The organism is Achromobacter deleyi (genome assembly GCF_902859705.1).
In the GTDB taxonomy this organism is placed as follows: domain Bacteria; phylum Pseudomonadota; class Gammaproteobacteria; order Burkholderiales; family Burkholderiaceae_B; genus Achromobacter; species Achromobacter deleyi.
This window is the reverse complement of the sequence record NZ_CADIJO010000039.1, coordinates 1-41,158: the sequence shown is the minus strand read 5'-3', so window position 1 is coordinate 41,158 and position 41,158 is coordinate 1. Positions and strand designations below refer to the sequence as shown.

The 41,158-nt window shown below is 67.9% G+C and carries 34 protein-coding genes; 21 read left to right on the top strand and 13 right to left on the bottom strand.

Annotated features, from left to right (window positions below; genetic code table 11):
* Nucleotides 1–64: 64 nt before the first annotated feature.
* The 6 genes from nrdD to HV798_RS29850 all read right to left on the bottom strand — a co-directional run bounded on the left by nrdD (nt 65) and on the right by HV798_RS29850 (nt 7,097).
* On the bottom strand, nt 65–247 hold the full coding sequence (gene nrdD, locus HV798_RS29875) for an anaerobic ribonucleoside-triphosphate reductase (RefSeq protein WP_025137715.1): 183 nt from the start codon (nt 245–247) through the stop codon (nt 65–67).
* A gap of 47 nt (nt 248–294) precedes the next feature.
* Nucleotides 295–2,295 (bottom strand): ribonucleoside triphosphate reductase, encoded by a 2,001-nt coding sequence (locus HV798_RS29870; RefSeq protein WP_175196119.1) that lies wholly within the window; start codon nt 2,293–2,295, stop codon nt 295–297.
* A 147-nt stretch (nt 2,296–2,442) separates the two neighbouring features.
* Entirely contained in the window at nt 2,443–2,793 is a 351-nt protein-coding gene (locus HV798_RS29865) for a DUF3325 domain-containing protein (protein WP_025137717.1), read from the bottom strand.
* A complete protein-coding gene (locus tag HV798_RS29860; RefSeq protein ID WP_175196117.1) occupies nt 2,790–4,409 on the bottom strand; it encodes a PepSY-associated TM helix domain-containing protein in 1,620 nt (539 codons plus the stop codon). Before HV798_RS29860 ends, HV798_RS29865 begins: the two co-directional genes overlap by 4 nt.
* A 238-nt stretch (nt 4,410–4,647) precedes the next feature.
* Complete coding sequence (locus tag HV798_RS29855) at nt 4,648–5,655, bottom strand: Bug family tripartite tricarboxylate transporter substrate binding protein (RefSeq protein WP_175196115.1); 1,008 nt, start codon at nt 5,653–5,655, stop codon at nt 4,648–4,650.
* A 32-nt stretch (nt 5,656–5,687) separates the two neighbouring features.
* Nucleotides 5,688–7,097 carry a M20 family metallopeptidase gene (locus HV798_RS29850; protein ID WP_175196113.1) on the bottom strand — a complete coding sequence of 470 codons (1,410 nt, stop codon included), beginning with the start codon at nt 7,095–7,097 and terminating at the stop codon, nt 5,688–5,690.
* Nucleotides 7,098–7,378: 281 nt separating this feature from the next.
* Here HV798_RS29850 and HV798_RS29845 point away from each other — a divergent pair, with 281 nt between their 5' ends.
* A complete protein-coding gene (locus HV798_RS29845; protein ID WP_175196110.1) occupies nt 7,379–8,308 on the top strand; it encodes a LysR substrate-binding domain-containing protein in 930 nt (309 codons plus the stop codon).
* A 110-nt stretch (nt 8,309–8,418) separates the two neighbouring features.
* Here the strand turns inward: HV798_RS29845 and HV798_RS29840 are convergent, their stop codons facing one another.
* Nucleotides 8,419–8,979 (bottom strand): RNA 2'-phosphotransferase, encoded by a 561-nt coding sequence (locus HV798_RS29840; RefSeq protein WP_175196109.1) that lies wholly within the window; start codon nt 8,977–8,979, stop codon nt 8,419–8,421.
* Nucleotides 8,980–9,049: 70 nt separating this feature from the next.
* Here HV798_RS29840 and HV798_RS29835 point away from each other — a divergent pair, with 70 nt between their 5' ends.
* The 3 genes from HV798_RS29835 (at nt 9,050) to HV798_RS29825 (ending at nt 10,709) form a co-directional block, all read left to right on the top strand.
* Nucleotides 9,050–9,484, top strand: coding sequence for a hypothetical protein (locus HV798_RS29835; protein ID WP_175196107.1), 435 nt, complete (start codon nt 9,050–9,052; stop codon nt 9,482–9,484).
* 195 nt (nt 9,485–9,679) lie between these two features.
* Nucleotides 9,680–10,324: a nucleotidyltransferase domain-containing protein gene (locus HV798_RS29830; RefSeq protein WP_175196105.1), complete on the top strand. Its 645-nt coding sequence runs from the start codon at nt 9,680–9,682 to the stop codon at nt 10,322–10,324.
* Nucleotides 10,260–10,709, top strand: a complete 450-nt coding sequence (locus HV798_RS29825; protein ID WP_175196103.1) for a hypothetical protein — start codon at nt 10,260–10,262, stop codon at nt 10,707–10,709. Before HV798_RS29830 ends, HV798_RS29825 begins: the two co-directional genes overlap by 65 nt.
* 48 nt (nt 10,710–10,757) lie before the next feature.
* On the opposite strand, the gene HV798_RS29820 is transcribed toward HV798_RS29825, so the two are convergent.
* From HV798_RS29820 to HV798_RS29805, 4 genes are all read right to left on the bottom strand, one after another.
* Nucleotides 10,758–13,844 (bottom strand): efflux RND transporter permease subunit, encoded by a 3,087-nt coding sequence (locus HV798_RS29820; RefSeq protein WP_175196101.1) that lies wholly within the window; start codon nt 13,842–13,844, stop codon nt 10,758–10,760.
* Nucleotides 13,841–16,918 carry a multidrug efflux RND transporter permease subunit gene (locus HV798_RS29815; protein WP_175196099.1) on the bottom strand — a complete coding sequence of 1,026 codons (3,078 nt, stop codon included), beginning with the start codon at nt 16,916–16,918 and terminating at the stop codon, nt 13,841–13,843. The genes HV798_RS29820 and HV798_RS29815 overlap by 4 nt, the downstream gene beginning before the upstream one ends.
* A 19-nt stretch (nt 16,919–16,937) precedes the next feature.
* Complete coding sequence (locus HV798_RS29810) at nt 16,938–18,137, bottom strand: efflux RND transporter periplasmic adaptor subunit (RefSeq protein WP_175196097.1); 1,200 nt, start codon at nt 18,135–18,137, stop codon at nt 16,938–16,940.
* Between the two features lie 90 nt (nt 18,138–18,227).
* Nucleotides 18,228–19,127, bottom strand: coding sequence for a LysR family transcriptional regulator (locus HV798_RS29805; RefSeq protein ID WP_175196095.1), 900 nt, complete (start codon nt 19,125–19,127; stop codon nt 18,228–18,230).
* 139 nt (nt 19,128–19,266) lie between these two features.
* Between HV798_RS29805 and HV798_RS29800 the strand changes: the two genes are divergently transcribed.
* Both HV798_RS29800 and HV798_RS29795 read left to right on the top strand, forming a co-directional pair.
* Nucleotides 19,267–20,460: an FAD-dependent monooxygenase gene (locus HV798_RS29800; RefSeq protein WP_175196093.1), complete on the top strand. Its 1,194-nt coding sequence runs from the start codon at nt 19,267–19,269 to the stop codon at nt 20,458–20,460.
* 60 nt (nt 20,461–20,520) lie between these two features.
* A complete protein-coding gene (locus HV798_RS29795; RefSeq protein WP_175196091.1) occupies nt 20,521–21,216 on the top strand; it encodes a hypothetical protein in 696 nt (231 codons plus the stop codon).
* A gap of 84 nt (nt 21,217–21,300) precedes the next feature.
* Here the strand turns inward: HV798_RS29795 and HV798_RS29790 are convergent, their stop codons facing one another.
* Nucleotides 21,301–22,563 (bottom strand): NnrS family protein, encoded by a 1,263-nt coding sequence (locus tag HV798_RS29790; protein ID WP_175196089.1) that lies wholly within the window; start codon nt 22,561–22,563, stop codon nt 21,301–21,303.
* 241 nt (nt 22,564–22,804) lie between these two features.
* On the opposite strand from HV798_RS29790, the gene HV798_RS29785 reads away from it, so the two are divergent.
* The 15 genes from HV798_RS29785 (at nt 22,805) to ubiT (ending at nt 40,400) form a co-directional block, all read left to right on the top strand.
* Nucleotides 22,805–24,064 (top strand): MFS transporter, encoded by a 1,260-nt coding sequence (locus HV798_RS29785; protein ID WP_246289299.1) that lies wholly within the window; start codon nt 22,805–22,807, stop codon nt 24,062–24,064.
* A 24-nt stretch (nt 24,065–24,088) separates the two neighbouring features.
* On the top strand, nt 24,089–25,471 hold the full coding sequence (locus tag HV798_RS29780; RefSeq protein ID WP_175196087.1) for a NarK family nitrate/nitrite MFS transporter: 1,383 nt from the start codon (nt 24,089–24,091) through the stop codon (nt 25,469–25,471).
* 150 nt (nt 25,472–25,621) lie between these two features.
* On the top strand, nt 25,622–29,377 hold the full coding sequence (locus HV798_RS29775) for a nitrate reductase subunit alpha (protein ID WP_175196085.1): 3,756 nt from the start codon (nt 25,622–25,624) through the stop codon (nt 29,375–29,377).
* Nucleotides 29,374–30,939 (top strand): nitrate reductase subunit beta, encoded by a 1,566-nt coding sequence (gene narH / locus HV798_RS29770; protein ID WP_025138550.1) that lies wholly within the window; start codon nt 29,374–29,376, stop codon nt 30,937–30,939. The genes HV798_RS29775 and narH overlap by 4 nt, the downstream gene beginning before the upstream one ends.
* A gap of 15 nt (nt 30,940–30,954) precedes the next feature.
* Complete coding sequence (narJ, locus tag HV798_RS29765) at nt 30,955–31,602, top strand: nitrate reductase molybdenum cofactor assembly chaperone (RefSeq protein WP_025138549.1); 648 nt, start codon at nt 30,955–30,957, stop codon at nt 31,600–31,602.
* 28 nt (nt 31,603–31,630) lie between these two features.
* Nucleotides 31,631–32,314 carry a respiratory nitrate reductase subunit gamma gene (gene narI, locus HV798_RS29760; RefSeq protein WP_025138548.1) on the top strand — a complete coding sequence of 228 codons (684 nt, stop codon included), beginning with the start codon at nt 31,631–31,633 and terminating at the stop codon, nt 32,312–32,314.
* A gap of 24 nt (nt 32,315–32,338) precedes the next feature.
* A complete protein-coding gene (locus HV798_RS29755) occupies nt 32,339–33,103 on the top strand; it encodes a peptidylprolyl isomerase (RefSeq protein WP_175196083.1) in 765 nt (254 codons plus the stop codon).
* Entirely contained in the window at nt 33,100–34,125 is a 1,026-nt protein-coding gene (gene moaA / locus HV798_RS29750) for a GTP 3',8-cyclase MoaA (protein ID WP_175196081.1), read from the top strand. Before HV798_RS29755 ends, moaA begins: the two co-directional genes overlap by 4 nt.
* A gap of 15 nt (nt 34,126–34,140) precedes the next feature.
* Nucleotides 34,141–34,800 carry a carbonic anhydrase gene (locus tag HV798_RS29745; RefSeq protein WP_175196123.1) on the top strand — a complete coding sequence of 220 codons (660 nt, stop codon included), beginning with the start codon at nt 34,141–34,143 and terminating at the stop codon, nt 34,798–34,800.
* Nucleotides 34,797–35,294 carry a molybdopterin-guanine dinucleotide biosynthesis protein B gene (mobB, locus tag HV798_RS29740; RefSeq protein WP_025138544.1) on the top strand — a complete coding sequence of 166 codons (498 nt, stop codon included), beginning with the start codon at nt 34,797–34,799 and terminating at the stop codon, nt 35,292–35,294. Before HV798_RS29745 ends, mobB begins: the two co-directional genes overlap by 4 nt.
* Nucleotides 35,295–35,347: 53 nt before the next feature.
* On the top strand, nt 35,348–37,285 hold the full coding sequence (locus tag HV798_RS29735) for a type IV pili methyl-accepting chemotaxis transducer N-terminal domain-containing protein (RefSeq protein WP_175196079.1): 1,938 nt from the start codon (nt 35,348–35,350) through the stop codon (nt 37,283–37,285).
* A gap of 13 nt (nt 37,286–37,298) precedes the next feature.
* Nucleotides 37,299–37,976: a response regulator gene (locus HV798_RS29730; RefSeq protein WP_175196077.1), complete on the top strand. Its 678-nt coding sequence runs from the start codon at nt 37,299–37,301 to the stop codon at nt 37,974–37,976.
* Between the two features lie 92 nt (nt 37,977–38,068).
* Nucleotides 38,069–39,085 carry a ubiquinone anaerobic biosynthesis protein UbiU gene (gene ubiU, locus HV798_RS29725; protein ID WP_175196075.1) on the top strand — a complete coding sequence of 339 codons (1,017 nt, stop codon included), beginning with the start codon at nt 38,069–38,071 and terminating at the stop codon, nt 39,083–39,085.
* Nucleotides 39,082–39,972, top strand: a complete 891-nt coding sequence (locus HV798_RS29720; RefSeq protein ID WP_175196121.1) for a U32 family peptidase — start codon at nt 39,082–39,084, stop codon at nt 39,970–39,972. Before ubiU ends, HV798_RS29720 begins: the two co-directional genes overlap by 4 nt.
* On the top strand, nt 39,969–40,400 hold the full coding sequence (gene ubiT / locus HV798_RS29715; RefSeq protein ID WP_175196073.1) for a ubiquinone anaerobic biosynthesis accessory factor UbiT: 432 nt from the start codon (nt 39,969–39,971) through the stop codon (nt 40,398–40,400). Before HV798_RS29720 ends, ubiT begins: the two co-directional genes overlap by 4 nt.
* 10 nt (nt 40,401–40,410) lie before the next feature.
* Here ubiT and HV798_RS29710 read toward each other — a convergent pair.
* A partial coding sequence (locus HV798_RS29710; RefSeq protein WP_175216622.1) for an amino acid ABC transporter permease occupies nt 40,411–41,158 on the bottom strand: 748 nt, incomplete at its 5' end.

Below are 41,158 nucleotides of genomic sequence, written 5' to 3'. Positions count from 1 at the left end.
GGCGTGGGCCACGCGCAGCGCCTGGCGGCGCGCCGCCGGGGCGGCCTTGCGGCCAGCGGGCGCGTCAGGCACGCCGTTCGACGAAGAAGCGGCGTTCATTGAATTCGCCTTGTTTGCCGGTGTTGAAGGAAGAGACGGGGCGGTGATAACCCATGACGCGGGTCCAGACTTCGCAGCGCACTCGCTGGCTGTCGGGCAGGCGCAGGGCCTGGGGGGCAGTGGGTTCAACAGAGATCAAGGTTTGCATGGCGGTTCCTTGGGGTTGGGCCGGGCGGGAATGCCCGGTGAAAAAATTCAGGCCGGGGCGCAGCACGCCGCCTGCCTGGCTTGCAGTTCGGCGTCGCATTTCGGGCAGAACTCGTGGTGCCCGGCCAGGTAGCCGTGGTGGGGGCAGATCGAGAACGTGGGCGTGACGGTGATGTAGGGCAGCCGGAAATTCGACAGCGCGCGCCGCACCAGCGCCTTGCACGCGTCGGCCGACGACACGGCTTCGTTCATGTACAGGTGCAGCACGGTGCCGCCGGTGTACTTGCCTTGCAGCGCTTCCTGCAGCGACAGCGCTTCGAACGGGTCGTCGGTGTGGCCCACCGGCAGTTGGCTGGAATTGGTGTAGTACGGCTGGGCCGCGGTGCCGGCCTGCAGAATGTTGGGCCAGCGCTTTTTGTCTTCGCGGGCAAAGCGGTAGGTGGTGCCTTCGGCCGGCGTGGCTTCCAGGTTGTAGAGGTGGCCGGTTTCTTCCTGGAACTGCGTCATGCGCTCGCGCACCCGGTCCAGCAGGCGCACGGCCAGCGCGTGGCCGGCAGGCGTGGTGACGTCGTCGGTATCGCCGCTGAAATTGCGGATCATCTCGTTGATGCCGTTCACGCCCAGCGTGCTGAAGTGATTGCGCAGCGTGCCCAGGTAACGCCGGGTGTAGGGGTACAGGCCCTGGTCGATGTAGCGCTGCACCACCTTGCGCTTGGTCTCGAGCACGTCGCGGCCCAGGCCCAGCAGATGATCCAGGCGCGCCATCAGCGCGGCCTCGTCGCCCTGGCAGGTATGGCCCAGGCGGGCGCAGTTCACCGTCACCACGCCGACCGAGCCGGTCTGCTCGGCCGACCCGAACAGGCCGTTGCCGCGCTTGAGCAGCTCGCGCAGATCCAGTTGCAGGCGGCAGCACATGGATCGCACCATGTGCGGTTCCAGGTCGGAATTCAGGAAGTTCTGGAAGTAGGGCAGCCCGTAGCGCGCCGTCATCTCGAACAGGCGTGTGGTGTTGGGGTGGTCCCAGTCGAAATCAGGCGTGATGTTGTAGGTGGGAATGGGGAAGGTGAACACGCGCCCCTTGGCGTCGCCGGCCATCATCACTTCGATGTAGGCGCGGTTGATCATGTCCATTTCGACTTGCAGATCGCCGTAGGCAAAGGGCATTTCCTCGCCGCCCACGTAGGGAATCTGCTCCTTCAGGTCGGCCGGGCAGGTCCAGTCGAAGGTCAGGTTGGTGAACGGCGTCTGCGTGCCCCAGCGGCTGGGCACGTTCAGGTTGTAGATCAGTTCCTGCATGGCCTGCTTGACCTCGCCGTAGGTCATCGCGTCGCGGCGGATGAAGGGCGCCATGTAGGTGTCGAACGAACTGAACGCCTGCGCGCCGGCCCATTCGTTCTGCAGCGTGCCCAGGAAGTTCACGATCTGGCCGATGGCCGCCGACATGTGGCGCGGCGGCGTGGCCTCGACCTTGCCGGGAATGCCGTTGAAGCCTTCGGTCAGCAGCTGGCGCAGCGACCAGCCGGCGCAATAGCCGCTGAGCATGTCCAGGTCGTGGATGTGGATGTCGCCTTCGCGGTGGGCGCGGCCGGCCTCGGGCGTGAAGACGTTGGACAGCCAGTAGTTGGCGGTGACCTTGCCGGCCACGTTCAGGATCAGCCCGCCCAGGCTGTAGCCCTGGTTGGCGTTGGCGTTGACGCGCCAGTCGCGCTGTTCCAGGTATTCCTCCATGGCGCTTTCCACGTCCACCAGCGTGTGGCGCAGGGAGCGCAGGCGGGCGTGCTGTTCGCGATACACGATGTAGGCGCGGGCGGTGCGCCAGTAGCCGGCGCGCACCAGCGTCTCTTCGACCTGGTTCTGGATGGTCTCTACGCCGGGGCAGACATTACCGTCGGCGGCCAGCGCGTCGATCACGGCAGCGGTCAGCGCCTGGGCGACGTCGGCGTCCAGTTCGCCCGTGCTGTGGCCTGCGGCGGCGATGGCCGCGGCGATCTTGGCGCGGTCGAATTCCACGACTCGGCCGTCGCGCTTGAGGATGTGTTCGAGTTGCATCGCTGACACCATATGTTGTGGGGTGAGAAAACTCTACCACCACCTATGGTGCCCAATGCGGCCCGGCCGCGCTGTTTGTCGGCCGGGTTTGATGCGGGTCAAATGGCGCGGGGTGCACCCGCGCCGGCGCAATCCGGCGGCGCGGTCCTAGAACCCGAAGCTGACGCCCGCGATGGAAATCACCACCGCCAGGGCTGCCGTGCGCATCGCCGGGCGCGGCGCCCACGACAGCATGCCGACCCACAGCAGGGCGCCGGCCGAGAGCCAGCCCAGCCAGGCCACCACGCCCACGGTATTGCCCCACAGGCCCACGCAGGGCAGCAGCGCCAGCAGCAGCAACAGGATGCCGGCGCCGCGCAGCACGCGGGTATGGCTGGCCGACGGGTCGCGGCCCCAGACCTGGTCGTAATGGCGCGGCATGGCCAGGCTAAGACAAGCCATGCCGGAATAGGTCAGCAAGAGCGCCATGGCGATGCCGGCGGCGTCATTCAGATTCATGCGGCGGCTTCCTGTGGGGCGCGGGGAGGGCGGGGTGTGCCTTTCGGCGGGGCCGAGAGCGGCTGGTTGCGCAATCGTATCGCAGCCCATGCGGCGGCCAGGCCCGTGGCCATGGCCGTGAGCTCGACGCCCGCGCTTTCCCAGTCGCCGCGGCCGATCTGCGCCAGCGGATGATCGCCCAGCGTCACCAGCGACAGCACGGGCAGCAGCAGGCACAGCGCCGCCAACAGCCCCAACTGCCCGATCCAGGCGCGCCGCGGCGTGCACAGCCAGGCATGCGCCAAGGTCAGCGCCCATACGATGAAGAACACGCGCACTTCCCAGCCCGCGCGCTGCGGCAGCGACACGGGCAAGAGGCGGTTGGCCCACAGATAGGCGATGCAGGCGATGGCCAGCCCCGCCAGCGCGGCCACGTTCAGGCCTTCGATCAGGCGGTAGACGCGCGCCGTGGCGACGCCGAATTCGTTGCCCATCCTGGTGCGGCGCTTGACCATGAACAGCACGGCGCCGGTGCCCATCATGGCGGCGCCGGCCAGGCCGCACAGGAAATACAGCCATTTCATGGCCAGCCCGCCGAACTTGACCATGTGCAGGTCGGACATGACCTGGCGGGTCAGCGATGCGCTGCCGCCGTGCACGCCGCCGGGCGTGCGCATGCGCAGCACGTCGCCGGTGGCGCCCGAAAACTCCACCATGCCGGTGGTGCTGCTGATCGACCGGTACGTCGTGGCGTCATCATTCCAGCCGTACACGCCGATGCGCATGGCGCCGTCTTCCGGGTTGTTGATGACGATGGCGCGGGCGCTCTGGCCGATCATCTGTTCGGCGCGGGCCACCAGGGGTTCCAGCGCGGGCACAGCCAGCGGCGTGCCGGTGGGGGCCGGCTTGTCTTCGCCCATCAGCTCGGCCAGGTACTGGCGCGACGCTTCCATGCCCGGCCCATACGCCGCCACCATGGGCGCGGGCATCAGCGTCACGCTGGAAATCACGATGCCGGTATAGACGATCATGAACTGGAACGGCAGCGTCAGCACCGCGGTGGCGTTGTGCGCGTCCAGCCACGAACGCTGGCCTTTCCTGGCGCGGAAGGTGAAGAAGTCCTTGAAGATGCGCTTGTGCGTGACCACGCCGGACACCATCGCCACCAGCATCGCCATGGCCGCGAAGGCCACGATCCACAGGCCGGCGGGGTTGGCGTGCAGGGTGTAGTGGAAGTCGACGAAGTGCGTGCCGCCGATCGTGGCGCGCGCGGTGCCGTGGGCATCTTCGGCAAGTTCCTCGCCTGTGTCGGGGTCCAGTTCGGCGTCGGCGTATTGGCCGTTCTTGTCGAACCAGTAGGCCACCAGGCCGTTGTCATGGAAGCGGTCGACGGGCCAGATCTCCCACATGCCGGCGCCGGGGTGGTGGCGCGTCATGTATTGCACCGCCAGTTCAAGCCGGCGTTCGCGGTTCACGGGGGCGGACGTCTGCTGCGCGGCCTGCGCTTCGGCGGCGTGGTGCTCGGGCGTCATCCAGTGCGTGATGGCCTCGGAAAACACCGCCAGCGAGCCGGTCAGGAACACGGCGAACAGCAACCAGGAAAACCACAGGCCGACCCAGGTGTGCAGCCAGGCCATGGATAAGCGGAAACCGGATTTCAGAACGAGCCTCTTTCTTGTCGACGCGGCCGCTGGGCAGGGCGCGCGGGCATTTTATTGAGAATGGTTCTGATTCTAGTCTAAATGGGGTCGGAATGGGCGGGCCACGGCGGTGGGTGGCCCGCTTTCGTAGCCAGCGTCCCAGGGCTGGCGCGAATGGGCGGCCTGCGCGCGGCAGTGAGGGGGCCGCCTTGGGGGGGCGCCAATCCAGGTGGCGTCAATCCAGCTTGATGTCGGCGCGCCGGCCCACTTCGCCAAACGTGCGCAGCTCGTCTTCCATGCGGGCCTTGAAGGCCGGGCCGGGCAGGTACACGGGTTCCAGCGCCAGGTCATTGATGGCGCGGCGCACCTGCGGGTCCTGCATGATGCTCGACACCGCGTGGTTCAGCGTGTCCAGCACCGGGGCGGGCGTGCGGGCCGGCGCCACCAGGCCGTACCAGCCCACCATCGACACGCCGGGCAGGCCGCTTTCGATGAACGTGGGCACGTCGGGCAGTTGCGGCACGCGGTGTTCGCCGGTGACGGCCAGCGCGCGCACCTTGCCGGCCTTGACCTGCGGCGCAGCCGACGACACGGTATCCACGCCCAGCGCGATCTCGCCGCCGATGAGCGCCGTGATGAACTGGGCGCTGCCCTTGTAGGGCACCGGCGTCATCTTGGTGCCGGCGGCCTCGGCAAACATTTCACCCACCAGATGCGGTGCGGACCCCGGGCCGAAGGTGCCGTACATCAGGCCGCCGCTGGCGCTGTGGCGGCGGGCCAGTTCGGCGGCTTCCTGGGCGGTGTTGGCCGCCAGGCCGTTCTGCACCAGCAGCACCACCGGGGCCAGGGCCACGATGGCAATGTGCTCGAAGCTGGCGCGCGGGTCGTAGGGCAGCGACGGCTTCAACGCGGGCAATACCGTGTAGGTGGTGCTGCCCGACAGCAGCAGCGTGTAGCCGTCGGGCTGGGCGCGCGCCACGGCATCGGCGCCGATGACGGTGGAGGCGCCGGGCCGGTTTTCCACGATGACGGCCTGGCCCAGCTTGCCCGACAGCTTGTTGGCCAGCAGGCGCGCCACGGCGTCGGTGGCGCCGCCCGGGGTAAACGGCACGACCAGCTTGATAGCCTGTTCAGGATAGGCGGCGCGGGCGTCGTCCGCCCAGGTGGCGGCGCAAAGGGTGGCCGCCAGCAGGGCGGCGGCGGACAGGCGGGTCAGGAAGCGGGGGCGCAAGGGCAGGGTCATGGACGGTGTGGGAGCGGGATGGGGGTGATCGGTCAGGCGGCGGGCTTGGCGGCCTGGCGCAGCGCGGCGCCCTGGGCGCCCAGGTCCCAGAACAGGCCCGCCATGATCGCCAGCCCTTCGCGCGCCACGCTGCCCAGCAGGTGTTCGTTGGGCGCATGCTGCGCGCAGGCGGGATAGGAATGCGGCACCCACAGCGTGGGCAGGCCCAGCTGGTCGGCGAAGATGTCGTTGGGCAGCGAGCCGCCCAGGTTGGGCAAGAGCGCCGGGCGTACGCCCGTGGTGCGTTCCAGCGAAGCCGCGGCCCAGCGCACCCAGGCATTGTCGGGCGACAGGCGGGTGGCGCCGGCCTGCATGCCCACGCGGATCTTCACGTCGGTGTAGCCCGCCTGGTCCAGGTGCGCGCGCACGTGCGATTCCAGCGCCTTCCAGTCGGTGCCCACCACGAAGCGCAGCTGGCACCAGGCCACGGCTTCGGGCGGAATGGCGTTGACCGGCTTGGCTGGATCGCCCGCGCCGAAGGTCAGTACGTCCAGGCTGTTCCAGCCGAATACTTTCTCCGGCGCCGACAGGCCCGGTTCGCCCCAATACGCGTTGATCTCGGGATCGTCCGCGCCGCCGCCCACTTGCAGGTCGGCCAGCGCCGCGGCCACCGCGGCGGGGATGGGCGGCGGGCGCAGGCCCGCCACCTGGATGCGGCCGTTGGCATCGACCAGCGAGGCGATGGCGTGCGACAGCACGATGGCGGGGTTGGCCAGCAGGCCGCCCCAGTTGCCCGAGTGATAGCCGCGTTCACGCGCGCGCAGCGACAGTTCGAAATTCACCGCGCCGCGCGAGCCCATGAACAGGGTGGGGCGGGCGGCGTTCAACCGCGGCCCGTCGCTGGCGATGAACACGTCGGCCGCCAACGCCTCGCGCTGCGCGTCGCAGAACGCCGCCAGCCCGGGCGAGCCGGCTTCTTCGCCGGTCTCGATCAGCCAGGTGGCGTTGAAGCCCAGCTTGCCGCCGCGCGCCCGCAGGGTCTGGCGCAGGGCGGTCAGGTTGATAGTGTGCTGGCCCTTGTTGTCGGCCGTGCCGCGGCCGTACCAGCGGTCGCCGTCGACCTGCAGGCGCCAGGGGGCGCGGCCTGCGTCCCACTTGGCTGCGTTGCCGCGCACCACGTCGCCGTGGCCGTACATCAGCACCGTCGGCAACTGCGGGTCTTCGATGCGCCGCGCCACCAGGATGGGCAGGTCCATGCCGGCCGGGTTGGGATGCACCTGACAGGAAAAGCCCAGCTCGACCAGCGCCGGCACCAGGTTGTCGTTCAGATAGGCATGCTGGCGCGGGCCCTGCTCGGGCACCTCGCTTTCGGTCGGGTAGGCGACGCGGCCGGCCAGCTCGGCCAGCAGGGAACCGTCGTCATAGGCGTGGGTGGCATGCTGGATGGCGAGTTCTCGGGTCACGGCGGTCTCGGGGTAGGCGGCAAAGGCACAAAGTTATTACGCTTGCTCGCGTGCCACAATTAGATATTTCGCATATGAGCATTGCTATTTAGGCATGGATTCGGGCCTGTTCCCAGAGGGCGGGGCAGGGCAAGGCGGCGTTGCAGGGTTTGGCAAGACGGCGCACTGCGGGTATTCCATGACAGGTTGGTGATGACGGTATTTACGAAGACGGCGTTGCTGTTACTACGATGACGGCGCTGCCGTGACTACGAAGACGGCGTTGCCGTGACGAGGTTGCCATGATTTCACTGGGTCTGAGATATTTCCTGGAAGTCGCGCGCGGCGGCTCCATTGCCGCCGCGGCTGCCGCGCTGCACGTGGCCGCCTCGGCCGTCAGCCGCCAGATTTCAAAACTGGAAGATGAATTGGGCGTGACGTTGTTCGAGCGGCGTGCGCGCGGCATGGCGCTCAGCGAAGCCGGCCTGCAACTGGCTGCCTACGCCAACGCCGCCGAACTGGAAGCCGAGCGCGTCGCCGCCGGCATTCGTCAGCGCAACGCGCTGGGCGACGTCACCATCCGCGTGGCCTGCACCGAAGGCTTCGCCCATGGCTTTCTGCCGATGTGCATGGCCGACTTCAAGCGCAGCCGCCCCGAGGCGCGCTTTCACCTGCGCGTCGAGCACCCCGAAGAGGTCAACCGCCATGTGCTGGAAGGCCTGTCGCAGCTGGCCCTGCGCTACACCGTCGCGCAGGACGACCGCTTGAAGACCGAACTGCTGTGCCGCGCCCCGGTCTACGCCATCATGTGCCGGCGCCACCCGCTGGCCACCCGCCGCAGCATCGGCATGCGCGACCTGACGCAGGTGCCGCTGTCGCTGGGCGACCCGGGCACGACCGTGCGCCAGCTGTTCGATGCCGCCTGTGCCAACGCCGGCCTGCACATCGAACCGGCCTACGTGTCCAACCATTCGGCGGCCTTCCTGCCGATGCTGCCCGGCAGCCAGATCGTGGCCTTGTCGGGGTATCTGACATTGATGGGGCAGATGGACAGCGCGGGGCTGGTGGCCGTGCCGTTCAGCAATCCGGAAATGCGCCAGCGCAGCATCCAGGTGGTGACGCTGCAAGGGCGAACCTTGCCGCCGCTGGCGCGGGAGTTCCTGGGGTTGCTGGCGGAACGCTTGAATGCGGCGCCGCGGGCGCCGGAGGGGGAGCGGGGTGGGCGAGATTAAAAGACGGCTGCCTGCGCAGTTGCGGTCTTGAATTGCAGGATGAGATTCTCCTTTCAAATTGGGGTTTCCTGCAGGGGAGAGTGGTCTCGTGGAAGATCGATACCGCGAGCTCACCCTGCGGCCGCATCCACATCAAAGAACCCCACCGGCACATGCGCGGTCAGCCAGACGCCGTTGTCCGCTTGAAAAAACACGTGCCCCGCCTGCCGCATCCGGTCTGCAGCGACCTTCAACACCACGGGTTTGCCATAGCGCTGGCCCACCGACACGGCGGTGGCGATGTCTTGCGACAGATGCACGTGATGCCGGCTTCCGGGGATCAGGCCTTGTTGCTGGATCGATTCAAGAAAGCGCGTGGCGGTGCCGTGATACAGGAACGGCGGCGGTTCTTTTTCGATGTGCTGGATGTCGACGCTGTCGCTGGTGTGCCCCTGCACAGCGCGTATGCGGGCGCCGTCCGGCGAGATCGAAAAGCGCTTTTTGTCGTTGTCGCGCACGACGTCCGCGATCAGGTCGCGGTCCAGGCGGCGGCCGTGTCGGGCTGCCGCGGCAATGAGCTGATCGATGTCGGCCCAGCCTTCCTGGTCGAGTGCCAGGCCGATGGATTCGGGCGCGTGGCGCAGGATATAGCTGAGAAACTTGCTGGTGTCGGTATTCTTTTTGTTATGCATTTTTTATTGTTGTTGATTGTGCGCCGGCAACTTGAATGTGCCGGCTGGGCATGATTTTACAGGAGACCCCATGGACCCCCGCAAGCAACTGCTGGAAAAACTCGAAGCGCTGGATGCACTGGACGAAGCGCATTTTCCGGTGGTGACGCTGGATGAATACTTCACCGGCAACGACCAGGAAGAATCCATCGCGCCGAACCAGTGGGAGTACGGACGCCCGCCGATCCGCGAGATCCATGCGCACTTCCAGGCCATCGCGCAGCGGCCTGACGTGCAGGGCGTCTATGTCGGCCTGCACCAGGATTGGAGCATGGCGCTGGAGTGCGACGATTGGCCCGCCGCCGAAAACATCCACGTGATTTCGTCGGCCCCGCAGGAAACGGCCGAGCAATGGCTCGAAGGGCTGGAGGCGGACGGCATCATCGTCGGCTGGCCTTATGGCAAGCACGCGGCAGCGCCCGAGCCGGGTGCGGGGTTCCACGTGTACACGGTGTGCTGGGACTGACTCCAGTTTCTGCCTGGCGGGAAACAAGAAATCGCCTCAAATTGAGAACAAAGAGTCTCAATTTGAGGCGTATTGCATGGGAGAGGCCGCTCTTTCACGTAAAACTCATCTTGAGAACGAAAGGACTCATTTTGAGAACAAAAAGACTCAAAAAGAGTACACTCATCCGAGCTAGTCCTACTGCGGGAGCAGACCATGAGTGACAAACAGGACGCTTTGACGGCGCTTTTTCCGGCGACTTTGCGTAAAAAGCTACTTACGCTGATTTTCCTGAGGCCGGACGAAGAATTTCATGCGGGCGAATTGGCTCGCTTGCTTGATGTGTCGCGTGGGGCATTGGCCCGCGAACTGATCGATATGACGGCGGCCGGTGTCCTGGCGCGGGCGCGCCGTGGCAACCAGGTGCTTTACCGGGCCAATCACGACGCGCATTTCTTTCCCGAACTACGGCGGTTGATTCAACAGTTGGCGGGCGCGGTGCCTGCATTGAAGCAGGCCGTTGAGGCCTACGCTGACGACATCGACATTGCGTGTGTATTTGGGTCGATGGCGCGGGGCGACGCCGGTCCCGATAGCGACATCGACCTGTTGCTGGTCGGAGATCGAATCACAGGGCGCATCAAGGCCGAACTGAGAGTGGCCATGACAGACGCCGGCCGTGCTTTGGACATCCTGGACCTGACGCGGGCCCAGTATGCCGAGCTGCTGGATCAAGATAGTCCGTTTATCCGTGAGGTGCTCGATGGGCCTCTCATCATGCTGATAGGAAAGAAGGATGACCTTAAGGACGCCAGCGTATTTCGAGCAAGCGGGCAATCTCAGGCGAGCGCCGCAAGATAGATGGCGGGTGCAGGAATGGCTTAAGGACGCCGTCGGCAAGCTCAATGATTCCGGCCTGACCCAGGCCACGGCATCGACGCGGCTTTCCGCGGCCTACGATGCAATTTTTTCGAGTGCGCTGGCGGCGATGAATGCAGAGGGCTTTCGCGTCGATGCAAGCGAAGGGCATCACAAGATCGCGATCGAGGTATTGGCTTCGCTATTGGGATATTCGGATGTGCAGCACCAGGAATTGCAGATCGTGCGGGAAGGGCGCAATCAGCGTTACGACGGCCGCGCGCCGACGGAATCGCAGATCGAAGAGGCGCGTGCCTGGGCCGAGCGCGTCCTGAATGATGTCAGCCAATGGTTTCAGCGCCGATACCCTGATCTGCTGAAAAAGTGATCCTGCGCCGGTGACGTCCATTGAATTGGCGAGCGCATTTCAACCCCTTCACCCCAGCCGTCTCACCCCCCGCCCGCGCCACCCCGCCACCCGCAGCCGCATCCTCTCCAACGCCAGATAAACGATCGGCGTCGTGTACAGCGTCAGGAACTGGCTGATCATCAGCCCGCCCACGATCGCGACCCCCAGCGGGCGGCGCAGTTCCGAGCCTTCGCCCATGCCCAAGACCAGCGGCAGCGCGCCCAACAGACCCGCCAGGTTGGTCATGACGATGGGGCGCAGGCGCAGCATGGCGGCTCGGTGGATGGCTTGTTCGGGGGTGAGGCCTTCACGGCGTTCCAGGCTCAGCGCGAAGTCGATCATCAGGATCGCGTTCTTCATCACCACGCCCACCAGCAGAAACAGGCCGAGCAGCGCGATCAGCGTGAATTCGATGTTGGCCAGCCGCAGCGCGAGCAGCGCACCCACGCCGGCCGACGGCAGGGTCGACAGGATGGTCAGCGGGTGCAGCGGGCTTTCGTACAGGACGCCCAGCACCAGGTAGATGGCCACCAGCACGCCCAGGATCAGCCACGGCTGGTCCTGCAGGCTCTGCTGGAAGCTGCGGGCGTCGCCGCCCAGGCGGGTCTGGATGTGGGCGGGGACCATCAGCTTGGCCATGGCGGCGTCGATGGCGGCCAGGCCTTGCTGCAGCGACACGCCTTCGGCCAGCGAAAAGCCCACGCCCACGGCGGCAAACAGGCCGTCGTGAAAGACGCGGTCGTTGACCAGGCCGTGTTCATAGGTGGCGAAGGCCGTGAGCGGCACACGGCTGCCGTCGGCGGCCACGACCTGCACGCGTTCCAGCACTTCGGGGTCTTCGGTGTAGCGCGGGTCCAGTTCGAGCACCACGCGGTACTGGTTCATGGGGTCGTACAGGGTGGCGACCTGGCGCTGGCTGAACGAATTGCTGAGCACGCTGCTGATCGTCTGCATGTCCACGCCCAGGCGCTGGGCGGCGCTGCGGTCGATGTGGATGACCACCTGCTGGGTGGCGGCGTCGCCGACGGCGTCGACGTCGCGCAGTTCGGGAATGTCCTGCATGGCGCGGGAAATGCGGCGCGACCATTGCCGCAGGGCGGGCACCTCGCTGGCCATGATGGCCAGTTCGTGGTCGCCGGAATTGCCGAAGCCGCCGGGCATGCGCAGGTCCTGGTCGACGTTCAGGAAGAACATGCCGCCAGGTACGGGCGGGGCGTTGGCGCGCAGCCAGTTGATGACCTGGGCCGACGATTCGCCGCGCTCGGCAGCGGGTTTGAGGCGGATGAGAAACAGCGAGTTGCTGATGCCCAGGCTGCCGCCGTTGTAGCCGATGACGTCCTGCACGGCCGGGTGCCGCAACACCAGTTGCCGGTAGACGTCGATCTTGGGCTGCATGACCTGGAACGAGAAGCCGTCGTCGCCGCGCACGAAGCCCACGAGCTGGCCGGTGTCCTGCTGCGGCAGGAAGCCCTTGGGCGCCTGGGCATACAGATAGACGTTCAGGGCCACGACGCCGGCCAGCAGCAGCAAGGTCAGGCGGGCGTGGTCCAGCACGCGCGCCAACGAGACGCCATACCAATGGTGCAGGCGGCCAAAGACAGCGCGCAGGCGCGAGGGGCGGGCGGCGTGGGCCACGGGGGCTGCCGGCCGCAGCCAGCGGGCGCACAGGCTGGGAATGATGGCGACGGACACCACCAGCGAGATCACGATGGCGGCGACCAGCGTGATCGAGAACTCGCGGAACAGGCGTTCCACCAGGCCGCCCATGAACAGGATCGACACGAACACGACGGACAGCGCCAGCGTCATGGCGACCAGGGTGAAGCCCACTTCGCGCACGCCGCGCAGCGCGGCCTGACGCGGGGCCAGGCCGCGCTCCAGGTGGCGGGTGATGTTTTCCAGCACCACGATGGCGTCGTCGACCACCAGGCCGGCCGCCACGATCAGCGCCATCAGCGACAGGTTGTTCAGCGAGAAGCCCCACAGGTACATGACGGCGAAGGTGGCGACCAGGCACACGGGAATCGCGACGCTGGGAATGGCGGCGGCGCGCGCGCTGCCCAGGAACAGCCACACCACCAGGATCACCAGGCCCACGGCCAGGGCCAGGGTGATGTGGGCCTCGCGCAGGGTGGCATGGATGCCGGGGGATCGATCCAGCACCACGGTCAGGTCGACGTCGGCCGGCATCAGCGCGCGCAGGCCGGGCAGGGCCTGGTTGATGGCGGCGATGGTCTCGATGATGTTGGCGCCGGGCTGGCGGCTGATGGTCAGGACGACCGACGGGTTCTGGTTGTGAAAGCCGCTGCTGTAGCGGTTCTCGACCGAATCGCTGACCTGGGCGACCTGCGCCAGGCGGGTGGTGGCGCCGTCCTGGTGGCGCACGATCAGGCCGTTGTAGTCGTGGGCGGTGCGCGGTTGGCCGGGCGTGCCGACTTCCCAGCGCTGGCCGGGCGAGTCCAGCTGGCCCTGCGGGCCCATGGGAGCGGCGTTGGCGATGGCCTGGCGCAGGTCGTCCAGGGCGATCCCGTAGTGGGCCAGCGCGTTGGGGTTGACCTGCACTCGCACGGCCGGCAGCGAGCTGCCGCCCAGCGTCACTTCGCCCACGCCGACGACCTGCGAGATCTTCTGCGCCAGCACGGTGGCGCCCAGGTCATAGAGCTGCCCCGCGGGCCGGGTGGGCGAGCTGAGCGCCAGCGCCATGATGGGCGCTTGCGACGGGTTGATCTTGCGGTAGGTGGGGTTGCCGGGCATGCCCGACGGCAGTTCGGCGCGGGCAGCGTTGATGGCGGCCTGCACATCGCGCGCGGCTTCGTTGATGTTGCGGTCCAGCGCGAACTGCAACAGCACGCGGGTGGCGCCCTGGTTGCTGGACGAGCTCATGGCGCTGACGCCGGCAATGGCGCCCAGCGCCCGTTCCAGCGGCGCGGCCACGGTGCTGGCCATGCTTTCGGGGCTGGCGCCGGGCAGCTCGGCGCGCACCTCGATGGTGGGAAAGTCCACCTGCGGCAACGGCGCCACGGGCAAAAGGCGCCAGGCCACGGCGCCCAGCAGCGTCAGCGCCACCGCCAGGAAAATGCAGGCGATGGGTCGGTGCAGCAGCGCGCGGATCATGGCGCCGGCCGGTCGGCGGCGGCCGGGGCGGCAGCGCGGCGGCGCTGGCCCAGGCGGTGGAAGAACAGATAGACGGCGGGCGTGGTGAACAGCGTCAGCACCTGGCTGACCAAGAGGCCGCCCACCATCACCCAGCCCAGCGGCTGGCGCAGTTCCGCACCCGACCCGGTGGCCAGCATCAGCGGCAGGGCGCCGAACAGCGCGGCCAGCGTGGTCATCAGAATCGGCCGCAGGCGCAGCAGCGCGGCTTCGCGGATGGCGGCCTGCGGCGCCAGGCCGCGGCTGCGTTCGGCTTCCAGCGCAAAGTCCACCATCATGATGCCGTTCTTCTTGACCAGGCCGATCAGCAGGATGATGCCGATGACGGCGATCAGGTCCAGCGGCCGGCCGGTCAACAGCAGCGCCAGCAGCGCGCCCACGGTGGCGGACGGCAGCGTCGACAGGATGGTGATCGGGTGGATGGCGCTTTCATAGAGCATGCCCAGCACCAGGTACATGGTGACCACGGCGGCCAGCATCAGCCACAAGGTGTTGGACAGCGAGGCCTGAAAGGCCGATGCCGCCCCTTGCAGCCGCAGTTCGACGCTGGGCGGCATGGCGATGTCCTGCCGCGCGGCCTCGATGGCGGCGATGGCCTCGCCCAGCGAGCCGCCCGGCGGCAGGTTGAACGACAGGTTGACGGCCGGAAACTGCGACAGATGGTTCACCGCCAGCGGCACCGCGCGTTCGCTGACGCTGGCCAGGGCCGACAGCGGAATGGCCTGGCCGTCCTTGCTTTGCAGGTGGATGCGTTCCAGCGCGTCGGGGCTGGCTGCCAGGCGGCGGTCCACTTCCAGCACCACGCGGTACTGGTTCGACTGCGTGAACAGCGTGGCGACCTGGCGCTGGCCGAAGGCGCTGTACAGCGCCTGCGCCACGTCGTCCAGCGTCACGCCCAGGCGGGCGGCTGCGTCGCGCGACACGTCCAGGTAGGCCTGGCGTCCATCGCCCTGCAGGTCGGACGAGATGTCGGCCAATTGCGGCGCGGCAGCCAGGCGCTGGGTCAGCGCGGCGCTCCAGCGGGCCAGCAATGCGCTGTCGGGCGAGGTCAGCGTGAACTGGTACTGGCCGCGGCTGACGCGGTCTTCGATGTTCAGTTCCTGCACCGGTTGCAGGAACAGGGAAATGCCCTGCGCCTGGCGCGCCCGCGCGTCCAGCCGCGCCATGATGTCGGCCAGCGGCGCGCTGCGCTCGCTCCAGGGTTTCAGGTTGACCAGCAGGCGGCCGGTGTTCAGCGTGGGGTTCATGCCGTCGATGCCGATGAAGGACGACAGGCTGGCCACGTCGGGATCGCCCAGCAGGCTTTGCGCCAGCGCCTGCTGGCGCCGCGACATGGCCTCGAACGAGGTGCTTTGCGCGGACTGGGTCACCCCTTGCAGCACGCCGCCGTCCTGCACCGGGAAAAAGCCTTTGGGCACGGCCAGGTACAACAGGCCCGTCAGCACGACCGTGGCCAGCATCGCCAGCAGGGTCAGGCGCTGGTGGCGCAGGGTGGCGTCAAGCCAGCCGGCATAGCGTTCCTGCAGGCGGTCCAGCAGGCCGGGCGGGCGCTCGGCGTGCGCGGGCAAGAGGCGCGCGCACATCATCGGCGTCAGCGTCAGGGACACGGCCAGCGATATCAGGATGGCCACGGCCAGCGTGATGGCGAACTCGCGGAACAGGCGGCCGACCACGTCTTCCATGAACAGCAGCGGGATCAGCACGGCGATCAGCGACAGGGTCAGGGACACCAGGGTGAAGCCGATCTGCCCGGCGCCCTTGAGTGCGGCCGACATCGGGCTGTGGCCCTGTTCACGATAGCGGGCGATGTTCTCGAGCATGACGATGGCGTCGTCCACCACGAAGCCGGCGCCGATGGTCAGCGCCATCAGCGTCAGGTTGTTGGTGGAAAACCCCGCCAGGTGCATGAAGCCGAAGGTGCCGATCAGCGACAGCGGCACGGCCAGGCTGGGGATCAGCGTGGCCGGCAGGTTGCGCAGGAACAGGAAGGTGACCAGCACCACCAGGCCCACGGCAAAGGCCAGTTCCCATTGAACCCCCCGTACGGATGCGCGGATGCTCTCGGTGCGGTCGGTCAGGATGCGCACCTGCACGGCGGCGGGCAGGCTGGCGGTCAGTTGCGGCAGCAGGGCCTTGACCTGGTCGGCCACGGCGATGACGTTGGCGCCCGGCTGGCGCTGGATGTTCACCAGCACGGCGGGCTGGCGGTCGACCCAGGCGGCCAGGTAGCGGTCTTCGGCGCCGTCTTCCACCGTGGCCACGTCGCCCAGCCGCACCGGCGCGCCGTTGCGCCAGGCCACGATCAGGTCGCGGTATTCCTGGGCGCTTTGCAACTGGTCGTTGGCGTCCATGATGACCGAGCGCACCGGGCCGTCGAAGCTGCCTTTGGGTTGGTTGGAGTTGGCCTTGGCGATCGTGTCGCGCAGGTCCGACAGTTGCAGCCCGCGCGCGGCCAGCGCCATCGGGTTGGCCTGCACCCTGACCGCTGGCCGCTGGCCGCCGGCCAGGCTGACCATGCCCACGCCGGACAGCTGTGCCAGGCGCTGGGTCATGCGGGTGTCGACCAGGTCGTACACCTGCGGCAGCGGCACCGAATCGGATGTGACGGCCAGCGTCAGGATGGGCACGTCGGCCGGGTTGACCTTGCGGTACACGGGCGGAGTCGGCAGGTCGTTGGGCAGCAGCGAGCCGCTGGCGCTGATGGCGGCCTGCACTTCCTGTTCGGCCACGCCCAGCGACACGTCCAGCGAGAACTGCAGCGTGATGACCGAGATGCCGCTGCCGCTGGACGACGACATCTGCTTCAAGCCGGGAATCTGGCCAAAGCGGCGTTCCAGCGGCGCGGTGACGGCGCGGGCCGTCACGTCGGGGCTGGCGCCGGGGTAGGGCGTGGTGACCTGGATGATGGGGTAGTCCACCTGCGGCAGCGCCGCCACGGGCAGCAGGCGCCAGGCCAGGATGCCCGACAGCAGCAGCGCGATCATCAGGAACGACGTGGCGACCGGGCGCAGGATGAAGGGGCGGGACAGGCTCATGGTGGGGGGGCGTCTCGCGTTAGCTCTGAGTGTCCACGACCTGCACGCCGCGGCCGTCGTGCAGGCGGTCCACGCCTTCGACCACCACGCGCTCGGCGGGCGCCAGGCCCGACACGACGGTGACGCGGCCGGCGTTCGCGCGGCCCAGCGTCAGTTCGCGGCGGGTGGCCTTCAGGGCGTCGTCGATGACGTAGACAAAGGCGCCGTCGGTGCCGTATTGCACCGCGGCCGTGGGAATGGACAGCACGTCTTCGTGCTGCGCCAGGGCCAGCCGGATGTTGACGAACTGGTTGGGGAACAGCGATTCGTCGGCGTTCTCGAACAGGGCGCGCAGCTTGACGGTGCCGCTGGCGGCCTGAACCCGGTTGTCCAGCGCCTGCAGCGTGCCCTCAGCCAGCAAGCGGCGGTCGTCGCCGTCCCAGGCTTGCACCCGCAGCACCGTGCCGTCGGCGCGCGCCTGGGCCTGCGCTTGCCGCAGCAGGTCCAGCCGGGTTTCCGAAATGGCGAACAGCGCCGAGATCGGCCGCATCTGCACCAGGGTGGTCAGGCCGTCGGCATCGGTGGCGCGCACGTGGTTGCCGGCGTCGACGCGGCGCAGGCCGATGCGGCCGTCCTGCGGCGCGGTGATGCGGGTCTGCTCCAGCAGGCGGCGGGCATCGGCCACGCGGGCGGCCAGGCGCTGGCGCTGGGCGGCGTAGCTGCGCACCTGGGCCTCGGCGGTGTCCAGTTGCTGGCCCGCCACGGCTTCCTGGCGGGCCAGGGTGCGGTAGCGGGCCAGGTCGATGCGGGCGTTGTGCAGCAGCGCATCGGTATGGGCCAATTCACCTTCGGCCGCGGCCAGGGCGGCCTGGTAGGGGCGCGGGTCGATCTCGGCCAGCAACTGGCCGCGCTGCACGGTCTGGCCCTCGGTGTAGTGCAGCTGCTGCAACTGGCCGTCGACCTGGCTGCGCAAGACCACCTGCGCCAGCGGGGTGATGGTGCCCAGGGCGTGCAGGTCCAGCGGCAGCGGGCCGCTGCGCGCGGCGGCGACGCTGACGGCCACGGGCTGCTGGTCGTAATTGGGAATGGCGGGGGCGCCTGGGCCGGGCGACATATAGCGCCACACGCCCCAGGCGGCCAGCGCGATCACGATCAGGGCGGCGGCCAGCGCCTTGGCGCGGCGTTTTCCAGGCGGGGAGTGTCGGGGGGAAACAGGGCCCGCGGGCAGGGGCAGGGACATCGGTACTGCCAGGGTTCAGGGGTTGGGGACAGTTCGGATTCTATCTGAATAATAATTATTAGCGTTTTCGAATCAGCAAGCTGTCAGGTTTCAGGGGGAAAGGCGCGATTGCATGAATTCCAGCAAGGCGCGCACGCGCGCGGTCACCGAGTGGCGATGGGTGTACACGCCCAGCAATTGCAGCGGGGCGGGCCGCAGGTCCAGCGGCACTTCCTGCAAGCGGCCTGCCGCCAGATCGTCCTGGCATGACATGGCCGCCAGGATGGCAAAGCCGATGCCCTGGCGGGCGCCGGCCAGCGCCAATTCCCCGCTGTTGACCCGGTAGCGGCTGCGCACCGGCACTTTCACGATGCCGCCGGCACCGTCGTCGAACTGCCAGGGTTGGCCCTTGAGCGCGCTGAGCGTGGTGATGCAGGGCAACGCTTTCAGTTGGCGCACGTGGCGGGGCGTGCCAGTCTGGGCGAGCAGGGCCGGGGCCGCCACCACGATGCTGGGCAGCGTGACCAGGTCGCGGGTGATGAGCGCGCTGTCTTCCAGGCGGCCGCGATGGAACACGATGGACAGGTCCACGTCTTCGCGCAGCGCGTCGATGCCGGTCAGGCGGGTATCGCATTCCAGCTCGATGCCGGGGTGCAGATCGCAGAACTCGGCCAGGATGGGGGCGAGCAGCCGCGGCGCCTCGCCGGGCATGCACATCTTCAGCGGGCCGCGCAGTTCGCGCCGCACGGCGCCCAGTTCTTCCTGCGTGCTGGCCAACGCATCGAGCAGGGGCTTGGCGCGCTGGTACAGCAATTGGCCGGCCTCGGTCATGCGCAGGTGGCGCGTGCTGCGTTCCAGCAACCGGGCGCCCAGCTTTTTTTCCAGCGTGGCCACGTGCCGGCTGACGTTGGACGAGGGCATCGACAGCAGGCGCGCGGCCCCCGCGAAACTTTGTTCGTCGACGACGGCGGCGTAGACGCGCACGGCATTCAGATCCATGGCCTGTCGCATGATTATCCCAAATAAGGTAAGAAACGATCCCATTTTTGCATGCTAGTTATCTCATCTGGCGCAATCTACGATGCCGTCTCGTTTCGAATCTGGTCCCCCCCGCAGGCGGTGGACGGCAACATTCCAAGGAGTCTTCAACATGGACATCGGCATCGTGGGCGGCGGCGTGGCAGGCTTGAGCGTCGCGCTTTCCCTGCACCGGCTGGGGCACCGTCCCAAGGTCTACGAGCGCGGCGACGGGCCGGCGACCATGGGGGCCGGCGTCACGCTGTGGCCCAATGCCGGCCTGGTGCTGGACGAGCTGGGGTTGTTGCGCGACATCGCCAGGGTCGGGGGGCGGCCGGTGGCGATGCGCCGCCTGGATTCGGCGGGTCAGCCGCTGGGCGGCATCGATATCGGGCTGCTGGACCGGTTGATGGGGTATCCCACCCATACGATCCTGCGGCGCGATTTGCTGGCCGTGCTGCTGGACCACGCTGCCAGGGCCGGGATCGACGTCCTGTATGGCCATCGCGCCACGGCGATCGACCTGGACGATGGCGGCAGGGCCGTGGCCACGTTCGACAACGGCGTGCGCATTCGGCCCGACCTGCTCATCGGCGCGGATGGCCGCATGGGTTCGGTCGCGCGCCGCTTCGTCGCGGGCGACAACGCGCCGGTGTATCAGGGCTTCGTGAACTGGATCGGCGTTGCGTCGGACGCCGGCGCATTGGTGGACGATATGGCCATCCAGGACTACTGGGGCGTGGGCGAGCGCTTCGGCCTGGTGCCGGTCCGGCAAGACCTGGTGTATTGGGCCGCAGCTCAGGCGCGGCCCAATACACCAGGTCCCGCCGAGGCCGGGGCGGTGGATCTGCGCGCCGATGTGCAACGCCTTTTTGGCGAATGGGCAGGGCCGATCCCCCGGATCATCCAGGCCACACCCACGGCAGCCTTGCGGCTGATTGCCGTGCATGACCTGGAACCTTTGCCCGTCTGGAGCCGGGCCAACGTGCTGCTGGTGGGCGATGCGGCGCATGCGCCGTTGCCCACGTCGGGGCAAGGCGCCTGCCAGGCGTTGGAAGATGCCTGGCACCTGGCGCGTTGCCTGGAAGAGGCCGGCGCCACCCTGGACGCCGCGCTGCAGCGCTTCACTCGAATTCGGGGGCCCAAGACCGCGCAGTTGACGCAACAGGCGCGCGGGTTTGCGCAGGCCCTGTTCATCACGGATCCCGACGTGTGCCGGACCCGCAACCAGCAGGTCCTGGCGGCCGACCCGGTGCAGCAGGTGCAGGCCATGGCCGCTGGGTGGGCGCAGGGGCTGGAATCGGCAAGCGTTCGCACGCAGGGATAAAATGCCGTCCAATCATGCCATGGCGCGCTGTGCGCCGCATTCATCGAACAGGTTTCAGCCATGCCAGAACAATCCCCCGAAGCGCTCGAACTGGACGCCGCGCGCGCCAAGCTGCGCCTGTGGCGCGAGGTGGAACCCGCCTACCAGAAGCAGTTCGAAGACGTGCTGGCACCCCTGGAATCGGCCGCGCTGGAACTGAAGGCCAAGCTGGTGCTGTGCTTTGACCATGCCTGCAAGCAGAAAGAGCTGACCCGCGCCGAACGCGAATTGGCTTCGGAACTGGTGCAGCAGCTGGGGCAAGAGACGCTGGCGGCCATCGTGCTGGACGGCACGCCGGCCGACTGCGACGTGGACCGGCTCAAGGCCGTGTACTTGAAGCACAGCGGGTCGGACTTCGATGCCGAGGTGGCCGACGAACTGGCGCAAATCCAGGCCCATGCGGTGACCCTGGCGCTGGCGGTGCCGGCCGAACCCGATGCGGGTCCGGACCTGGCGGCGCAACTGGCTGCCGTGAAGCGCGAGCTGGCGGCCGTCGAAGAGCACTTTGCGGCCCGCTTTCACTTCGATCCGGACCAGGACATCGACCCGGCCGAGCTGATGGAAGACCTGGCCGCCGAGATCGAAGACGCCGAGGAATACATCGGCGAACTGGAATTCGAGCTGACGCAGTTCGTGGACATGCAGCAGGTCAAGGCCTGGCTGAAGGCCATGAAGAAGCAGCTGGACGCGAACAAGCGGCGCGACGGCGGCGCGTAATCCGGTCGGGGCCTTTGCGGACCAAGGTGTTCAGGACGCTCAGGGCGCCGAAGGCGCTCAAGGCGCTCGGGGCGCTCGGGGCGCTCAACGCGCCTGCCGCGGCCCCGCCGGCACGATGCGCATGATCGGCGCCGCACCCTTGGCCGGCGCGTCAAAGCGCGGCCGGATCATCCACGGCGTAAAACGCCACAGGTACAGCCCGAACGCCAGCGCCCAGGCGCCAGCCGACGCGTGCAGCAGGCCCAGCGCACCCGCGGTGGGCAGCAGGGCGGCCAGGCGCAGCAGCGCCGCCAGGATCACCAGCGCATAGCTCAGCACCATGCTGCGGTCGGTGCGCAGCGGCCGGCCCAGGTGGCCCAGCGCGGTGCGCGTGGCCATGCCCAGGATCAGCACCGAAAAGCCGGCCACGCCAATGACATGCGCGGGCCAGGCGGGCCGCAGCACATAGCCGGCCAGTTGCGCCGCGCCCACCAGCAGGCCGATGCCCAGGCCGGCATAACCGGCGTACAGAATCCACAGCAAGGGCACGCGGCGCGCGGCCCAGGGCTTCCAGGCCAGCCATTGCGCCAGCGCAATCAGGCCCGTAGCCGCCAGCAGCAGTGCAGCCAGGCGCGGGGCACCCGCCAGCAGGCAGGCGATGGCCAGCACGCCCGTGACCAGTTGCCAGTGGCCGCTGCGGGTATGCGGGGCAATGTCCAGGCCGGCGACGGCGCGCTTGGCAAAGAAGGGGATGACGCGCCGCGCGATCAGCAGGGTCAGCACCGCCATGCTCAGCAGGCCGGCATTGAAGTAGCGCATCAGCGCCAGGTAGTCGCCGGCCAGGGCCGCGCGCACATACAGCACGTGGGCGGCGGCCAGCGCCACCAGCAGCAGCGGCACGCCGTAATTGCGGCGGTTGCGCGTGACCCAGACCGAACGGCCCAGCGCCGCGGCGCCCCACAGGAAGAACAGCAGATCGGCGCCCGCGGCGACGTAGAGCGCTGCCGTGCCCGGCGCCAGGTAGGCTGCGCGCGCCACCAGCCAGACGCCGCACAGCAACGCCAGCGGCAGGCCGCGCAGGGGATTCTTGCCGGTCCAGTTGGCGCCCGCCGTCAGCAGAAAGCCCACCGCGATGGTGGCGACAAAGCCCCACAGCATCTCGTGGGCGTGCCATGGCATGGCGGTCAACAGGCCCGTCAGCCGGGCGGGCGCGAACACCCAGAGCAGCACGGAAACCAGCGCCCAGGCGCAGCCGGCCAGGTACAGCGGGCGAAAGCCCATTTCCGTGAAGGCGCGCCAATCGGGCGCCGGCGGGCGATTCTGGTCGCGGGGCGCAGCAGGTTCTTCCAGGGTCAGCAGGGTGTTCATGGGGTCTCCGCCCGTCGTGGCCGCTATGGCGGCGATAAACATGCATTTCAAATACATATTAATACCGTTGGCCGGCCGCGGGCCAGCGCGGCGGGTTGATCCAGCGCAAACGCGGCCGCTTCCCAGGGGTGACTAGTCACAACGGCAGGGGGTGTTTGGTCGGGTGGGCAATGGTGGGCCGCGCCCGGCATGCCTACGCTGGGTGCAGTCGTATCCGAGTGCACAACAAGCGAGAATCACCATGGCATCAACTCACCCCTCGGCCAGCGCGCCCATGCGGGTCCTGGTATCCAGCACCTTCGCCTTCACCATCTGTTTTGCGGTGTGGATGATCTTTGCGGTGCTGGGCATTCCCATCAAGGCCCAGCTGGGCCTGTCTGAAACCGAATTCGGCCTGCTGGCCGCCATGCCGGTACTGACCGGTTCACTGGTGCGCGTGCCGCTGGGCATCTGGACCGACCGCTACGGCGGCCGGCCCGTGTTCTTCGTGCTGATGCTGCTGGCGGTGGTGCCGATCTGGCTGCTGTCTTACGCCACGCAGTACTGGCAGTTCCTGGTGCTGGCGCTGTTCGTGGGCCTGACCGGCGGGTCGTTCTCGGTCGGCACGCCCTATGTGGCGCGCTGGTTTCCCCGCAGCAAGCAGGGCCTGGCCATGGGCGTGTTCGGCGCCGGCAATTCGGGCTCGGCCATTACCAAGTTCGTGGCCCCCGCGCTGATCGCGGCCGCGGGCGGCGCCTGGGTGATCGTGCCGCAGGTGTATGCCGTGGCGCTGCTGGTGACGGCGATCCTGTTCTGGCTGTTCTCGGCATCGGACCCCTCGCACCGCGTGGCGGGCGGGGCCAGCCTGTCGGCCCAGTTCGCCATGCTGAAGGACCCGCGGGTGTGGCGCTACTGCCAGTACTACTCGGTGGTGTTCGGCGGCTACGTGGCGCTGGCGCTGTGGATGACCAAGTACTACATCGGCGAATACGGCTTCGACATGAAGCTGGCGGCGCTGCTGGCGGCCTGCTTTTCCCTGCCGGGCGGCGTGCTGCGCGCGCTGGGCGGCTGGATCTCTGACCGCTACGGCGCCTACAAGACCACCTGGTGGGTGATGTGGGTGTGCTGGGTGGCGTTCTTCATCCTGAGCTATCCGCAGACCCACTTCACTGTGCTGACCACCGGCGGCCCGCGCCAGTTCGACATCGCCCTGGGCCCCATCAGCTTCACCGTGCTGCTGTTCGTGGTGGGCATCGCGATGGCGATCGGCAAGGCCTCGGTCTTCAAGTTCATCTCGGATGAGTTCAGCGACAACATCGGCGCCGTGTCGGGCATCGTCGGCCTGGCCGGCGGCCTGGGCGGCTTCGTGCTGCCGATCCTGTTCGGCGTGCTGCTGGACCTGACCGGCGTGCGCTCCAGCGCCTTCATGCTGCTGTACGGCACGGTCTGCGTCTCGCTCATCTTCATGCATTTCAGTTTCCGGCCCGAAAGCGCCGCCATTGCCCGGCGGCAAGCCGCCTGACCCCGTCCCTGATCGGAGAACCCTATGTCTACCCATGTCCTGGCGCGCTGGGAGCCGGAAAACCCCGGCTTCTGGAAACAGACCGGCGCGCGCATCGCCAATCGCAACCTGTGGATCTCGATTCCCGCGCTGATGCTGGCGTTCAGCATCTGGATGCTCTGGAGCGTGGTGGTCGTCAACCTGGACCGCGCCGGCTTCATGCTGTCCAAGAACCAGCTGTTCTGGCTGACCGCGCTGCCCGCCTTGTCGGGCGCCACGCTGCGCATCTTCTATTCGTTCCTGGTGCCGGTGTTCGGCGGCCGCAAGTGGACGGCGATCTCCACCGCCTCGCTGCTGATTCCGGCGCTGGGCATGGGGTTTGCGCTGCGCGACCCGACCACCTCGTTTCCCACCTTGCTGATCCTGGCGCTGCTGTGCGGCCTGGGCGGCGGCAATTTCAGTTCCAGCATGGCCAACATCAGCTTTTTCTTTCCCAAGGAAAAGAAGGGCCTGGCGACCGGGCTGAACGCCGGTATCGGCAACCTGGGCGTGTCATTGGCGCAGTTCGTGGTGCCGGTGGTGATCTCGGTGGGCATGTTCGGCGCCCTGGGCGGCGATCCGCAAACCGTGGCGGGTGACGCGCCGCGCAGCCTGTGGCTGCAGAACGCCGGCTTCATCTGGGTCCTGCCCATCGCGCTGGCGTCCCTGGCCGCGTGGTTCGGCATGAACGACATCGCCGATGCGCGCGCGTCGTTTGCCGACCAGGCCGTGATCTTCAAGCGCAAGCACAACTGGCTGATGTGCTGGCTGTACGTGGGCACCTTCGGCTCGTTCATCGGGTTTTCGGCGGGCTTCGCCATGCTGACCAAGACCTTGTTCCCGCAGGTGGACCCCATGACCTATGCCTTCCTGGGGCCGCTGGTCGGCTCGCTGACACGGCCGGTGGGCGGTTGGGTGTCCGACAAGCTGGGCGGCGCGCGGGTCACCTTGTTCACCTTCGCCGGCATGATCGCCGCCGTGCTGGGCGTGATGGCGTTCCTGCCGGTGAACGGGCAGGGCGGTGACTTCAACGGCTTTCTGGCCATGTTCGTCGTGCTGTTCGCGCTGACCGGCGTGGGCAACGGGTCCACCTTCCGCATGATTCCCGTGATTTTCCTGCGCGAGCGCACCCAGGCCGCGCAAGGCAAGGGGGCGGCCGCCCAGAAGCAGGCGCTGACGGACGCGGCGCGTGAATCCGCGGCAGTGCTGGGCTTTTCCGGCGCGATCGGCGCCTACGGCGGCTTTTTCATCCCGCGCAGCTTCGGCACCTCGCTCGAACTGACGGGCGGCGCGCAGGCCGCGCTCTATTGCTTCATCGGCTTTTACGCCACCTGCATGGTGATCACGTGGTGGTACTACGCGCGCCGTAATGCGCCGGTGCCCTGCTGAAGCGCCGGGCTGGCCGGGGTGACTAGTCACTCTGCCGCGGCCGGCCTATGCCACTGGCGAATGGTCGCCCGCCGGGCCCGCGCCTAAAGTGGTCTGGACAGCACTGATTGCAGTACGCGCCGGCAAACCCGGCGCCCTTGGAGAACCATAATGAGTCATTTTCTGGACCGGTTGAAGTTCATGTCGCGGGTGAAATCCACCTTCGCGGACGGTCACGGCGAGCTGGTCAATGAAGACCGCAAGTGGGAAAACGCCTATCGCGCCCGCTGGCAGCACGACAAGGTGGTGCGCTCGACCCACGGCGTGAACTGCACGGGCTCGTGCTCGTGGAAGGTGTACGTCAAGAATGGCCTGATCACCTGGGAAACCCAGCAGACCGACTACCCGCGCACGCGGCCCGATCTGCCCAACCACGAGCCGCGCGGCTGTCCGCGGGGCGCGTCCTACAGCTGGTACGTCTATTCCGCCCAGCGCGTGAAGTACCCGATGATGCGCGGCCGCCTGATGGAAATGTGGCGCGAGGCCCGCAAGACCATGGACCCGATCGCGGCCTGGGAATGGATCAGCCAGGACCCCGTGCGCGCCAAACGCTACAAATCGGTTCGTGGCCTGGGCGGCTTCGTGCGCACCGACTGGGACACGGCGATGGAGATGATCGCCGCCGCCAACGCCTACACCATCAAGCAATTCGGCCCTGACCGCCTGATCGGCTTTTCGCCGATTCCCGCCATGTCGATGGTCAGCTACGCCGCCGGCGCCCGCTACCTGAGCCTGCTGGGCGGTGCGTGTCTCAGCTTCTACGACTGGTATTGCGACCTGCCGCCGGCCAGCCCGCAGGTCTGGGGCGAGCAGACCGACGTGCCCGAATCGGCCGATTGGTACAACTCGACCTACCTGATGGTGTGGGGTTCGAACGTGCCGCAGACGCGCACCCCCGACGCCCACTTCTACACCGAGGTCCGCTACAAGGGCACCAAGACGGTGGCGGTATCCAGCGACTTCGGCGAAATGGTCAAGTTCGGCGACATCTGGCTGGCGCCCAAGCAGGGCACCGACGCCGCGCTGGCCATGGCCATGGGCCACGTCATCCTGAAGGAATTCCACCTGTCGGGCGCCTCGGCCTATTTCCGCGACTACGTGCGCCGCTACACCGACATGCCCATGCTGGTGCTGCTGCAGGAACGCGACGGCTTCTATGCGCCCGACCACTTCCTGCGCGCCTCGCACCTGGACGGCGCGCTGGGCGAACAGAACAACCCCGACTGGAAGACGCTGGTCATCGATGCCGCCAGCGGCGACCTGGTGGCGCCCAACGGCAGCATCGGGTTTCGTTGGGGCGAGGGCGCGGTCAACGGCGGCGAGAAGGTCGGCCGCTGGAACCTGGAATCGCGCGACGGCGGCAGCGGCCGCGAGATCGAGCCGGTGCTCAGCCTGATCGACCGGGCCGATGCCGTGGTGGGCGTGGGCTTTCCGTACTTCGGCGCCGAACACGACGACCTGATGGTGCGCAACGTGCCGGCCCGCCGCATCCGCCTGGCGGACGGCAGCGAGGCCCTGGTGGCCAGCGTGTACGACCTGCAGATGGCCAACTACGGCCTGGACCGCGGCCTGGGCGGTGGCAATGTGGCCACGTCGTACGACGATGACGTGCCCTACACCCCGGCCTGGCAGGAAAAGCACACCGGCGTGCCGCGCGCGCAGGTGATCCAGGTGGCGCGCGAGTTCGCGCAGAACGCGCACGACACCGAAGGCACGTCGATGGTGATCGTGGGCGCCGGCCTGAATCACTGGTACCACATGGACATGATCTACCGCGGCATCATCAACATGCTGATGATGTGCGGTTGCGTGGGCAAGAGCGGCGGCGGCTGGGCGCACTACGTGGGCCAGGAAAAGCTGCGGCCGCAGTTCGGCTGGGCGCCGCTGGCGTTTGCATCCGACTGGGTGCGCCCGCCGCGCCAGATGAACGGCACCTCGTTCTTCTACGCCCACACCAGCCAATGGCGCCACGAAAAGCTGCACGTGCAGGAAGTGCTGGGCCCCACCGCCGACCGCGGCCGCTATGGCGACCTGAGCATGATCGACCTGAACGCCCGCGCCGAGCGCATGGGCTGGCTGCCGTCGGCGCCGCAGCTGCGCACCAATCCGCTGGACCTGACCGACCAGGCCGCGGCCGTCGGCAAGGACCCGGTGGCCTTCGCGGCGGAACAGCTCAAGTCCGGCGCGCTGAAAATGTCGTGCGAAAACCCCGACGACCCCGCCAACTTCCCGCGCAACATGTTCGTGTGGCGCTCGAACATCCTGGGTTCCAGCGGCAAGGGCCACGAGTACTTCCTGAAGTACCTGCTGGGCACGCAGAACGCCGTCTTCGGCGACGAGGGCGACGCGATCCGGCCGACCGAGGTCACCTATGAAGAAGACGCGGCCGAAGGCAAGCTGGACCTGCTGACGGTGCTGGACTTCCGCATGAGCACCACCTGCCTGTACGGCGACATCGTGCTGCCCACCGCCACCTGGTACGAGAAAGACGACCTGAACACGTCGGACATGCACCCGTTCATCCACCCCTTGAGCGAAGCGGTGCAGCCGCTGTGGGAAAGCAAGACCGACTGGGAAATCTACAAGCTGCTCGCCAAGAAGTTCAGCGACATCGGCGGCCCCTACCTGGGCAAGCGCCGCGACCTGGTGCTGACCCCGCTGATGCACGACACCCCGGGCGAACTGGGCCAGGCCTTCGAGCCGAAAGACTGGAAGCTGGGCCAGTGCGACCTGGTGCCGGGCAAGACGGCGCCCAACATGACGGTGGTGGAACGCGACTACAACGACATCTACCGCAAGTTCACGTCGGTGGGGCCGTTGCTGGACAAGCTGGGCAACGGCGGCAAGGGCATCAACTGGAACACCGAGCACGAAGTGCACGAGCTGGGCGGCATCAATGACAGCGTGGCCGAGGCGGGCGTGAGCCAGGGCCGGCCGCGGCTGGATACCGCCATCGACGCGGCCGAGATGATTCTGACCTTTGCGCCCGAGACCAACGGCCACGTGTCGGTCAAGGCCTGGGAAGCGCTGGGCAAGATCACCGGGCGTGACCACACCCACCTGGCCGTGGGCCGCGAGCACGACAAGATCCGCTTTCGCGACATCCAGGCGCAGCCCCGCAAGATCATTTCGGCGCCCACCTGGTCGGGCCTGGAAAGCGAAGAGGTCAGCTACAACGCCGGCTACACCAATGTGCACGAACTGATTCCATGGCGCACCATCACCGGCCGCCAGCAGTTCTACCAGGACCACCGCTGGATGCTGGATTTCGGTGAAGGCCTGTGCGTGTACAAGCCCGCCATCGACACCAAGACCATCGCGCCGATGCTGGGCCGCTACCCCAACGGTGAAAAGGAACTGGTGCTGAACTGGCTGACGCCGCACCAGAAATGGGGCATCCACAGCACATATTCCGACAACCTGCGCATGCTTACCCTGAGCCGGGGCGGCCCCCACGTGTGGGTGTCCGAGACCGAGGCCAAGCAAGCCGGGCTGGTCGACAACGACTGGGTCGAGGTCTTCAACGTCAACGGCACGCTGACCGCCCGCGTGGTGGTCAGCCAGCGCGTGCCGGTGGGCATGTGCCTGATGTACCACGCCCAGGAAAAGATCGTGAACGTGCCGGGCGCGGAAACCAGCGGCAAGCGCGGCGGCATCCATAACTCGGTCACGCGCACGGTGCTCAAGCCCACGCACATGATCGGCGGCTACGCGCAGCAAGCCTACGGTTTCAATTACTACGGCACCGTGGGCGCCAACCGCGACGAATTCGTGGTGCTGCGCAAGATGAAGAAAGTGGACTGGATGGAAGGCCCGCTGGTGGAAGACCCGGCCGCCGCAACGCAACTGGAAGAGAAGCAATCATGAGGATACGCGCCCAAATCGGCATGGTGCTGAACCTGGACAAGTGCATCGGCTGCCACACTTGCTCGGTCACCTGCAAGAACGTCTGGACCAGCCGCGACGGCGTCGAATACGCCTGGTTCAACAACGTCGAAACGAAGCCCGGCATCGGCTATCCCAAGGAATGGGAAAACCAGGAAAAGTGGAAGGGCGGCTGGAAGCGCACCGCGGCCGGCAAGCTGGAACCGCGCCAGGGCGGCAAGCTGCGCATCCTGGCGAACCTGTTCGCCAATCCCAACCTGCCGCAGATCGACGACTACTACGAACCCTTCACCTTCGACTACGAACACCTGAAGAACGCGCCCCTGTCGCAGACGCCGCCCACCGCGCGCCCGGTGTCGGTGCTGACCGGCAAGAAGATGGACAAGATCGTCTGGGGCCCGAACTGGGAAGACGACCTGGGCGGCGAATTCGCCGCGCGCAGCCGCGACGCGCTGTTCGAAGGCGTGCAGAAAGAGATGTACTCGACCTTCGAGAACACCTTCATGATGTACCTGCCGCGCCTGTGCGAACACTGCCTGAACCCGGCCTGTGTCGCCAGCTGCCCGTCGGGCTCGATCTACAAGCGCGAAGACGACGGCATCGTGCTGGTCGACCAGGACAAATGCCGCGGCTGGCGCATGTGCATCTCGGGCTGCCCGTACAAGAAGATCTACTACAACTGGCACAGCGGCAAGGCCGAAAAGTGCACCTTCTGCTATCCGCGCATCGAAGCCGGCCAGCCCACGGTGTGCTCGGAAACCTGCGTGGGCCGCATCCGCTACCTGGGCGTGCTGCTGTATGACGCCGATCAGATCGAACGCGCCGCCGCCGTGGGCGACGAGCAGGACCTGTACGAATCGCAGCTGGGCCTGTTCCTGGACCCGCATTCGCCCGAGGTGATCGCCGCCGCGCGCGAGCAGGGCATTCCCGAATCGTGGCTGGAGGCCGCGCGCCAGTCGCCCGTCTACAAGATGGCTGTGGAGTGGCGCGTCGCCTTCCCGCTGCACCCCGAATACCGCACCTTGCCGATGGTCTGGTACATCCCGCCGCTGTCGCCCATCCAGACGGCGGCCGAAGCCGGCCAGATGCCGCAGCGCACGCTGGGCAAGAGCGCCATGATTCCCGACGTGGCCAGCCTGCGCATTCCGGTGCGCTACCTGGCCAACCTGCTGACCGCCGGCAAGGAAGCGCCGGTCTTGCAGGCGCTGGAACGCATGCTGGCCATGCGCGCCTACAAGCGGTCGGAAACCGTGCATGGCGAACGCGACACCGCGCTGCTGGAACAGGTGGGCCTGACAGAGGCCACCGTGCAGGACATGTACCGCATCATGGCGATCGCCAACTACGAAGACCGCTTCGTGGTGCCCAGCAGCCACAAGGAAATCGTCGAAGACAGCTTCAACGAAAAGGGCAGTTGCGGCTTCACCTTCGGCAACGGCTGCTCGGGCGGGGTGTCGGAAGGCACGCTGTTCGGCCGCAAGCCCCAGGGCAGCGAGATCTTCATCGACATGCCCAAGTCGCGCAAGAAGGCCGCCACGGCCTGACCCAGGAGAAACGCCATGAAACTCTATCACCTGCTTTCCGCGCTGCTCTGCTACCCCGAACAGGACCTGGTGGATGCGCTGCCCGAACTCGAAGAACGGCTGGCCGCCTACCCGGACGCCGAGGAAACCCTGCAACCGCTGGTTGCCCATCTGGCCAGCCACGACCTGATCGCCCTGCAGGAAACCTACGTCGCCACCTTCGACCGCAACCGGGCGCACTCGCTGCACCTTTTCGAACACGTGCACGGCGAAAGCCGCGACCGCGGCCAGGCCATGGTCGACCTGCTGGACACCTACCGCGGCCATGGCTTCGAACCGGTGGTGTCCGAACTGCCGGACCACGTGCCGCTGTTCCTGGAATTCCTGGGCGTGATCGACCCGGCCGTGGCGCAGGACCTGCTGGACGAGGCCATCCACGTGCTGGCGGCGGTGGGCGCGCGCCTGGCCCGCAGCGAAAGCCCCTATGCCAGCGTGTTCGCCGTGCTGCGCGGCCTGTCGCGGGTGACGCCGCGCGAACAGACCGCGCCGCCGGTACGCGACATGGACGAGGCGATGGAAACCTTCGGCGCCGGCCCCGATGGCGTCGAGCCGCTGTTGCGGCCGTTCTCGGGCGATGGCGCGCAGGCGGTGCGGTTCTATCCGCGCGCGCCCGCCGCCCATTGAATCCCCGTCTTTTCAGGACCCAAGCATCATGAATTCCCTGAATCAGTTCCTCTTCGGCATCTACCCCTACATCGCGCTGACGGTGTTCCTGCTGGGCAGCCTGGCGCGCTTCGAACGCGAGCAATACACCTGGAAGACGGACAGCTCGCAGCTGCTGCACCGCGGCCAGTTGCGGCTGGGCAATATCCTTTTCCACATCGGCATCCTGGGGCTGTTCTTCGGCCACCTGGCGGGCCTGTTGACGCCCGTGGCGGTGTGGGACTGGCTGGGCGTGTCGCACACGCTCAAGCAGACGGTGGCCATGGTGGCCGGCGGCGTCATGGGCGGGCTGTGCCTGATCGGCCTGTTGATCCTGATCCACCGCCGCCTGAGCGACCCGCGCATCCGCAAGACCACCCGTCCTGGCGACAAGCTGCTGTTGCTGTGGATTCTGGTGACCCTGCTGCTGGGCCTGTCGACCATTGCGCTGTCGGCCGGCCACATGGACGGCGAGATGATGGTGCGCCTGATGACCTGGGCGCAGCACATCGTGACCCTGCGCGGCGACGCCGCCAGCCACATCGCCGACGTGCCGCTGCTGTTCAAGGCGCACCTGTTCATGGGCCTGACGCTGTTCGTGATCTTTCCCTTCACCCGGCTGGTGCATGTCTGGAGCGGCTTTGCGTCGCTGGGCTACCTGGGCCGCGCCTGGCAACTGGTGCGTCCGCGCTGAGGCGCGTTTTCCAAGGAGCCGGACATGCCTGTGATCGTCAATGGCGTCGAACTGAACGACGCCGAGCTGGAACAAGAACTGCCGCGGCACGCGGATGCCGCCAACCCCATGCGCGCCGCCATCACGGCGCTGGTGCTGCGGCGGGTGCTGCTGGACGAGGCGGCGCGGCAGGGCGTGGATCAAGGGCTGGCCCGCGAGGACGAGATCATCGGCGCCTTGCTGGACCGCCAGGCCCCGACGCCCGAGGCCGACGAGGCCGCCTGCCTGCGCTATTACCAGTCCAACCCGCAGCGCTTCGTGGTGGGCGAACTGATCGAGGCCGACCACATCCTGTTCCAGGTCACGCCGGGCGTGAACCTGGACATGCTGCGCGCCCATGCCGACGCGGTGCTGGCGGACCTGCTGGCCGATCCGTCGCGCTTTGCCGAGGTGGCGCGGCAGCAGTCCAATTGTCCTTCGGCCGCGCTGGGCGGCAACCTGGGGCAGCTGGGGCGCGGCGACACGGTGCCTGAATTCGAAAAGGCGGTGTTCGCCTTGCCGGCCGGCGGCCTGTTGCCGCAGGTGCTGCAAACCCGTCATGGCCTGCATATCGTGCGAGTGACGCGGCGGGTGCAAGGGCGGCGGCTGCCCTTTGACGAGGTGCGCGAGCAGATCGCCGCGGCCTTGTCGGCACTCAGCCGCGACACGGCGTGGCGCCAGTACGTGAAGCTCTTGGTCGAGCGCGCCGACGTGCGCGGCATCGACCTGGGCGGGGCAGAGGACGACCGCGTCTTCGGGAGCCCGTCATGAACCCGCGACCGGCAAACGATTCCTCGGGCGCCGCGCCGGCGCCACAGGGCCTCATCGACGGCCATGGCCGCCGCATCGACTACCTGCGGGTATCGGTCACCGACCGCTGCGATCTGCGCTGCGGCTATTGCATGCCCAAGGGCTTCAAGGGCTTCGAGACGCCCGCCAACTGGCTGCGCCATGACGAAATGGCGCGGCTGGTGGGCCTGTTCGCCGGCCTGGGCGTGAGCAAGGTGCGCCTGACCGGCGGCGAACCCTTGCTGCGCCGCGGTGTGGCAGACCTGGCAGGCGCCATCGCGGCGCTGCCCGGCGTGGCCGACCTGTCGGTGTCCACCAACGGCACCCAGCTGGCGCGCCACGCCCAGGCGCTGCGCGCGGCCGGGGTCCGCCGGCTCAACATCAGCCTGGACACGCTGGATGTCGCCGAATTCACCCGCATCACCGGCCGCGACTGCCTGGACGCGGTGCTGTCCGGCCTGATGGCGGCCCGCGATGCCGGCTTTACCCCCATCAAGCTCAACAGCGTGGTGCACGCCGCCACGCCCGAGGCCGACGTGCGCCGGCTGCTGGGCTACGCGCTGGCGCAGGGCTTCATCCTGCGCCTGATCGAACCCATGCCCATGGGCGACAGCGGCCGCCGCTACCGCCATGCCGACCTGGGCGCCCTGGGCGCGCGGCTGGCGGCCGACCATGGCCTGGTGCCGGCGCTGGCCGGGCAGGGCGCAGGCCCGGCGCGCTACTGGACGGCGGGCGCCGGGGCGCCGGCCCTGGGCGTCATCACGCCCCTGTCGCGGCACTTCTGCGCCACCTGCAACCGCGTCCGCCTGGGCGTGGACGGCACGCTGTACCTGTGCCTGGGCCAGGAAGACCAGGTGCCGCTGGGCCGCCTGCTGCGCGCCGGGGCCAGCGATGCCGAACTGCAAGCGGCGATCCGCGCCGGCATTGCCGCCAAGCCCGAACGGCACGAATTCACCACCCGGCCCGAGCGCATCGTGCGCTTCATGTCACAGACGGGAGGGTGAGACATGGGCCAACGCATGGGCGACATCGAACGGCTGGTCGACGGCTTCCAGCGCTTCCAGCACCAATACTACGAAGCCACCCCATCGCTGTACCGCAACCTGCGCGACGGCCAGCATCCCAGCACCTTGCTGGTGGGCTGCTGCGATTCGCGGGTGGACCCGGCCATGCTGCTGGGCTGCGACCCCGGCGACATCTTCACCGTGCGCAACGTGGCCAACCTGGTGCCGCCGGCCGACCGCGACCAGGGCCACCACGGCGTGCTGGCCGCGATCCAGTTCGCCGTCGAACAACTGGCGGTCAGCAGGATCATCGTGCTGGGCCACGCGCAATGCGGCGGCATCCGCGCGCTGATGGATCGGCCCGCCCGCAGCGACGGCGACCCCGACTACCTGAACCGCTGGATGGACATCGCCGAACCGGCCCGCCAGCGCGTGCTGAGCCAGATGCCCGAGGCCTCTCGCGCCGAGCGGCGGCGGGCCTGCGAGCAGGCGTCCATCCTGATTTCGCTGCGCAATCTGGAAGCCTTGCCCTGCGTGGGGCGGCGGGTGGCGGCGGGCGACCTGACCTTGCACGGCTGGTATTTCGACCTGGTGGCGGGGGCTTTGCTGGCATACTCGGCGCGGGCGGACGCGTTTCTGCCCATCGTGTGTCCCTTGTTCACGGAGCCAGCATGACCCCTGTATTCGGCATCGCCGGCCGCTCCGGCAGCGGCAAGACCACCCTGATCGAGGCCATGCTGCCGCTCCTGGGCGCGGCCGGGCTGGCGGTCAGCGTCATCAAGCACAGCCACCACGATTTCCAGATGGAGCCGCCCGGAAAAGACAGCGCGCGCTTTCGCCTGGCCGGGGCGCGCGAAGTGATGGTGGCCTCGCCGTTTCGCTACGCCATCGTGCATGAACTGCGCGACGCCCCGGAGCCGTCGCTGGCAGAGCAGGTGGCCCGGCTGGCGCCGGCCGACCTGGTGCTGGTCGAAGGCTTCAAGGCGGCCGACATTCCGCGCATCGAGGTCTACCGGCCGGCGCTGGGCAAGCCGCCGCTGCACGGCGACGACCCCGGCTTCCTGGCGGTGGTGACCGACGCCGAGCTGGACACAGCCTTGCCGTGCCTGCCCCTGAACGATCCGGCGGCGGTGGCCGCGTTCATCCGGCGCACGGTCGGGCGGGACTGAACTACACTGATCGTCTGCGATTTCCCTTGAAAGTCCCTGCAAGTCCCGCTTCCATGCATCTGTCCGCCACCCCCGCCGATGCCGACGGCCTGCCGTCGTCGCGGCATCGCCTGTCCACCCGCATCATCGCCAGCTCGCTGGTGGCGCTGATCGTGGTGCTCAGCATGGTCAGCTGGACGCTGTGGCTGTCGTGGCAGCTGGAAGGCGCGGGCGCCGCCATCAACGACACCGGCAGCCTGCGCATGCGCGCCAACCGGGTGGCGGTGGAATTGATGCGGCCGCAGGCCGGCCGGCAGGTACGCACCGACGAACAGCTGCGCCTGATGGACGACACCATCGCCCGGCTGGCGCGCGGCAACCCGGCGCGGCCGCTGTTCATTCCCAACGATCCGGCCATCCGCGAGCAATGGCTGGGCGTGGCCGATTACTGGCGCAGCATCATGCGGCCGGCGGCGGTGCGTGCCATCGAACGCGAAGACGCCGCCGAATACCTGGAAACGCTGCCCGATTTCGTGGCCCGCGCCGACGCCCTGGTGCGCATGATCGAGCAGGACAACGCCGGCAAAACCACGTCGCTGCGGCTGTCGCAGGGGGTGTTGGCGGCGATTGCCAGCGCCGGCACCCTGGCCATGATCTACCTGTTGTACCTGTGGATCATCTCGCCCGTGCTGCGGCTGCGCGACGGGCTGCAGCGCATGGCGGCGCGCGAATTCAGCACCCGCCTGCCAGTCGAAAGCCGCGACGAATTCGGCGTGCTGGCGCGCGGCTTCAACCGCATGGCCGATGAACTGCAGGGCCTGTACACCGGGCTGGAGCAGCGGGTGGGCGAAAAGACCGCTCAGCTGGCCGCGCAGAACCGCGACATCGGTGCGCTGTACGACATGGCCGCCTTCCTGAACCAGCCCAACGAAATCGAGGCCATGTGCCAGGGCTTCCTGCGCCGGGTGATGCTGCAGTTCGATGCCGAAGGCGGCAGCATCCGCGCGCTGGACCCGGACAACGACACGCTCAACCTGGTGGTGTCGGTGGGCCTGTCCGAAGACCTGGTCGAATCCGAACACTGCATGCGGGTGGACGACTGCTACTGCGGCGTGGCCACGCGCCAGGCCGGCGTGATCGTCATTCAGGACCTGCGCCAGGCGCCGGCGCCGCAAGACCTGAACTGCCAGCGCGACGGCTTTGCCAGCGTGGCCGTGTTTCGCATCGTGACCCGCGACGAGGTACTGGGTTCGTATTCGCTGCATTTCCGCAGCCCACGGCAACTGGCGCCTTCCGAATCGCAGTTGCTGGAAACCCTGGGGCAGCACCTGGGCGTGGCGCTGGACAACCGCCGCCTTTCCGCCCAGGCGCGCCAGCTGGCCGTGGTGCAAGAGCGCGGGCTGGTGGCCCAGGGCCTGCACGACAGCCTGGCGCAGGGGCTGAACTTCCTGAACCTGCAACTGCAGTTGCTGGACGCGGCGGTCAAGCGCGGCGACCAGGCCGAGATCGACGAGATCCTGCCGCTGCTGCGCACCGGCGTGGACGAAAGCTACCAGGACGTGCGCGAGCTGTTGACCAATTTCCGCAGCAAGCTGGGCCAGGGCGATCTGCGCGACGCCATGCACGACACGGTGGAACGCTTTCGCCGCCAGACCGGCCTGTCCATCTCGCTGGCGTTCGAGCAGGGCGAGGGCGCGCCGCTGCCGCCCGAGCAGCAATTGCAGGTGCTGTTCATCCTGCAGGAAGCGCTGTCCAACGTGCGCAAGCATTCCGAGGCCGATCGGGTCGAGGTCCGCGTGCACAACGCGCGCGATTTCAGTCTGGACATCATCGACAACGGCCAGGGCTACGACCCGGCCGAAGTGGCGCGCCGCGGCGAGGCCCACGTGGGCCTGCACATCATGCGCGAACGCGCCGCGCGCATGCACGCCACGATTAAAATGCAATCCCGTCCCGGCCACGGCACGCACATCGCGCTGCTGCTGCCCGGCGCCGAACGCCAGGCCGCCTGACCCCATCAAGACCATGCCCATCCGTATCCTGCTCGTCGACGACCACACCCTGTTCCGCTCGGGGATGCGCCTGCTGTTGCAACGCCAGCCCGATTTCGAGATCGTGGCCGAAGCCGGCGACGGGGTCGAAGGCGTCAAGCGCGCCAAGGAACTCAAGCCCGACGTGGTGCTGCTGGACTTGAACATGCCCGGCCTGTCGGGCCTGGAAACGCTGCAACTGCTGACGCAGGACGTGCCGGGCAGCGCGGTCATCATCCTGACCGTGTCCGAAGAAGCCGACGAGCTGGGCCAGGCGCTGCGCGACGGCGCCCGCGGCTACCTGCTCAAGAACATCGATGCCGACGTGTTGACCTCGGCCATCCGCCGCGCGGCGGGCGGCGAACCCGTCATTGCCGAAAGCATGACGGCCAAGCTGGTCGAGCAATTCCGCGACCAGGCCAATCTGGCGGCCAATGGGTCCGGGCCGTCCGGGCAGGCCGAACGCCACCGCCTGACCGCGCGCGAACGCCAGATCGTGCAATGCCTGGCGCGCGGCGCCAGCAACAAGGTCATTGCGCGCGAACTCGATGTCAGCGAAAGCACCGTCAAGATCCACGTGCAGAACGTGCTGAAAAAGCTCAACCTGACCAGCCGGGTGCAAGTGGCCGTGTACGCGGTCGAGCATGGCCTGCATGGCGACGACCCGGCCTGAACAAGCGCCGTTTGACGGTTGACCTGGCCCGTTGCCAGGGCATTTGATCTTCGACAAGGCTTTGCCGCCGGCCGGCCCCTAGACTGGCCGGCATGCATACCCGAACCTCTCCGTTGGAACTCGTGGCGCCCGCCGGCAGCCTGGCCGCGCTGAAGGCGGCGATCGAGGCAGGCGCCGACACCGTCTATCTGGGCCTGAAAAACGCCACCAACGCCCGCAATTTCGCCGGGCTCAATTTCACCGAAAACGATATCCGCGATGGCGTTGCGCTGGCTCACGCCAAGGGCCGCCAGGTGCTGTTCGCCATCAACACCTTTGTGCAGCCCGGCCGCGGCCAGGAATGGCGCGAGGCCGTCGATGCGGCCCACGCGCTGGGCGCCGACGCCGTCATCATGGCTGACGCCGGCCTGCTCGGCTATGCCCGCGACCGCTATCCCGACCTGCGGCTGCACCTGTCGGTACAAGGCTCGGCCACCCATGCCGACGCCATCGAACTGATGAAAGAGCAGTTCGGCATCCGCCGCGTGGTGCTGCCGCGCGTGCTGACCCTGGCCGAAATTGCGCGCATCTGCGCCAACGTCAGCGTCGAGGTCGAGGTGTTCGGTTTCGGCAGCCTGTGCGTCATGGCCGAAGGACGTTGCCTGCTGTCTTCATACGCCACCGGCGATTCACCCAACAACAAGGGCGTCTGTTCGCCGGCTGGCGCGGTGCGCTGGGTCGAGCAGGACGGCCGCCTGGACGCGCGCCTGAACGGCATTCTGATCGACCGCTACGAACCCGGCGAGCCGGCTGCGTACCCCACGCTGTGCAAGGGCCGCTTCGAGGTCGACGGCCACGCCGACCACGCGCTGGAAGAGCCCACCAGCCTGAACGCCATCGGCCTGTTGCCCAAGCTGGCCGAAATGGGCGTGTCGGCCGTGAAGATAGAAGGGCGCCAGCGCAGCCCGGCCTACGTCACGCAGGTGGTGTCCACGCTGCGCGCGGCGCTGGACAGCGCCTATGCCGATCCCAACCGCTATTCCCCGCGCCCCGACTGGAACGCCATGCTGGCGCGCCATGCCGAGGGCTCTCAAGTTACGCAAGGCGCATTCGAACGTCCATGGAAATGACACCCAAGGCTTTCCGCATTTCGGCGGGTCCGCTGCTGTATTACTGGCCGCGTGCGCGCACGCTGGAATTCTATGCGGCGCTGGCCGACAGCCCCGTCGATATCCTCTACGTGGGCGAAACCGTCTGTAGCCGGCGCCACGAGCTGCGCGCCGACGACTGGCTGGACCTGGCGCGCGACCTGCGCGCCGCCGGCAAGGACGTGGTGCTGTCGGCCCGTACGCTGATCGAAACCGGCGCCGAGGCCTCGGCGTTGCGGCGGCTGTGCGAGCAGGGCGACTTCATGGTGGAAGCCGGCGAGGTCGGCGCACTGCGCCACCTGGGCGGGCGGCCGTTCGTGGCCGGCCCACACATGAACGCCTACCACGGCGGCACGCTGGAATGGCTGGCCGCGCGGGGCGCGGCGCGCTTCGTGGCGCCGCTGGAAATGCATGTGAACGCGCTGGCCCGGCTGCTGGCCGAGCGGCCGGCGGGCTTGCAGGCCGAAGTGATGGTGTGGGGCCGCATGGCGCTGGCGTTTTCGGCCCGCTGCTTTACCGCGCGCCATTTCCGCCTGAAGAAGGACGACTGCGGTTTTCGCTGCATCGAGCATCCTGACGGGCTGGACATGCGCACTCGCGAATCGCGCGAATTCCTGGCGATCAACGGCATCCAGGTGCAATCGGCCGCGTGCCTGGATCTGCTGGACCAGGCGGCGTACCTGGCCGACCTGGGCGCGCAGGTGCTGCGCGTCAGCCCGCAATCGAGCGGCACGTTGGAGGCCATTGCCGCGTTGGACGCCGCGCGCCAGGGCCGGGCGCAGGACGAGGTGGCGCCGCCTGCCGGCATCGGCCGCTGCAACGGCTATTTCCATGGCCAATCGGGCATCGCCTGGCAGGAGCGCGCATGAGTCACACTGCCTTCACCTTGCCGTCCGTGGTGGCACGCCTGGGGCGGCGCGTGCCGGCGCCGCTGGCTTCGCTGCATTTCGCGGCCGGGCTGGAACTGGCGCGGCGCCTGAAATGGCTCGCGCCGCCGCCCGAGCTGGACGGCCGCAGCTTTGCCATCACCGTCGAAGACCTGGGCTTGCGCAGCGGCTTCGCGGTGCGCGCAGGCGCCTTCCGCCCGCGCTGGGACGCGTCGCCCTGCGAGCTGGAACTGGGTGCGCGGCTGGCCGACCTGCTGGCGCTGATGCGCGCCGAGACCGATGCCGACACGCTGTTCTTCCAGCGTCGGCTACGCATTTCGGGTGACACCGAACTGGGGCTGATCGTGAAGAACTGGCTGGACGCGGCGCCGCGCCCGGCCTGGCTGCAACGGCTGGCGGCGGCGCGCTGACCAGGGCCGCTCAGCCCCGCCGGCCTTCCATGGCCCGCGCCACGCGCGACAGCGCCAGGCTGGCCGCGAAGTACAGCAACGCCACGGCCAGGTAGACCTCGACGTGATAGGGCCGCCAGTCGGTGCCCGCGACCACCGACTTGGCCGCGCCCAGCACATCGAACACGCCGATGATGCTGACCAGCGACGTGTCCTTCACCGCGCCGACGAACACGCCCAGCGCGGCGGGCGCGGCGATGCGGCGTGCCTGCGGCCAGATCACCGTCCAATACGCCACGGCCGGGCGCATGCCCAGCGCGCGTGCCGCCATCATCTGGCCCGCGGGAATGGCCTGCAAGGCGCCGCGCAGCACCTCGGCCAGCAGGCAGGCGGTGTGCAGCGTCAGCGCGGCCAGCGCCATGCTGAACTTGGATACGCCGCCGCCCAAAAGCAGCGGCAGCACGAACGAGGCAAACAGCAATTGCGTGACCAGCGGCACGCCGCGCACGGCCTCGATCAAGGCAGCCGCGGCCAGCGACCCGCCATGGCTGCCCGAGCGGCGCAGCAGCGCCAACCCGAACGCCAGCGGCACCGCCGCCACCAGCGCCGAGATCGCCAAAATCAGCGTCACCAGCAGGCCGCCCCAGCGCAACGGGCCGATGGCCGCGCCCCAGGGCATTCCGGCCAGCGCGCCGAGCGTCACGGCCAGCGCCAGCGCAATCAGCGCCAGGCGCACGCGCGCCGGCAGGCGGCCGGCGCCCAGCGCTACCGCCACGCCG

What these genes read in the sequence shown, in the direction of transcription:
- nrdD (WP_025137715.1), bottom strand. Translation starts at nt 247, where the DNA reads ATGCAAACCTTGATCTCTGTTGAACCCACTGCCCCCCAGGCCCTGCGC.
- HV798_RS29870 (WP_175196119.1), bottom strand. Translation starts at nt 2,295, where the DNA reads ATGCAACTCGAACACATCCTCAAGCGCGACGGCCGAGTCGTGGAATTC.
- HV798_RS29865 (WP_025137717.1), bottom strand. Translation starts at nt 2,793, where the DNA reads ATGAATCTGAATGACGCCGCCGGCATCGCCATGGCGCTCTTGCTGACC.
- HV798_RS29860 (WP_175196117.1), bottom strand. Translation starts at nt 4,409, where the DNA reads ATGGCCTGGCTGCACACCTGGGTCGGCCTGTGGTTTTCCTGGTTGCTG.
- HV798_RS29855 (WP_175196115.1), bottom strand. Translation starts at nt 5,655, where the DNA reads ATGACCCTGCCCTTGCGCCCCCGCTTCCTGACCCGCCTGTCCGCCGCC.
- HV798_RS29845 (WP_175196110.1), top strand. Translation starts at nt 7,379, where the DNA reads ATGATTTCACTGGGTCTGAGATATTTCCTGGAAGTCGCGCGCGGCGGC.
- HV798_RS29840 (WP_175196109.1), bottom strand. Translation starts at nt 8,979, where the DNA reads ATGCATAACAAAAAGAATACCGACACCAGCAAGTTTCTCAGCTATATC.
- HV798_RS29835 (WP_175196107.1), top strand. Translation starts at nt 9,050, where the DNA reads ATGGACCCCCGCAAGCAACTGCTGGAAAAACTCGAAGCGCTGGATGCA.
- HV798_RS29830 (WP_175196105.1), top strand. Translation starts at nt 9,680, where the DNA reads ATGAGTGACAAACAGGACGCTTTGACGGCGCTTTTTCCGGCGACTTTG.
- HV798_RS29825 (WP_175196103.1), top strand. Translation starts at nt 10,260, where the DNA reads ATGACCTTAAGGACGCCAGCGTATTTCGAGCAAGCGGGCAATCTCAGG.
- HV798_RS29820 (WP_175196101.1), bottom strand. Translation starts at nt 13,844, where the DNA reads ATGATCCGCGCGCTGCTGCACCGACCCATCGCCTGCATTTTCCTGGCG.
- HV798_RS29815 (WP_175196099.1), bottom strand. Translation starts at nt 16,918, where the DNA reads ATGAGCCTGTCCCGCCCCTTCATCCTGCGCCCGGTCGCCACGTCGTTC.
- HV798_RS29810 (WP_175196097.1), bottom strand. Translation starts at nt 18,137, where the DNA reads ATGTCCCTGCCCCTGCCCGCGGGCCCTGTTTCCCCCCGACACTCCCCG.
- HV798_RS29805 (WP_175196095.1), bottom strand. Translation starts at nt 19,127, where the DNA reads ATGCGACAGGCCATGGATCTGAATGCCGTGCGCGTCTACGCCGCCGTC.
- HV798_RS29800 (WP_175196093.1), top strand. Translation starts at nt 19,267, where the DNA reads ATGGACATCGGCATCGTGGGCGGCGGCGTGGCAGGCTTGAGCGTCGCG.
- HV798_RS29795 (WP_175196091.1), top strand. Translation starts at nt 20,521, where the DNA reads ATGCCAGAACAATCCCCCGAAGCGCTCGAACTGGACGCCGCGCGCGCC.
- HV798_RS29790 (WP_175196089.1), bottom strand. Translation starts at nt 22,563, where the DNA reads ATGAACACCCTGCTGACCCTGGAAGAACCTGCTGCGCCCCGCGACCAG.
- HV798_RS29785 (WP_246289299.1), top strand. Translation starts at nt 22,805, where the DNA reads ATGGCATCAACTCACCCCTCGGCCAGCGCGCCCATGCGGGTCCTGGTA.
- HV798_RS29780 (WP_175196087.1), top strand. Translation starts at nt 24,089, where the DNA reads ATGTCTACCCATGTCCTGGCGCGCTGGGAGCCGGAAAACCCCGGCTTC.
- HV798_RS29775 (WP_175196085.1), top strand. Translation starts at nt 25,622, where the DNA reads ATGAGTCATTTTCTGGACCGGTTGAAGTTCATGTCGCGGGTGAAATCC.
- narH (WP_025138550.1), top strand. Translation starts at nt 29,374, where the DNA reads ATGAGGATACGCGCCCAAATCGGCATGGTGCTGAACCTGGACAAGTGC.
- narJ (WP_025138549.1), top strand. Translation starts at nt 30,955, where the DNA reads ATGAAACTCTATCACCTGCTTTCCGCGCTGCTCTGCTACCCCGAACAG.
- narI (WP_025138548.1), top strand. Translation starts at nt 31,631, where the DNA reads ATGAATTCCCTGAATCAGTTCCTCTTCGGCATCTACCCCTACATCGCG.
- HV798_RS29755 (WP_175196083.1), top strand. Translation starts at nt 32,339, where the DNA reads ATGCCTGTGATCGTCAATGGCGTCGAACTGAACGACGCCGAGCTGGAA.
- moaA (WP_175196081.1), top strand. Translation starts at nt 33,100, where the DNA reads ATGAACCCGCGACCGGCAAACGATTCCTCGGGCGCCGCGCCGGCGCCA.
- HV798_RS29745 (WP_175196123.1), top strand. Translation starts at nt 34,141, where the DNA reads ATGGGCGACATCGAACGGCTGGTCGACGGCTTCCAGCGCTTCCAGCAC.
- mobB (WP_025138544.1), top strand. Translation starts at nt 34,797, where the DNA reads ATGACCCCTGTATTCGGCATCGCCGGCCGCTCCGGCAGCGGCAAGACC.
- HV798_RS29735 (WP_175196079.1), top strand. Translation starts at nt 35,348, where the DNA reads ATGCATCTGTCCGCCACCCCCGCCGATGCCGACGGCCTGCCGTCGTCG.
- HV798_RS29730 (WP_175196077.1), top strand. Translation starts at nt 37,299, where the DNA reads ATGCCCATCCGTATCCTGCTCGTCGACGACCACACCCTGTTCCGCTCG.
- ubiU (WP_175196075.1), top strand. Translation starts at nt 38,069, where the DNA reads ATGCATACCCGAACCTCTCCGTTGGAACTCGTGGCGCCCGCCGGCAGC.
- HV798_RS29720 (WP_175196121.1), top strand. Translation starts at nt 39,082, where the DNA reads ATGACACCCAAGGCTTTCCGCATTTCGGCGGGTCCGCTGCTGTATTAC.
- ubiT (WP_175196073.1), top strand. Translation starts at nt 39,969, where the DNA reads ATGAGTCACACTGCCTTCACCTTGCCGTCCGTGGTGGCACGCCTGGGG.